Annotated in this window: 68 protein-coding genes, 3 tRNA genes and 1 riboswitch (1 of these 72 running past the window's edge); of the genes, 5 read left to right on the top strand and 66 right to left on the bottom strand. The window is 40.5% G+C overall.

Annotated features, from left to right (window positions below; all coding sequences use genetic code 11):
- Positions 1-144 precede the first annotated feature (144 nt).
- From ERX37_RS10295 to ERX37_RS10385, 19 genes are all read right to left on the bottom strand, one after another.
- Positions 145-218 (bottom strand) — tRNA-Gly (locus ERX37_RS10295).
- A gap of 23 nt (positions 219-241) precedes the next feature.
- A tRNA-Leu gene (locus tag ERX37_RS10300) sits at positions 242-325 on the bottom strand.
- A 107-nt stretch (positions 326-432) separates the two neighbouring features.
- Positions 433-504: transfer RNA gene (locus ERX37_RS10305), tRNA-Glu, on the bottom strand.
- 80 nt (positions 505-584) lie between these two features.
- The gene (locus tag ERX37_RS10310; protein WP_133430597.1) at positions 585-1,025 is read right to left on the bottom strand and encodes a SprT family protein; all 441 of its coding nucleotides are present in this window, start codon (positions 1,023-1,025) and stop codon (positions 585-587) included.
- Positions 1,022-3,166, bottom strand: coding sequence for a Tex family protein (locus ERX37_RS10315; RefSeq protein WP_133430598.1), 2,145 nt, complete (start codon positions 3,164-3,166; stop codon positions 1,022-1,024). Before ERX37_RS10315 ends, ERX37_RS10310 begins: the two co-directional genes overlap by 4 nt.
- 61 nt (positions 3,167-3,227) lie before the next feature.
- Positions 3,228-4,004, bottom strand: coding sequence for an RNA polymerase sigma factor SigB (gene sigB, locus ERX37_RS10320; protein ID WP_133430599.1), 777 nt, complete (start codon positions 4,002-4,004; stop codon positions 3,228-3,230).
- Entirely contained in the window at positions 3,979-4,452 is a 474-nt protein-coding gene (gene rsbW / locus ERX37_RS10325) for an anti-sigma B factor RsbW (protein ID WP_133430600.1), read from the bottom strand. The genes sigB and rsbW overlap by 26 nt, the downstream gene beginning before the upstream one ends.
- A gap of 1 nt (position 4,453) precedes the next feature.
- Complete coding sequence (locus ERX37_RS10330; protein WP_133430601.1) at positions 4,454-4,777, bottom strand: anti-sigma factor antagonist; 324 nt, start codon at positions 4,775-4,777, stop codon at positions 4,454-4,456.
- Between the two features lie 77 nt (positions 4,778-4,854).
- A complete protein-coding gene (locus ERX37_RS10335) occupies positions 4,855-5,853 on the bottom strand; it encodes a SpoIIE family protein phosphatase (protein ID WP_229713254.1) in 999 nt (332 codons plus the stop codon).
- Positions 5,854-5,932: 79 nt separating this feature from the next.
- On the bottom strand, positions 5,933-6,274 hold the full coding sequence (locus ERX37_RS10340; RefSeq protein WP_133430603.1) for a type II toxin-antitoxin system PemK/MazF family toxin: 342 nt from the start codon (positions 6,272-6,274) through the stop codon (positions 5,933-5,935).
- Positions 6,275-6,418: an antitoxin MazE gene (locus tag ERX37_RS10345; protein WP_133430604.1), complete on the bottom strand. Its 144-nt coding sequence runs from the start codon at positions 6,416-6,418 to the stop codon at positions 6,275-6,277.
- Between the two features lie 59 nt (positions 6,419-6,477).
- Positions 6,478-7,611: an alanine racemase gene (gene alr / locus ERX37_RS10350; RefSeq protein WP_133430605.1), complete on the bottom strand. Its 1,134-nt coding sequence runs from the start codon at positions 7,609-7,611 to the stop codon at positions 6,478-6,480.
- The gene (gene acpS, locus ERX37_RS10355; RefSeq protein ID WP_133430606.1) at positions 7,608-7,967 is read right to left on the bottom strand and encodes a holo-ACP synthase; all 360 of its coding nucleotides are present in this window, start codon (positions 7,965-7,967) and stop codon (positions 7,608-7,610) included. The genes alr and acpS overlap by 4 nt, the downstream gene beginning before the upstream one ends.
- Entirely contained in the window at positions 7,964-8,437 is a 474-nt protein-coding gene (locus ERX37_RS10360; RefSeq protein ID WP_133430607.1) for a PH domain-containing protein, read from the bottom strand. Before ERX37_RS10360 ends, acpS begins: the two co-directional genes overlap by 4 nt.
- Positions 8,424-9,911, bottom strand: coding sequence for a PH domain-containing protein (locus ERX37_RS10365; RefSeq protein ID WP_133430608.1), 1,488 nt, complete (start codon positions 9,909-9,911; stop codon positions 8,424-8,426). The genes ERX37_RS10360 and ERX37_RS10365 overlap by 14 nt, the downstream gene beginning before the upstream one ends.
- A complete protein-coding gene (locus tag ERX37_RS10370; RefSeq protein WP_133430609.1) occupies positions 9,904-10,380 on the bottom strand; it encodes a PH domain-containing protein in 477 nt (158 codons plus the stop codon). Before ERX37_RS10370 ends, ERX37_RS10365 begins: the two co-directional genes overlap by 8 nt.
- 95 nt (positions 10,381-10,475) lie before the next feature.
- Positions 10,476-11,957 (bottom strand): degradosome RNA helicase CshA, encoded by a 1,482-nt coding sequence (gene cshA / locus ERX37_RS10375; protein WP_133430610.1) that lies wholly within the window; start codon positions 11,955-11,957, stop codon positions 10,476-10,478.
- 166 nt (positions 11,958-12,123) lie between these two features.
- Positions 12,124-13,461, bottom strand: coding sequence for a UDP-N-acetylmuramoyl-tripeptide--D-alanyl-D-alanine ligase (locus ERX37_RS10380; protein WP_133430611.1), 1,338 nt, complete (start codon positions 13,459-13,461; stop codon positions 12,124-12,126).
- A gap of 6 nt (positions 13,462-13,467) precedes the next feature.
- A complete protein-coding gene (locus tag ERX37_RS10385) occupies positions 13,468-14,538 on the bottom strand; it encodes a D-alanine--D-alanine ligase (protein ID WP_133430612.1) in 1,071 nt (356 codons plus the stop codon).
- 143 nt (positions 14,539-14,681) lie between these two features.
- Between ERX37_RS10385 and rodA the strand changes: the two genes are divergently transcribed.
- Positions 14,682-15,830, top strand: a complete 1,149-nt coding sequence (rodA, locus tag ERX37_RS10390; protein ID WP_133430613.1) for a rod shape-determining protein RodA — start codon at positions 14,682-14,684, stop codon at positions 15,828-15,830.
- Between the two features lie 20 nt (positions 15,831-15,850).
- Here rodA and ERX37_RS11645 read toward each other — a convergent pair whose 3' ends face one another.
- Positions 15,851-15,985 carry an Lmo0850 family protein gene (locus tag ERX37_RS11645; protein ID WP_229713250.1) on the bottom strand — a complete coding sequence of 45 codons (135 nt, stop codon included), beginning with the start codon at positions 15,983-15,985 and terminating at the stop codon, positions 15,851-15,853.
- A gap of 158 nt (positions 15,986-16,143) precedes the next feature.
- On the opposite strand from ERX37_RS11645, the gene cls reads away from it, so the two are divergent.
- Complete coding sequence (gene cls / locus ERX37_RS10395; protein WP_133430614.1) at positions 16,144-17,625, top strand: cardiolipin synthase; 1,482 nt, start codon at positions 16,144-16,146, stop codon at positions 17,623-17,625.
- Between the two features lie 146 nt (positions 17,626-17,771).
- Positions 17,772-18,392: an HD domain-containing protein gene (locus ERX37_RS10400; protein WP_133430615.1), complete on the top strand. Its 621-nt coding sequence runs from the start codon at positions 17,772-17,774 to the stop codon at positions 18,390-18,392.
- A 42-nt stretch (positions 18,393-18,434) separates the two neighbouring features.
- Here ERX37_RS10400 and ERX37_RS10405 read toward each other — a convergent pair whose 3' ends face one another.
- The 14 genes from ERX37_RS10405 to ERX37_RS10470 form a co-directional block, all read right to left on the bottom strand.
- The gene (locus ERX37_RS10405) at positions 18,435-19,652 is read right to left on the bottom strand and encodes an NRAMP family divalent metal transporter (protein ID WP_133430616.1); all 1,218 of its coding nucleotides are present in this window, start codon (positions 19,650-19,652) and stop codon (positions 18,435-18,437) included.
- Positions 19,653-19,675: 23 nt separating this feature from the next.
- Positions 19,676-20,428, bottom strand: a complete 753-nt coding sequence (locus ERX37_RS10410; protein WP_133430617.1) for a LamB/YcsF family protein — start codon at positions 20,426-20,428, stop codon at positions 19,676-19,678.
- A gap of 3 nt (positions 20,429-20,431) precedes the next feature.
- Positions 20,432-21,781 (bottom strand): acetyl-CoA carboxylase biotin carboxylase subunit, encoded by a 1,350-nt coding sequence (accC, locus tag ERX37_RS10415; protein WP_133430618.1) that lies wholly within the window; start codon positions 21,779-21,781, stop codon positions 20,432-20,434.
- 10 nt (positions 21,782-21,791) lie between these two features.
- Complete coding sequence (locus ERX37_RS10420) at positions 21,792-22,205, bottom strand: acetyl-CoA carboxylase biotin carboxyl carrier protein (RefSeq protein ID WP_133430619.1); 414 nt, start codon at positions 22,203-22,205, stop codon at positions 21,792-21,794.
- Positions 22,206-23,159 (bottom strand): 5-oxoprolinase subunit C family protein, encoded by a 954-nt coding sequence (locus ERX37_RS10425; protein ID WP_133430620.1) that lies wholly within the window; start codon positions 23,157-23,159, stop codon positions 22,206-22,208.
- Positions 23,156-23,851, bottom strand: coding sequence for a 5-oxoprolinase subunit PxpB (pxpB, locus tag ERX37_RS10430; protein ID WP_133430621.1), 696 nt, complete (start codon positions 23,849-23,851; stop codon positions 23,156-23,158). Before pxpB ends, ERX37_RS10425 begins: the two co-directional genes overlap by 4 nt.
- Positions 23,852-23,975: 124 nt before the next feature.
- The gene (gene yidC, locus ERX37_RS10435; RefSeq protein ID WP_133430622.1) at positions 23,976-24,827 is read right to left on the bottom strand and encodes a membrane protein insertase YidC; all 852 of its coding nucleotides are present in this window, start codon (positions 24,825-24,827) and stop codon (positions 23,976-23,978) included.
- 85 nt (positions 24,828-24,912) lie between these two features.
- Entirely contained in the window at positions 24,913-25,551 is a 639-nt protein-coding gene (thiE, locus tag ERX37_RS10440; protein ID WP_373282951.1) for a thiamine phosphate synthase, read from the bottom strand.
- Position 25,552: 1 nt separating this feature from the next.
- Positions 25,553-26,338 carry a hydroxyethylthiazole kinase gene (gene thiM / locus ERX37_RS10445; RefSeq protein WP_229713247.1) on the bottom strand — a complete coding sequence of 262 codons (786 nt, stop codon included), beginning with the start codon at positions 26,336-26,338 and terminating at the stop codon, positions 25,553-25,555.
- Positions 26,328-27,128, bottom strand: coding sequence for a bifunctional hydroxymethylpyrimidine kinase/phosphomethylpyrimidine kinase (thiD, locus tag ERX37_RS10450; RefSeq protein WP_133430624.1), 801 nt, complete (start codon positions 27,126-27,128; stop codon positions 26,328-26,330). Before thiD ends, thiM begins: the two co-directional genes overlap by 11 nt.
- Complete coding sequence (tenA, locus tag ERX37_RS10455) at positions 27,121-27,792, bottom strand: thiaminase II (protein ID WP_133430625.1); 672 nt, start codon at positions 27,790-27,792, stop codon at positions 27,121-27,123. Before tenA ends, thiD begins: the two co-directional genes overlap by 8 nt.
- 47 nt (positions 27,793-27,839) lie before the next feature.
- Positions 27,840-27,935: riboswitch (TPP riboswitch) on the bottom strand.
- Positions 27,936-28,215: 280 nt separating this feature from the next.
- A complete protein-coding gene (locus ERX37_RS11735; protein ID WP_133430626.1) occupies positions 28,216-29,160 on the bottom strand; it encodes a transglycosylase family protein in 945 nt (314 codons plus the stop codon).
- Positions 29,161-29,409: 249 nt separating this feature from the next.
- Entirely contained in the window at positions 29,410-29,772 is a 363-nt protein-coding gene (locus ERX37_RS10465; protein WP_133430627.1) for a LysM peptidoglycan-binding domain-containing protein, read from the bottom strand.
- 190 nt (positions 29,773-29,962) lie between these two features.
- The gene (locus ERX37_RS10470; protein ID WP_133430628.1) at positions 29,963-30,553 is read right to left on the bottom strand and encodes a single-stranded DNA-binding protein; all 591 of its coding nucleotides are present in this window, start codon (positions 30,551-30,553) and stop codon (positions 29,963-29,965) included.
- Positions 30,554-30,767: 214 nt separating this feature from the next.
- On the opposite strand from ERX37_RS10470, the gene ERX37_RS10475 reads away from it, so the two are divergent.
- Positions 30,768-31,196, top strand: a complete 429-nt coding sequence (locus ERX37_RS10475) for a YwpF-like family protein (RefSeq protein ID WP_133430629.1) — start codon at positions 30,768-30,770, stop codon at positions 31,194-31,196.
- A 94-nt stretch (positions 31,197-31,290) separates the two neighbouring features.
- Here the strand turns inward: ERX37_RS10475 and fabZ are convergent, their stop codons facing one another.
- The 30 genes from fabZ to ERX37_RS10625 form a co-directional block, all read right to left on the bottom strand.
- Positions 31,291-31,737 (bottom strand): 3-hydroxyacyl-ACP dehydratase FabZ, encoded by a 447-nt coding sequence (fabZ, locus tag ERX37_RS10480; RefSeq protein ID WP_133430630.1) that lies wholly within the window; start codon positions 31,735-31,737, stop codon positions 31,291-31,293.
- Positions 31,738-31,935 carry a DNA-directed RNA polymerase subunit beta gene (locus ERX37_RS10485; RefSeq protein ID WP_133430631.1) on the bottom strand — a complete coding sequence of 66 codons (198 nt, stop codon included), beginning with the start codon at positions 31,933-31,935 and terminating at the stop codon, positions 31,738-31,740.
- Positions 31,936-31,938: 3 nt separating this feature from the next.
- Positions 31,939-33,219: a UDP-N-acetylglucosamine 1-carboxyvinyltransferase gene (gene murA / locus ERX37_RS10490; protein ID WP_133430632.1), complete on the bottom strand. Its 1,281-nt coding sequence runs from the start codon at positions 33,217-33,219 to the stop codon at positions 31,939-31,941.
- A gap of 88 nt (positions 33,220-33,307) precedes the next feature.
- Positions 33,308-33,532: a DUF1146 family protein gene (locus ERX37_RS10495; protein ID WP_133430633.1), complete on the bottom strand. Its 225-nt coding sequence runs from the start codon at positions 33,530-33,532 to the stop codon at positions 33,308-33,310.
- A 51-nt stretch (positions 33,533-33,583) separates the two neighbouring features.
- Positions 33,584-33,991: a F0F1 ATP synthase subunit epsilon gene (locus ERX37_RS10500; RefSeq protein ID WP_133430634.1), complete on the bottom strand. Its 408-nt coding sequence runs from the start codon at positions 33,989-33,991 to the stop codon at positions 33,584-33,586.
- Positions 33,992-34,008: 17 nt separating this feature from the next.
- The gene (gene atpD, locus ERX37_RS10505) at positions 34,009-35,421 is read right to left on the bottom strand and encodes a F0F1 ATP synthase subunit beta (RefSeq protein ID WP_133430635.1); all 1,413 of its coding nucleotides are present in this window, start codon (positions 35,419-35,421) and stop codon (positions 34,009-34,011) included.
- An 18-nt stretch (positions 35,422-35,439) separates the two neighbouring features.
- Positions 35,440-36,300, bottom strand: coding sequence for an ATP synthase F1 subunit gamma (gene atpG / locus ERX37_RS10510; protein ID WP_133430636.1), 861 nt, complete (start codon positions 36,298-36,300; stop codon positions 35,440-35,442).
- 37 nt (positions 36,301-36,337) lie between these two features.
- Positions 36,338-37,846, bottom strand: coding sequence for a F0F1 ATP synthase subunit alpha (gene atpA, locus ERX37_RS10515; RefSeq protein WP_133430637.1), 1,509 nt, complete (start codon positions 37,844-37,846; stop codon positions 36,338-36,340).
- 19 nt (positions 37,847-37,865) lie between these two features.
- Complete coding sequence (gene atpH / locus ERX37_RS10520) at positions 37,866-38,396, bottom strand: ATP synthase F1 subunit delta (RefSeq protein WP_133430638.1); 531 nt, start codon at positions 38,394-38,396, stop codon at positions 37,866-37,868.
- Positions 38,396-38,947, bottom strand: coding sequence for a F0F1 ATP synthase subunit B (locus tag ERX37_RS10525; protein ID WP_133430639.1), 552 nt, complete (start codon positions 38,945-38,947; stop codon positions 38,396-38,398). Before ERX37_RS10525 ends, atpH begins: the two co-directional genes overlap by 1 nt.
- Positions 38,948-38,999: 52 nt before the next feature.
- Complete coding sequence (gene atpE / locus ERX37_RS10530; protein WP_041636195.1) at positions 39,000-39,212, bottom strand: F0F1 ATP synthase subunit C; 213 nt, start codon at positions 39,210-39,212, stop codon at positions 39,000-39,002.
- A gap of 45 nt (positions 39,213-39,257) precedes the next feature.
- Positions 39,258-39,980, bottom strand: a complete 723-nt coding sequence (atpB, locus tag ERX37_RS10535) for a F0F1 ATP synthase subunit A (protein ID WP_133430640.1) — start codon at positions 39,978-39,980, stop codon at positions 39,258-39,260.
- Between the two features lie 24 nt (positions 39,981-40,004).
- A complete protein-coding gene (locus tag ERX37_RS10540) occupies positions 40,005-40,358 on the bottom strand; it encodes an ATP synthase subunit I (protein ID WP_133430641.1) in 354 nt (117 codons plus the stop codon).
- Between the two features lie 175 nt (positions 40,359-40,533).
- Complete coding sequence (wecB, locus tag ERX37_RS10545; RefSeq protein ID WP_133430642.1) at positions 40,534-41,676, bottom strand: non-hydrolyzing UDP-N-acetylglucosamine 2-epimerase; 1,143 nt, start codon at positions 41,674-41,676, stop codon at positions 40,534-40,536.
- Between the two features lie 15 nt (positions 41,677-41,691).
- Complete coding sequence (gene upp / locus ERX37_RS10550; protein ID WP_133430643.1) at positions 41,692-42,321, bottom strand: uracil phosphoribosyltransferase; 630 nt, start codon at positions 42,319-42,321, stop codon at positions 41,692-41,694.
- 16 nt (positions 42,322-42,337) lie between these two features.
- A complete protein-coding gene (locus tag ERX37_RS10555) occupies positions 42,338-43,573 on the bottom strand; it encodes a serine hydroxymethyltransferase (protein ID WP_133430644.1) in 1,236 nt (411 codons plus the stop codon).
- A 19-nt stretch (positions 43,574-43,592) separates the two neighbouring features.
- Positions 43,593-44,117 carry a TIGR01440 family protein gene (locus ERX37_RS10560; RefSeq protein ID WP_133430645.1) on the bottom strand — a complete coding sequence of 175 codons (525 nt, stop codon included), beginning with the start codon at positions 44,115-44,117 and terminating at the stop codon, positions 43,593-43,595.
- Entirely contained in the window at positions 44,104-44,556 is a 453-nt protein-coding gene (gene rpiB, locus ERX37_RS10565; protein WP_133430646.1) for a ribose 5-phosphate isomerase B, read from the bottom strand. The genes ERX37_RS10560 and rpiB overlap by 14 nt, the downstream gene beginning before the upstream one ends.
- 66 nt (positions 44,557-44,622) lie before the next feature.
- Positions 44,623-45,048, bottom strand: coding sequence for a low molecular weight protein arginine phosphatase (locus ERX37_RS10570; RefSeq protein WP_133430647.1), 426 nt, complete (start codon positions 45,046-45,048; stop codon positions 44,623-44,625).
- A 7-nt stretch (positions 45,049-45,055) separates the two neighbouring features.
- Entirely contained in the window at positions 45,056-46,066 is a 1,011-nt protein-coding gene (locus tag ERX37_RS10575) for an L-threonylcarbamoyladenylate synthase (protein ID WP_133430648.1), read from the bottom strand.
- Between the two features lie 87 nt (positions 46,067-46,153).
- Entirely contained in the window at positions 46,154-46,987 is an 834-nt protein-coding gene (gene prmC / locus ERX37_RS10580) for a peptide chain release factor N(5)-glutamine methyltransferase (RefSeq protein ID WP_165982041.1), read from the bottom strand.
- The gene (gene prfA / locus ERX37_RS10585) at positions 46,977-48,053 is read right to left on the bottom strand and encodes a peptide chain release factor 1 (protein WP_133430650.1); all 1,077 of its coding nucleotides are present in this window, start codon (positions 48,051-48,053) and stop codon (positions 46,977-46,979) included. Before prfA ends, prmC begins: the two co-directional genes overlap by 11 nt.
- A 1-nt stretch (position 48,054) precedes the next feature.
- Positions 48,055-48,642, bottom strand: coding sequence for a thymidine kinase (locus ERX37_RS10590; protein ID WP_133430683.1), 588 nt, complete (start codon positions 48,640-48,642; stop codon positions 48,055-48,057).
- 153 nt (positions 48,643-48,795) lie between these two features.
- Complete coding sequence (locus ERX37_RS10595) at positions 48,796-49,053, bottom strand: type B 50S ribosomal protein L31 (RefSeq protein ID WP_133418455.1); 258 nt, start codon at positions 49,051-49,053, stop codon at positions 48,796-48,798.
- Between the two features lie 104 nt (positions 49,054-49,157).
- Complete coding sequence (gene rho, locus ERX37_RS10600; RefSeq protein ID WP_133430651.1) at positions 49,158-50,474, bottom strand: transcription termination factor Rho; 1,317 nt, start codon at positions 50,472-50,474, stop codon at positions 49,158-49,160.
- 146 nt (positions 50,475-50,620) lie between these two features.
- A complete protein-coding gene (gene glpX / locus ERX37_RS10605; protein WP_133430652.1) occupies positions 50,621-51,598 on the bottom strand; it encodes a class II fructose-bisphosphatase in 978 nt (325 codons plus the stop codon).
- A gap of 132 nt (positions 51,599-51,730) precedes the next feature.
- Positions 51,731-52,051: a winged helix-turn-helix transcriptional regulator gene (locus ERX37_RS10610; protein WP_133430653.1), complete on the bottom strand. Its 321-nt coding sequence runs from the start codon at positions 52,049-52,051 to the stop codon at positions 51,731-51,733.
- Positions 52,052-52,145: 94 nt separating this feature from the next.
- Positions 52,146-53,402: a UDP-N-acetylglucosamine 1-carboxyvinyltransferase gene (locus ERX37_RS10615; RefSeq protein WP_133430654.1), complete on the bottom strand. Its 1,257-nt coding sequence runs from the start codon at positions 53,400-53,402 to the stop codon at positions 52,146-52,148.
- Between the two features lie 179 nt (positions 53,403-53,581).
- Positions 53,582-54,439, bottom strand: coding sequence for a class IIb fructose-bisphosphate aldolase FdaB (gene fdaB / locus ERX37_RS10620; protein ID WP_133430655.1), 858 nt, complete (start codon positions 54,437-54,439; stop codon positions 53,582-53,584).
- A gap of 86 nt (positions 54,440-54,525) precedes the next feature.
- Positions 54,526-54,876: a response regulator gene (locus ERX37_RS10625; protein WP_229713245.1), complete on the bottom strand. Its 351-nt coding sequence runs from the start codon at positions 54,874-54,876 to the stop codon at positions 54,526-54,528.
- 74 nt (positions 54,877-54,950) lie between these two features.
- Here ERX37_RS10625 and ERX37_RS10630 point away from each other — a divergent pair, with 74 nt between their 5' ends.
- Complete coding sequence (locus tag ERX37_RS10630) at positions 54,951-55,448, top strand: DUF2529 family protein (RefSeq protein ID WP_133430656.1); 498 nt, start codon at positions 54,951-54,953, stop codon at positions 55,446-55,448.
- A 50-nt stretch (positions 55,449-55,498) separates the two neighbouring features.
- Here the strand turns inward: ERX37_RS10630 and ERX37_RS10635 are convergent, their stop codons facing one another.
- Together ERX37_RS10635 and rpoE are read right to left on the bottom strand one after the other, a co-directional pair.
- The gene (locus ERX37_RS10635; protein WP_133430657.1) at positions 55,499-57,094 is read right to left on the bottom strand and encodes a CTP synthase; all 1,596 of its coding nucleotides are present in this window, start codon (positions 57,092-57,094) and stop codon (positions 55,499-55,501) included.
- A 144-nt stretch (positions 57,095-57,238) separates the two neighbouring features.
- Positions 57,239-57,671 carry the 3' portion of a DNA-directed RNA polymerase subunit delta gene (rpoE, locus tag ERX37_RS10640; RefSeq protein ID WP_133430658.1) on the bottom strand. Its footprint extends 98 nt past the window's final position, so only the last 433 of its 531 coding nucleotides appear in the window; its start codon lies beyond the right edge, outside the window; its stop codon occupies positions 57,239-57,241.

The following is a 57,671-nucleotide window of genomic DNA, read 5'->3' on the forward strand; positions in this document are numbered from 1 at the left end:
CTCCATAATAGATTGCTTGATAAAGCTCTTTGACTGCTTGAGCCAGTCACTCTTGGGAATAGCATAAATGCTACTCAAATTATTGGAATTAACGTTGACATATTGTCATTCAGTTTTCAATGTTCATTTGATTAAAAGTATAAATGGAGCGGGTGATCGGAATCGAACCGACAACATCAGCTTGGAAGGCTGAGGTTTTACCACTAAACTACACCCGCATATATAATTGTTTTAAAAGTAGTGCGGTCGAGAGGAGTCGAACCTCCACGGGTATTACACCCACCAGATCCTTAGTCTGACGCGTCTGCCATTCCGCCACGACCGCTCGTTAGCAGATAACTTATGATGTCGTCTGTTTTAGCGACAAGATTTATTATATAACCTTTAATTAATAAAGTCAACACTTTATTTAAATCTTTTTTAAAAAGTTAATGACCCCTACGGGATTCGAACCCGTGTTACCGCCGTGAAAGGGCGGTGTCTTAACCGCTTGACCAAGGGGCCTATTGTTTTGGCAACGAATACTATAATAAAACGAATCCAGAATAATGTCAACACATAAAAAGAAATAATCAGTAATTTTTTTAACTACTGATTATTTCAAGCTTCCCCTGGCATTTGCCACATCTATATTTTGCAATATCTATACGCCTTTTTCGATGATAGATTTGTGCACACACCTTACACTTATAACGAATCCTTTTCGGATCAGGTAGGGGATGACAGTACCTTGGGGCCCCTACACTCTCACTCAAATGCTTAAAATCTAAATGCTGATGTTTATAGCCTTTACCCTCTAGATGTAAATGATAGTGACATAGCTCATGTTTGATGATATTAATGATAGCTTGCTGGCCGTATGCTTCAAATTGTTTAGGATTGATTTCGATATTGTGAGTAGAGAGGATGTAACGTCCGCCGGTTGATCTGAGTCTATTATTAAAAATCGCATGATGCTCAAATTGTCTGGAAAAGAACTCTTCAGATATTTCTTCAGTTAAGTTCTGTAGTTCTTTGTTATTCATTTAGGCTCTTTCATCGTAAGACCGACTTTCCCTTTATCAACATCTACTGTTTCCACCCATACATCAACAATATCACCGACACTCACAATATCCATAGGATGTTTAACAAATTTATCTGACAGTTTTGAAATATGGACTAATCCGTCTTGTTTGACACCGATATCAACGAATGCTCCAAAATCCACTACATTTCTGACCGTGCCTGATAACTTCATTCCTTTTTTTAAGTCTTCCAGTGTCAGGACATCCGACTTAAGAAGTGGAACCGCAAAATCATCACGCGGATCACGTCCTGGTGCATTGAGAGCGCCTATAATATCTTTTAATGTCAATTCACCGATGCCAATCGATTCAGCCATTTCTTCTATATTGATGTTTTCTAATTTGGCTTTTAATGACTCAGTGCCCAGTTCTTCGATTTTACTGTCCACCTTCTCCAGCAATGAATAAGTAGCTTCATAGCTCTCGGGATGAATAGAGGTCTGATCGAGCGGTTCCGCACCGTCTATAATACGCAGGAAACCGATACTTTGTTCAAATGTCTTCGCCCCTAGACGCGGTATTTTAGCGATTTCCTTATGATGCTGTATCGGTCCATTATCCTCACGATATTTAATGATATTGTGAGCCACACTTGCTGAGAGTCCGGATACACGTTGTAAAAGAGGCAGTGAGGCCGTATTCACATTGACACCCACCTGATTAACAGCTGTTTCAACGATAAATGTCAGCGCTTCGGTTAATGACTTCTGGTTAACATCATGTTGATATTGGCCAACGCCTATAGACTTCGGATCAATTTTAACGAGTTCGCTTAGTGGATCCTGTACTCTTCGTCCTATAGAAACAGCACTTCGTTCTTCTACTTTGAAATCAGGAAACTCCTGCCGGGCAATCTCGCTCGCAGAATAAACTGAGGCCCCTGCTTCATTAATGATAATAAAAGCGGCCTTCAGATGATGCTTCTTAATCATTTCAGCTACGAACTGCTCTGTTTCTCTACTCGCTGTCCCATTACCAATTGCAATAAGTTCAACTTGATGACGATTCACCATATCAACGAGTATCTTTTCCGCCGCTTCTTTCTTATTCACTGGCGGATGCGGATGCATAACTGATTTCGCCACGAATGTGCCATAAGCATTGATAACTGCAAGTTTACAGCCTGTACGATAAGCGGGATCCACACCTAAAATGACCTTACCTTTTAACGGAGGCTGAAGCAATAAATTTTTCAGGTTCACTGCAAATATCTCAATAGCTTGCGCCTCTGCCTTAGTTGTTAGTTCATTCCGTACTTCACGTTCTATTGAAGGTAGAATTAGACGCTTCAGACTGTCTGCAATTGCATCATCAAACAAATGATCATATGCTGTTACCCGTTTAACAAATTGCTTTTTAATATATCGATGCAGTTTGTCAAAATCTGCTTCAACTGTTACTTTGAGTACACCTAATTCTTCCCCGCGATTCAAGGCAAGCGTTCGATGGGGCACAATTTTATTAATGCGCTCACTGTATTCGTAATACATTTCAAAGGTCCCTTTTTCATCTTCTGCTTTTTTCTTTTTTGAAGATGCGATGGAACCTGTCTGATTGACGGTCTGTAAAATCGATGTTCGATACGCCGGCTGATCCGCTATTACCTCCGCTATAATATCAAGCGCGCCACTTACTGCCGCTTCAGTCGATAGGACTTCCTCATTCAAATAATGTGTTGCTTCCGCTTCAACATCAAAACGTTCAAACTTCATCATTTTATCAGCAAGCGGTCCGAGATTCTTTCTCTTCGCTTCAATTGCACGAGTTTTTTTCTTCTGCTTAAACGGCCGGTATAAATCTTCAACCCGTTGAAGTTTAGTCTGCTGCTGAATATCGTTTTTCAGTGATTCTGTCAATAAGCCTTGAGCGTCAATCGCCTTAATCACATCTTCTTTCCGTTTCTGCAAGGATGCCATATAGCTGTATTCTGTCTCAATCTCTTTGATTTCCACTTCATCCAGGCCACCAGTCACCTCTTTACGATAACGTGCAATGAACGGCACTGTATTCTTTCCTTCAAGCAATTCGAGCACTGATTGAATTTGCTGTTTTTTATACGGCAACTTTTCAATGATTAAATCCATGATGACTTGTTCCATAACGTCCCCTCCAGTCCATATATTTTAACATAAAAAAGACATATGCCTAAATGACATATGTCTATTTGTCTTCTTGTACGGCATCGCGTAACTTCTTGATAGCTGTTCGCTGCAGCCTGGAAACGTGCATCTGACTGAGGCCCACTTTTTCACCCGTTTCTTTCTGACTGAGACCTTCAATGAATGTACACTGAATGATTTCCCGTTCGCGATCAGAAAGAATAGGAAGTATTTTAGTTAAAATCATTCTTTTCTCTGTCAGATCATAGCCTTCTTCCTGTTGTCCCATCACATCAAGAAGAGTCACAGTTGAGCCATCCTTATCTGCTTCAATAGAATGGTCTACGCTAAGTGCATTATAGCTCTGACCCATCTCCATCGCTTCCAGTACTTCCTCATCTGATACTTCCAGATAGGCAGCAATTTCCTTGATCTGCGGAGAACGTCCTAATTGATTCGTCAGCTCATCAGTCGCTTTCTTAATCTTCGGACCGATTTCCTTAATACGTCTTGGTACATGGACGCTCCATGTTTTATCCCGCAGATATCTTTTGATTTCACCGATAACGGTAGGCACTAAAAAAGCTTCAAACTTACGTTCAAATGAAACATCAAAACGATTAATCGCACCCAACAGCCCGACCATACCCACCTGCACCAGATCTTCATGGTGACTTTGGCCTTTAGAATAACGATAAGCTAATGATTCCACTAATTTCTTATAATGTTCGACGAGTGTTGTCTGCGCCATTTCATCTTTTGTTTCCTGATAAAGCTTAATCCAGGCATTGATCTGCTCTGGGGAAATGTCATTAAATGATGTTGACTCTTTCGCCATCAGGTTGCACCTGCTCTCCTGCTATATACTTCGTCATGCTGATTGTAACACCTGCATCTTTTTTTACATTCACTTCATCCATCAGCGATTCTATCAGGAACAAACCAAGGCCTCCTTGTCGGATAAAGTCAATATTCTCATCTTCATTATAAGGTCCAAGCTCTGATTTCGCTTTTTCATAGTCAAAGCTTTGTCCTGAATCTGAGACAATCACTTCCACTTTTTCATCAAAAATAACATATCCGACGAGTACGTCACCTTTAACATCGCCTTTATAGGCATGCTTAATAGCATTCGTCACTGCTTCAGATACTGCAATTTTAGAATCTTCAATATCATCGTATGATGCGCCCGCTCTATTCAGAATTCCTGAGAGTGTCAATCTGACAAGACCCACATATTCTGCCGAAGCAGGAAAACGCATTTCTACATAATCATAGTTCGTCATATTAACCCTCCATTTCTGCGTTAACGTGCATAAGTTCTTTTAAACCAGTAATATCAAATAATCGTTCGATACGGCTGTTTGCGCCGATAACATATAATTCACGATTATGTTTGTTCAGTTCTTTTAATGTCCCTACAAAAAGACCAAGTCCTGTTGAATCCATATAACTGACATCTGAAATATTCAGATAGATATCATGTGTTCCTTTTTGATGTAAAGGCTGTAAGACTGCAAGCAGTTCCGGTGCAGTGTAAACGTCCAGCTCACCGGCCACTTTTATTTCATAATAAGTTTCATGCTCAGTCGTTTCAATGTTCAAGTTCATCCGATACACTCCTAATTACGCTTTATTTATTATGTCCAAATTCAATAGATAATACCCTTATTTTATTGAATTAAACATCATTTTACTTTTTTAATGAGAAGAATCGTTAAATCATCTCTCTTTTTAGGATCCTGGATTTTAATGAGTTCTTCGTAGACTACCTGCACAATATCTTGAGGATGGAGATGTTTATAAGTTCTGACCAGCTCCAGCAGTTCCTCAGTGCGGACGAATTCTCCAGAGAGTCGTCTTATTTCTGATAATCCATCTGTGAAGACGAGAATCATGTCCCCCACCTGAATATCATGTTCTTCCTGATCATATCGTGTCGTAGGATTGACACCCAGCACAATACCTCGTGCGCCCATCTCTTCAAACGTATCAGTAGACTCACGGTAAATATATCCTGGTTCATGACCTGCTGAACTATAATAGAACTTACTGCTGATTTCTTCATACAGTCCGTAGAACATCGTCACAAACATATTTTGGTTGACGTTCTTCTCTACTACACGGTTCAGGCGCTTAAGTCCGTCACTCGGTAACTGGGAATGACCGTAGGAGTCCATACCGAACTTAATCATACTCATTGCCAAGGCGGCAGGAATCCCTTTACCTATAACATCCGCTACCGCAAAACTCATCGTACCATCATGATGGTCAATCAAGTTAAAATAATCTCCATTGACCCGTTGTGCCGGCACACTGATAGCACCGATTTCGATACTGTTCAGTTTAGGAATCTTAGTTTTCAGCATCATAGACTGCAGACTGGCAGCAATATCCATCTCTTTATCATGGGCTTCCATTTTTTTGACAAGCGCCTTGTAATCTCTATAAGAGAAACCGAAACCAATAATCATCTCCAGCAGTACATCCATTGATAATTTTAATTCTTCAGCTGTCAAATCTTTATCGAGCGTCAGATCTTTATGTAAAGATACGATTTCTTCAGGTGAAATGTCATTTTCAATCGCTGTAAAGCTTAGATTCTGCAGACCATCTAAATCTTCTTCATTTTCAGAAGCAATATAACGATCGAGAATATCCTCGTAATTCACCACGAGTTCATCAATATGATTCATTCCATTTGCCTCCTCTCCAACTAAAAAGACTTTAGTGTACCTAAAGTCTTAGACAGTTTTCGTCTTTAATTCAATGCGTCAGTCCAAGACTGATTTCCAGTGCACGATTCACTTCTCTCATCTTTTCATCAGATAGGACAGTCAACTTTTCAATCAGACGATTTTTATCAATCGTACGAATCTGTTCAAGTAATATAACGGAGTCTTTATCAAGATGATGATAAGCTTTACCTATTTCAACATGAGTCGGGATACGCGCCTTGTTGATTTTTGCGGTGATTGCTGCAATAATCACGGTCGGACTATGTTTATTACCTACATCATTCTGAATGATGACGACAGGTCTTTTACCGCCCTGTTCAGATCCTTTGACGGGTGATAAATCAGCTAGGAAGACTTCACCGCGCTTCATTTATTCACCATCTTCAGAGAGAAAATACGTTTCGCACTTTTCACATACTTCGCTTTCAAGATCGAATTGTTCATAAGAAATAATTAAATTAAGTTCCGCCATTGATTCATAACCTTCAGCCAGCACTTGGTCAAATTTCTTCATGACAAACCTCCTAAGTAAATCATCATAATCATATCAAATGCATATAAAAAAAACTACTTTTATTTTAACAGCGTGTTAACAACCATTGTCTCCTGTTCACTATGATAAATGCGTGGCAGACGCTGCCCTAGGTTACAAAGCACTTCATAACTTATCGTCTGCTGCTGTTTTTCAGCTACTTCCATCGACTGATTTGTATTCGGCTGATTATCAATAATGATCACCTGGGTACCCACATTGATCTCTTTGTTCACTTTCAACATCGTCTGGTCCATGCAGACGCGTCCAACAATTTCAGCATCCTGTTGCTGCACCCGCACTTTATAACCTGACATGGATCTCAGTAAACCATCCGCATAACCCATTGGAATCGTTGCGATTCGTTCGTTGTCAGTCGCTTTATAATGAGCACCGTAACCTATTTCTGTCCCTCTCTCGACATCTTTCACAAAATTGATTTCACTCACCAGCTGCATGACAGGTTTGAGCTTAATATCCGTTTCTTTCTTGATAAATGCTGAAGGATAGTAGCCGTATAGACCAATGCCCAGTCTGACTGCATTACATCCCGGCATGTCATATCGAAGGGCTGCTGCTGTATTCTGACTATGTATATATGTAGGTTTATCGTGTTGGTCCACAATGTTAATAAAGTCCTCATAAGCATGTAACGCTGACTCACCCGGCATATCAGCACAGGCAAAATGAGTATAGACTCCTTCAAACAGCAGTCCATCATGCTGTTTCAATATATCTAACACACGACTATATTCATCTGCATTCCGAATACCTATACGATTCATACCTGTGTCAATCTTGACATGAACTCTAACAATCCCATCTTTAAAATGAGAAAGTGCTTCCTGCAGCCATAACTCACCAGGTACAGTAATAGAAAGACTATACTGCGCCGCTATATTGATATCTTCCGGATGAATGATGCCTAGAATCAGGATATCCGTTTGAATGCCTGAGCCGCGTAGTTCAAGCGCTTCATCCATCGTCGCCACAGCAAAGAAGTCAACACCTTTTGAAGCAAGATGATGTGCCACCTTCACAGCTCCCATACCATATGCATCTGCTTTTATAACTGCAATTGTTTTTTTATTTTGATGACGTTCAGCGACTACTTGATAATTATAAAATAAGTGGTCCAAATCAATGTTGAGCACACTTGGACGATAATGATTCATTCGTTTTCCCTCCGGTTTTCTAATACCACAAATGCTGTTGCTACTGTATGAGAATGGGCAATAGAAACATGAACATGATATATCTGATCTTCAATGTAAGGTTTTCCTTTTTCATCGTTCAGACAGCAGATATCTTTAAAATTGAATTGTTTTCCTATGCCCGTACCGTAAGCTTTAGCAAAAGCTTCCTTAACTGCAAAACGTCCGGCAAGAAAAGTCACCCGACGTTCCTCATGGCTAAATGATTCATAAATTTCGATTTCATCAGGATGCAAAATGCGCGCAACAAATTTCTCGGAGAGAAGCCGTCTGATTCTCCCAATTTCAATCACATCCGTCCCTATTCCAGCAATCATAAATACCTGCCCTCTAAACGATTAACTGCCTCATCAATCATTTTTTTGATAGATTCAGCTTCTTCAGCACTTATCAGTTCAATCACTGTACCTCCGCCTGCTGTTGTCACTTCTACACTTTTTAAGTGATAACGCTTCATAATCGGACCCACCTGTGTTTCTACATTCTGAATACGCACAAAAGGAATAATCGTTTCTTTTTTAATAAAGATACCTGAACGTGTCACGAGTTCGCTAGCTTTAAGTTCATATTTATGCGTCCGGTAGGCGATAAGCGGTTCGATACCGATAAACCAGATCGCTTGTAGCATAATCAATCCACCCATCATATAAATCAAATAATCAGGCAGCCAGTTAAAAAATATAAACTTAATCAAAACCAGTCCCACTAACAGAGCCAGTAAAATGAAGGTCCAGATTGCATTTGCCAGCCGCCATACTTTAACAGCTGAAGCATCAACTTTCTTCATATTCAGCAACCTCCTTCTCCATAAACCAGTTATATATTTTCTCAGCGTCCTTTTGCTCTATTAGTTTAAGGGTCGCTGTCGTAAAAATAGAACCCGCTGAAACTCGCAACTCTATTGAAGCAAGGTAAGCCCTTTCCAGAAAGTAGTGGTCCTTCATATGGACACTGATCAATTTATCTTCCTGCAACTGATAAATTGTACTTGATACCAATCCTGATTCTCTGACCGTTATTTGATTATCATCAATACGGTAACCGGAATACTTATAACGCATCCAAGCAGAAATAAAAGTAATCACAAGAAAAACAATACCAATCAGCCACGCTTTATCAAACAAGTAATACTGCACAATACCTGTCACTAAGATGATAATCAGCCACGGAACTTGAAAGTAGCGTCGTAACGCCCGTTTTGGAATAATAGCCTCTACATCACGGTAGTAATAGTCAGGGATAAGCTGAGCCATGGCTTTCAGTCCTTCGTTCCTTTTAACAAACGGCAGGATATCAATTCGACCGAAAATATCATCCTCTCCTTCTTCCAGGGATGAATCACTGGTAATTACTGCGCTGAAACTCGTATAGTTCAGCCACTGTCTTAAAAATGACTTCTTTTCTTCGATGGCCTGAATCTGATTGACGACGATAATACGTTCCTTTACTTCAAATAAACCATGCCTAATCTTCAGGCGTTCCCCGTCATAAGTCAGTTCATAGTTAAAGTATTTAACAGCGGTCACAAAGATACCGATAATATAGCTGATGATCAGGGAGACCAGCACAGTCAGTACTATCGACAGCCAGCCCGAAGCTATCTGCTTCTGCAGAGGTTCAAGCCGGGCACTGATGTCCAGAATATCATCGAGCTGAGAATAAAGACCAAATACAACTGCCAGCACCGTACCCATCGCACCACTTGTCATACTCATCAGCATAATATCTTTCAATTTCAACTGATAAAATGAGTCAAATCCTTTACGCGGCTCTTGAATACTATCTTCTTCATCAGCTTGAACAGATGTCATACTTTCTTTTCTCGTTTCGATAAAATGAGTCAGTTCATCAGCCTCATACTGAGATATTGTATCCAGTTTAACACCATCGCCTGGTGTCTTGATGTCGAGAATAACACCGCCAAATATTTGATTGACAATATTACGCGTCGCCTCCACAGACTGAATTCTTGCAATATAGATCTCCTTAGTAGTTGTAGAGAGTAAACCACTTTTTACAACCAACTTATCCTCATCAACCCAGTAAGTGGTTGTAAACGCCTCAATCAATGCAAATATAATACCCACTACTGCACTTAAAAGTAGGATAACCGGCAAAATCAAATCGCCAAATCCTTCGAAATTAAATCCATTTTTGGCAATCAGAAAAAAGGCAAAAAACAGAGTGAGTAAATTATCTTTACCGACTTTAAATATTTTCGATAAATAAGTAATAGGATGCAGTTTTTTAGGTTCAGACATATGCTGTAACCTCCTTGATGCGTTCTGTAATCAACAATGCTATATTTTCAGCTTCTGCCATATCTATATATGGCAGTGCAATTGATTCGCCACTCGTATAGACAGTAATCTTGGCCAGATTAAGTTTTTGGGTCAGCGGACCTGTGCTGATGGTGACATGTTGAATACGGTCTATCGGGATAGCACTGCGATGATGCCAGAATAAACCTTTTGTCGTCTCGATTGAAAATTTGTTCAGTCGATAGCCCGTACGCTGATAGATGACTGCAGGTGCTATTAACGAGAAAATAAATAGCATAAAAGGCGCTATATAAATATAGATGATATATTCCACAGAAAACCAGTAATCTATACTTAAGTGAACAGCTATTGTACAAATAAGAGCAAATAACGTCATCATCAAGTAATGATACAGCTTCAGCCGCTTTACTTGAGCCGGTTGCCTTAACATATCTGATGTAGGGTGCATTTTAAACCTCCTTATTATATATGATTATAACAAATACTGGATAAGAAAAGGAAAATCAAAAAAGAGTCGCACTGAACAGTACGACTCTTAAAAAATTATTTTTTGTGATCTGCAAATGTACGTCCTTTAAAGTTCTTAGACTTACCTGCTGCCGGTTTACGACGACGGTTGTCTTTAGAATCACGTGACTTGAAGTTACGGTTGCCACCGCCACCATTTCCGCCACGACGGCCGTATGATGATTTTCCACCTTTACGGCCAAGTGGTTTTTCAAATGTTAACTGAACATCTACATCATTATTAGATTGAATCAGTTCCTGAAGTAATGATGTCACTAGTTTCACATCACCATATTCTTCAATTAAACCTTTTGCAATCGTTTCAATGCGTTCTTCAGAAGGTTTTGATACCCATTCTTCTACTTTTTTCTTTACTTCGCCTTCACGAGATTTCATAACTTCACCTGGTGTTGGTGGACGCAAAGCTTTCATTGTACGGTTTTTCTCTTTTTCAATCTGACGGATATAATCCATTTCGACTGGATTAACGAATGAAATCGCCATACCGTGTTTACCAGCACGACCCGTACGGCCGATACGGTGTGTATAACTTTCAACATCCTGAGGGATATCAAAGTTGTAAACATGAGATACACCTGAAATATCAAGTCCACGTGCCGCTACATCTGTTGCTACAAGGATATCGATAGAATCATTCTTGAACTTTTTCAGAACTTCAAGACGTTTCGCCTGTGTGATATCACCATGTAGTCCTTCAGCGCGGTAACCTTTAGAAATAAGGGCGCTAGTTAATTCATCAACACGACGTTTCGTCCGACCGAAGACAATCGCAAGATCCGGGCTATGCACATCAAGGAAGTTAGTGAATGTATCGAATTTTTCAAGTTCTTTGACAATCGTATAGAACTCGTCGATATCAGGGTTTGAGTCCACATTCGTCATCGTTTTAACAACAATAGGGTCCTTCATGAACTTCTGAACAAGTTCCTGAATGGCTCTAGGCATTGTTGCTGAGAAGAGTAATGTCTGACGATTTTCTTTAGGCAGTTTATCCATGATAAAACGCATATCATCGATAAAGCCCATGTTCATCATCTCATCTGCTTCATCCAGAATAAGTGTCGTCATCTGATCCGTTTTCAGAGTGCGACGGTTTAAGTGATCGATAACACGACCGGGTGTACCGACAACAATCTGAGGTTTTCTTTTAAGTTCACGAATTTGACGATCAATCGGCATACCACCGAAAACCGTTGTGACTTGAACACCTTGTCCACGTCCAAATTCTTTTAATTGGTCAGCTACCTGAACAGCTAACTCACGTGTTGGTGCAAGGATTAAACTTTGGATTCCTTCACCCTTTTTTACTTTTTCAATCAAGGGGATACCGAACGCACCCGTTTTACCGGTACCTGTCTGTGCTTGGCCTAATACGTCTCTACCAGCCATAGTATGAGGAATACTTTCAGTCTGAATCGCTGTAGGTTCTGTAAAACCTAACTTCTCTAGCGATTGGATGGTAGGTTCGCTAATACCTAAGTCTCTAAATTTTTGCAATATTATTTCTCCTTTTTCTGTTCGCTTGCTCTATGTGTGAATTTTCACTATGCTCACGCGTTAACTTCTCTATACTAACACCTTAATGCCTTAATAGCAAACGAATTTGCCTATTTGTGAAAGTAAAATAAAGGGAACAGCCTACTTCATGGCTATTCCCTTCATATTATATCAACGCTTCGATAATCGTCTCAAGCTTCATACCTCTGCTCGCCTTAAACAATATTTTTGTCTTGTCTGATAGTTTAGGACGTAGATAGTCAGCAATCTCGTCCTTTGTGGCAAAATAGTGTGCCGGAATGAACTGAGCGGCTTCTTCATAGATGAATCGTCCGGCCTGCCCTGTAGCAAGTAGCGTCATTTTCTTCCCTTCAAAATAACGGCCTACTTGACGGTGATACATCTCTTCATCCGGTCCAAGTTCCAGCACATCACTCAGTACGATGTAGCAGTCACCTGCCATCATATCAATTGTATCTATTGCAGCTTTCATACTAGTCGGGCTGGCATTATAAGCATCATTGATTAAAAGTGCACCGTTCGGACCTTGAATTTTCTCCATGCGCATCCCTGTCATTTCAAGATGAGATAGCGCTTGATTAATCTCTGCTTCAGAGAGTCCCATATATCGACCGATTGTCACTGCAATGCCTGCATTTCTGACATTATGGAGACCGAGCATCGGCAGTTTAAAATCGGTCTCTCCGTTTCCTACTTTAAAGCGAATAGCAGTTTCAGACTGTTCAATATCTCGCAGTATCTGCTGATTACCAGCATCGAAACCGATTGACTGTTTCTCACCTTTGTATGAACCAGCAAGCGGCTTCAGCAAGTCTTCATCACCATCGTAAATAAACAAGCCTTCCAGACCTTCTGTAATCTCAAATTTAGCTTTTGCTATACCTTCACGAGATCCCAGATCGCGCATATGACTTTCGCCAATATTGGTGATTACAGCAATATCTGGTGTCGCAAGCTTTGACAGAAAGGCAATTTCTCCAAAGCCAGACATCCCCATTTCCAGTATAGATACTTCAGTAACTTCCTCCAGCTGACAGATTGTCAGCGGCAGGCCGATTTCATTATTGTAGTTCCCTATTGTTTTTTTCACTCTGAATTTTGATGAAAGAACGCTTGCAACCATATCTTTTGTTGTCGTCTTACCATTAGATCCTGTAATACCGATAACAGTTGGGTTAACTTGCGTCAAATAGGTTTTGCTTAACTGCTGCAGAGCTGTCAGACAGTCATCTACTTTAATAAGTGGGACATCTGGTGCATCAGGAACATCATTTTGCCAGAAACTAATCGCTGCGCCGTCATGAAGTGCCTGTTCCACGAAACGATGACCATCAGTCTGTTCCCCTTTAAAAGGAACAAAAAGGACCGGACCTTCTATGTGCCGCGAATCAATTGCAACACCTTCCACTTCAATCTCAGCGTAGCGTTCATCAACAGTCCCGCCACTCATTTCTGCCAGTTGTTTAGCTGTTCTTTTTATCATTTATCATCAGTCCATTTTGTATTTAATTTTCTTTTTCTCTGTATAACGTTCTTTAGCCAGTTCAATCAGACGTGTAATCAATTCACTGTATGAAACGCCCATATTTTCCCATAGTAATGGATACATACTGAACTTAGTAAAACCAGGCATCGCATTCGTTTCATTAATATATATAGATTCATCTGCAGTTACAAAGAAATCTGCGCGCACAAGACCAGAGCAATCTGTCGCCTTGAATGCTTCTACAGCCATATTGCGTAATGTTTCAGCTGTTTCTTCAGATATATCAGCCGGAATAGCCAGTTGAACTTTACCATCTTTATATTTCGCTTTATAGTCATAAAATGCAACATCTTTTACCACTTCACCAGGTAAAGTCGTTTCAGGGCGGTCATTGCCGAGAACTGCTACTTCAATCTCTCTTGCAACGACACCTTGTTCAACAACCAGTTTACGGTCGAATTGTAATGCTTCCTCAATACCTTTCACCAGTTCTTCACGATTACTACATTTTGAAATGCCGACTGAAGAGCCAAGATTGGCAGGTTTAACGAATACAGGATATTCAAGTTTATTATCAACAAGTTCCAGAATATTGGTACGGTATTTCTCGAATTCACTTCTCAGAAAACTGACATAAGGAAGCTGAGGTAAACCTCTGTTTGCAAACAGCTGTTTCATCACCAGCTTATCCATTGAACTCGATGCTGCAAGAACACCGTTTCCGACGTATGGTAAGTCAAGCACCTCAAATAAACCTTGAATCGTTCCATCTTCACCGTTCGGCCCGTGAAGAAGTGGGAACAGCGCCGTATATTTAGCACCGTCAGTAGATTGTCCTAACATATCTGTAAATGATGTCTGTCCTGATGGAGAGAGACGTAGCACTTCAGCATCCTCAATTTTTTCAGTAATAGCAGGGCCTTTGACCCATTCACCTTCATTTGTGATATAGATAGTATCCACGGCATATTTGTTTTTATCCATTGCATTGATGACGGATTGTGCAGTTAAAATCGAAATGTCGTGCTCAGCACTCTTGCCGCCATAAATAATACATATATTTTCTTTACCCATAGTAAGCCTCCATAGCATTGATAATGCTATCTTATCATGAGATTAAAGGTTAGAACAATTTACTAATCAATATTTCATTCTTTTTACAAGTTAAGTTATAATGAATATTATTAATTGTCAGTAAGGAGAAGTGCTTATACCCTATGAAACATTGGCTTGAAAAAATTGACTGGTGGCTCCTCGTGCTACTTATTGCTTTCGCGACTGTCAGCATTACCGTTATTACTTCCGCTATGGCCGGACAGCAATACGAAACTAATTTCGCTGAGCGACAGATTATGTATTATATTCTTGGTTTTATTATTGCACTTTCCTTAATGTTTGTTTCGCCTAGGCGTTTACGCCAGTTCTCATGGCCGGTATATTTAATCGGCAACCTTGCACTGATCGGCCTTTTTATACTTCCTGAATCTTCTTTTACACCTATTATCAATGGGGCGAAAAGCTGGTATAGAATCGGTCCTATCAGTCTGCAGCCTTCAGAATTTATGAAGATTATCCTCATGTTGATACTGGCAAACATTACCTATCGTCATAACCGGTTTACATTCAACAAAACCATACAGACTGATTTTAACCTCATTCTTAAAATAGCTGGGGCTGCTCTGCCACCGATGTTATTAATTCTTCTGCAGAATGATTTAGGGACAACTCTTGTGCTTATCGCAATCATTCTCGGGATGGTTGTTGTTTCGGGTATCAGCTGGAAGATTCTTATCCCTTTCCTGGGCACAGTTGCAGCGATCGGCAGCGCCTTAATTCTCGGTATCATCTTCAAACCGCTGTGGATTGAAAAGTTATTCGGCATTCAGACTTATCAGTTAGGTCGTATCAATTCCTGGCTGAATCCCGAAGCCTATAGCGAAGGCGATGGTTTCCATCTGATTGAATCGATGAAAGCCATTGGTTCAGGCGGTCTGTTAGGAAAAGGGTTTAAAAATGGTGAAGTCTATATACCTGAGAATCATACCGATTTCATTTATTCCGTTATCGGCGAAGAGTTTGGATTTATCGGTTCAGTTCTCGTCCTGATTCTCTTTCTCGCTCTATTTCTCCACCTGATCCGTCTCGCTCAGTATGCAGATAACCCTTTTAGCTCACTTTTCCTGAGTGGACTCATCAGCATGCTGATGTTCCATGTCTTCCAGAATGTCGGCATGACGATACAGCTTGTACCTATTACGGGTATTCCGCTGCCACTGATCAGTTACGGAGGAAGTGCACTCTGGTCAACCATGTGCGGAATTGGCATCGCGCTCAGTATTTTTTATCACAAAACAAAAACCCTCTGATTCGCAAGAATCAGAGGGTTTTATTTTAATTTAACTGGTGCAACGTGCGGTAATGTGCGTATAACATCCAGTCTTGATTTAGTTCGTGTAATGTTGACGCCGAGAGTCGATAAAAGCGTTACTACATTCTTCATTTTATCCTGCTTATTCGTCATATAGTTCTCTCCTGTCAATTGATTACCTTCATTCTAACTGAAACATCCCCTTTTGACCATAGGACTAAAGCCTTATTTGTGTTAATTTTTTGAAAATATTATGAAGCGTGACTTTTATAACTTGTAGTATAATAGAGATATTTAAAGCCAAAAGGAGGATGCTTTTGAGCGATTTACTTACTCAGGAACTTTCAGACATTTATGCACTTGCTATTTTTATCGGTTTTATCGTCAATATCTTTCTGGCCTTTATCATCATCTTTTTAGAACGTCGAGCAGCAAGCTCTACGTGGGCCTGGCTTTTTGTTCTTTTCTTTCTTCCATTACTCGGCTTTTTTCTCTATCTGCTTTTTGGTAAGCAGATTAACAGAGAAAATCTTTTCCGTTTTAATGAAGAGGATAAACATGAACTTGAAGTGGTCATCAATGAACAGATTGAGGCTCTTGATAACAATCTATTGATCTCTCCTTCTAAGGAAGTGACCCAACATAAAGACTTGATTCGTATGTTATTAATCAATCAGCCTGCGTTTCTCACGACTGATAATCATGTTGATGTGCTGACAGACGGACAAGATAAATTTACAAGACTCATCGATGATATTCTTGCAGCAAAAGAACATATTCATATTCAGTACTATATTTTTAAACGCGATGGTATTGGCCAGCGGATCATTGATGCACTGGAAGTGAAACTAAAAGAAGGCGTCGAAGTTCGGATGCTTTACGATGATATGGGCTCCAGAACGCTTACTTTGTCAAAGTTTAAAGCATTTAAAGCTATGGGTGGGCAAGTCGAAGCATTTTTCCCTTCATTTTTTCCACTTATCAATTTCCGGCTGAACAATCGTAATCACCGTAAGATTGTCGTAATCGACGGTATCATTGGCTATATCGGAGGATTTAATGTCGGCGACGAATATTTAGGACTGGATGATAAATTTGGTTACTGGCGTGATACTCATCTGAGAATAGAGGGGGATGCTGTCAATGCCCTGCAGTTACGCTTTATTCTGGACTGGAATTCCCAGGCAACAAGAAACTATTTACGATATGAGCCTAAATACTTTCCTGACGTCAAAAGTGGCGGCAATATTGGAATCCAGATCGCTTCCAGTGGTCCGGACGAAGAATTACATCAAATTAAATATGGTTATATTAAAATGATCTCAAGCGCTAAAAAAAGTATCTATATACAAAGTCCTTACTTCATCCCTGATGCGGCCTTTCTGGATGCGCTGAAAATCGCAGTTTTATCCGGCGTAAAAGTCTATCTCATGATTCCGAACAAACCGGATCATCCATTTGTCTACTGGGGTACGACTACATTTGCCAGTGAACTTCTAAAAGTAGGCGCTAAAGTATTCTTATATGAAGAAGGTTTCATCCATACGAAAATGATGATGATTGATGATGAAGTAGCCAGTGTCGGTACAGCGAATATGGACGTCCGCAGTTTTGAACTGAATTTTGAGGTTAATGCGTTCATCTATGATCAGTCGATTGCCGTCAAACTCAGACAGGCCTTTGAGGACGATGTCAGTTTATCCAGTGAACTGACGCTCGAGCTATATGAACAGCGGGCGCTCTGGATTAAAGTTAAAGAGGCTTTCGCGCGCTTAATTTCTCCGATTCTTTAATAAAGGCAGCAGAACAATATTCAGCAGGAATAATGTGTGGGTAGCTAATGCACCGAATCCTAATACTTTTTCTTTTTTTGTTAGCTTAGTCATTATATTCACCTCTCTTAGTTGTACCCATTATGGATTAAAAAGGAGCATGACAGATGATAAAAGAGACTGAACAATATGTAAAAGACTTTCATCAGGGGGATACGTCAGGGCATGACTATTCTCATATTGAACGTGTCAGAAAAATGGCATTACTGTTAGGAGAACAAGAAGGCGCTGACCTGTTTATCGTTGAAATGGCAGCACTTCTGCACGATACTGTCGATGATAAACTGACAGACGAAGTGACGGCATGGTCAAAACTTGAAAATTTCTTTGAGAAAATCGAACTGAACGTGGAACAGCGAGAGGCCATCAAGCATATCCTTAAATATATGAGTTTCAAAGGCGGCAAAAATATCAGTAAATTAGAATCCATTGAAGGCAAGGTCGTACAGGATGCCGATCGTCTTGATGCAATCGGTGCAATCGGTATTGCAAGAACCTTCATGTTCGCCGGGCGTTTTGGCGATATGATGTATAATCCTGCAATTCCCCCACGCGATCTGGAAACTGCTGATTATCGTGAGAAAACGCATGCTATCAATCATTTCTATGAAAAGCTCTTTAAACTGAAAGATCTCATGAACACTGAGAGCGGTAAAAAAATTGCTGCTGACAGACATCGATTTATGGAGCAATTTATCGATCAATTTAAAACTGAATGGCATTCATAAAAAAATCTTTCTCTCAAAAATTTGAGAGAAAGATTTTTATTTTTATTGATTCCACAGTTCAAATAAACTTTGAATAGAGAAGATACCTGCACCAATTGTAACTAAAACTGCCAGGATTCCAAACATCAGCATCCATGTCGGATGCTGATAGTCACCTACAATCGATTTCTTACGCGATGCAATCAGGATAGCCGTTAATGTCACGGGTAAGATAAGACCGTTAAATGCACCTGCTAAAATCAGCAACTTCACTGGTTTACCAATCATGACAAATACAATTGTTGAGAAAACGATAAAGCAAATAATCACAATATTATTATATTTTGAGAAAACAGAATGGAACCCCTTCAAGAATGAAGCACTTGTAAAAGCCGCGCCAATAACTGATGTCAATGCTGCTGCCAGAAGTACAAGTCCAAATATTTTAGGTCCGATATCGCCTAATGCATACTGGAATGCTGATGCCGGTGGATTTGCAGGGTCTAATTTAACACCTGTCACTACCACACCGAGTACAGCGAGAAATAAGAAAAGACGCATAAATCCAGTCGTTAAGATGCCGAGATTAGCTGCACGTGTAACAAATGGTAAGTTCTTTTTACCGACCATACCATCTTCAATTAGACGGTGCGCACCCGCGAATGTGATATAACCACCGACTGTTCCACCGACAATTGTAATAATCGGCATTACAAGAGCTGCTGGATTTTCCGGCAGAACCATATGATAGGCTGCTTCTGCATACGGTGGATTAACTTTAATCATGACAAAACCTACTACTACAAGCATCAGTGCACCTAGGATCTGCGTAATGACATCCATCACTTTAGCGCCGCTCTTAGAACTAAATATCAAAATAGCAAGTATACCTGTAATAATCGCACCTATTTTTATATCGAGACCAAATAGTGCATTAAAACCAAGACCGGCACCCGCTACATTCCCAATGTTAAAAGCAAGCCCACCAAGTACGATTAGCACTGAAATAAACGTACCTAATCCTTTTACGACCTCATTGGCAACATCCTGCCCTCTTTTTCCTGTGACGGTCAATATGCGCCATATATTCAGTTGTGCACCAATATCGATGATAATACTGACGAGAATTGCAAAAGCAAAACTAGATAAAAACTTCTCAGTGAATACAGTTGTCTGCGTTAAGAATGCTGGTCCAATCGCTGACGTAGCCATCAGGAAGATGGCACCAAAAAGCAGTCGCTTCTGGCTCGCCGTTAACTTTGTTTTTGTATTATTTTCCATTCATTTATCCCCTTTAGTGTCGTTTAAATTGTAGTCAGTTCGATATGCTGCGCCTGCAAAGCCTTTCTGATTGACTCGACAAATTGAAGCGCTTCTGGTCCATCCCCATGCACGCAAATAGAGTCTGCTTTAATAGGTACAAGTGTACCATCTTTAGCTTTAACTACTCCATCATTAATCATACGCAGAATATGAGCGGTCGCTTCATCAGCATCATGAATCAATGCGTCACTTTCACTTCGACTGACAAGCGTACCATCCGCTTCGTAATTACGGTCTGCAAATACTTCATGAATAGCTGTCATGCCTTTCGCTTCCGCAGCGTGTACAAGATGTCCGCCTGCTATCCCCATTACTTTCAATTCAGGATCTAGTTTATACAGAGCACTTACAATACATTCAGCCAGCTGTTCATCCTGAAACGTTGCGTTATAAAGTGCACCGTGAGGTTTGACATGGTTCAGCTTTACATCATGTCTTTTACAGAATGCCTGTATTGCTCCAACCTGATAAGTAATAAGTGCCTCCACTTCGTCGTATGGCATATCAACCTTTCGCCGCCCAAAGCCCATCAAATCATTGTAGCCAGGGTGCGCGCCGATACCAATATTTTGTGTTTTACACAGTTTAATTGTCTCTTCCATAACATTAAAGTCGCCTGCGTGCATGCCACAAGCGATATTAGCAGATGTTATCAGGGGAATAATGGCTGCATCATTGCCAATGGTATAATTTCCGAAGCTCTCGCCTAAGTCTGCATTTAAATCAATCTTCATCATCTATCCCTCCAGAAAATGATTTTTTTCAAGAAATTTGATATCCAGCGTATTGGCAACATAGTTAGGATGCTGAATAATTCTATACTGGAAGTCCAGATTAGTAGCAAAACCATCAATAACTGTTTCATCTAAAATAGTCTGCATTTTCTGAATAGTACGTTCTCGTGTTAAGTCAAATGTAATAATTTTTGCAATCATAGAGTCATAGTACGGTGAAACCGTGCAGTTCTCATATAAAAACGTATCAATTCTGACACCTGGACCACCGGGTAGATGTAAACCTTGGACTTTACCCGGTGATGGCCGGAAATGGTGTGATGGATCTTCAGCGTTGATACGACACTCAAGCGCAAAGCCATGAATTTTAATATCTTCCTGCTTGAACGGGAAATGATCATCAAGTGCAATATCAAGCTGTGCTTCTATAATATCGACACCGGTCACTCGTTCAGTCACCGTATGTTCCACCTGTACACGTGTATTCATCTCAAGGAAGTAATACTCCTGTGTTTCTTCCACATATAGAAACTCCAGTGTACCTGCGCCACGATACTTAATATTTTTAGCGGCGTTCACTGCATCTTCTGTCATTCTTTCCCGTATTGCTGGTGGTACGATTACAGCTGGTGCTTCTTCTATCAGCTTCTGATTATTACGCTGAACAGAACAGTCACGGTCATACAGATGAATCGCGTCACCATGGCCGTCACCTATAATCTGAACTTCGATATGACGGGCTGTTTTAATGAATTTCTCGATATAAACACGATCATCACCAAAGGCTTTCAGTGCCTCATTTTTAGCGGAATGATAAAGTTTTTCGACGTCAGCTAAATCGTTGACAATTCTCATCCCTTTACCACCTCCACCTGATACTGCTTTAATGACAAGCGGCGCACCTATAGATGCTGCCATTTCTATGGCTTCCTCAACGGTCGGAATCACATCTTTAGAGCCTGGGATAACAGGTACTTCTGCAGCAATCATAGTCTTACGTGCTTCTGCTTTATCCCCCATTTTATCAATGGTCTCCGGCGTCGGACCAATAAAGATAATGTCATGTTCCTCACATAGTCTTGCGAAGGCCGAATTTTCAGCGAGGAAACCATAACCTGGATGAATTGCATCAGCTCCAGAGACAATAGCCGCCGAAATAATCTGATTCATGTTCAGGTAACTTTTTTGTGCCTGTGCCGGTCCTATACAATAAGACTCATCAGCCAGTGCGACATGCAACGAATCTTTATCAGAAGAAGAATAGACTGCCACAGTATGGATGCCTAACTTTTTACATGTTCTGATGATACGAATCGCAATTTCTCCCCTATTAGCAATCAATACCTTTTTCATTGTGACACCCCTATGCTTCTTTAATTTTAATCAGCGGTTCATCGTAGCTGACTGCTGTACCACTTTCTACATAAATTTCTTCAACCACACCGCTCACTTCGGCCTGTATATCATTCATGACTTTCATTGCTTCAATGATACCGATACGGTCTCCTTTTTCCACTTTCTGTCCGACTTCAACAAGCGGTTTTGTACTCTCTTCATTCTCTGTATTATAAAATGTACCGACAAGCAGAGATTTCTGTACATGTCCGCTGTCATCAGCAGGCGGTGCTTGCGGGTTCTGCGCTGCAACTGGTAGTGCACTAGTCTCCGCTACTGCCTTTTCGATATGGTATTCTGTGTCTTTATCTTTATAAGAAATAAATTTTAGCTGATTATCATTCATCAACTGAATTAATGTATTTAAATTTTCTGTATTCATCTATTTCACCCTTTTAATTAATTGTTTGATTTTATTACCAGATGTGCGACCTTTATAGGCAAGGATATTGATATCTTCAATATACTTCATCATTTTTCTTTTTTCTTCTACTGCTTCTTCAAACGTTCCCGGCACTAATTCAATGATTTCACCTGGTTTTTTTTGAACCAACTTAGGTAAATCATTGAAATAGACTGTACCGATTTTTGCATAGCCACCTACTGTCTGGCGGTCATTCAGCAGCACAATAGGCTGACCGGATGCTGATACTTGAATAGATCCTAATTGAACGGGTTCAGATAAAATATCATAATCATCTGCTTTAAGAGCATCCCCTTCAAGGCGTATGCCCATACGATCAGATACATTAGATATCTCATACGTTTTCACTTTAAATCTTTCGAAACGTTCAAATTGCTGTCCAGGTATGAATCTAATTTTCTTATCATCAAATGGAGGCGTATAGATTGTTTTCTCCAGTACTTTTTCAGGGTCCTTAAATGGTAATTCATCTCCTGCCTGAAGTGCTCTACCATCCTTACCACCTAACTTGATTTTAGTATGTGTTGAATAGCTGTCAAAGACACTTTCCACATGAAAACCGTTGCGAACTGTGAGATACGTTCTCATCCCATCTACTGCTGCACTGAATTTCAACTGATCATTCATCTTCGCATGATAAATGGTATTCACATTAACCGGTTTATCATTTAAAGTTGCCTGCATATCAGCGCCTGTAATGATAAATGAGTTACCACGCCCAAATTCAAACGTGCCCCCTTGCATCGTCATTTCGAGGCTGACAAATTCATTATTTTCTAATAGCTGATTCCCTACCATAAAACTAAAATAATCCATTGCACCACTCGGGCTAAGTCCCATATGCTGAACTCCAGAGCGACCCGTATCCTGAATCGTTGTCAGCAGACCCGGCTGTAAGACTTTAAGACTCATTGCGTAACCTCCTCTACTTCAACTTTATAATGACTATCCTGTTCAATCGCAGCATATTCTTCTTTGCTGATCGCCTTAAACTGAATATAGTTCCCTGCTTCATAATAGACAGAAGGTGTACGTTCAGCGTCAAACAGCTTCACAGGTGTACGCCCTATAATATTCCATCCTCCAGGGGAAGCGAACGGATACATACCTGTCTGTTCATTAGCAATACCAACCGAACCCGCAGGAATCTCTTTACGTGGTGTTTCTTTACGCGGCTTGGCAATCGACGGATCCAGTCCACCCAGAAAAGGAAAACCCGGCATAAAACCCAGCATATAAATTAAATATTGTTTTGCAGTATGTCGCTCAATCACTTCCTGTGCTGATAGCTGACAATGTGCTGCTAGTTCTTCTAAATCGAGTCCATAATCATAACAGACCGGGATATAGAAAACTTTCTTTCCCCCCTTGCTGCTCTTACTTATTTTCAGTTTCTTTATCTGTTCTGCAATCACATCATGATTAGCTGTTTCATCTAAATAGACGACTAACGTATGATAAGAAGTCACTAATTCTTCAATACCTTCAATATGTGCTTCTTCTATCGCTTTTTTCAATGCGAGGACCTGATGGTTAATCGTTTCGTCTATCACCGCTTCAAAAATGCAGATTAAAGCATTTTCGCTAATATATTTTATTTCCATCTATGAAGCTCCTTTCTCTGTCATATAAATTCTATCATATCTCTCAGTATATTCAGTAAATTTTTTTAACATCCTAAAATTGCCATAAAAAAAGCCGCTGTTATCTCACAGCGACTTCTATCAATTATCTTCTTTTCTTTTTAGGTTTTACTTGTGTATTGCGCACCACAGTTTCTCTATTCTGTTCATGTGCTTCAACAAGCGGCTTCATCTCTTCATGAACCTTCTGCTTGTAGAATTTATTACCTAACCATGTCTGAACAACAAGGAAAGCGCCACCTACTGCCCAGTACAATGCAAGTGCAGCTGGAGAAATGTATGACATCCAGATAATCATAATAGGTGAAATGAACATCATCATACGCATCTGTGCTTTCTGTTCATCAGGAATATTCTGCATCGATACAAATGCCTGAAGCGCATAAATAATCCCTGCGATGATGGTCATCATAATATCCGGACGTGTCAGATCAAACCAGAGGAAGTGAGGATATTGTGTAATACCGCCACCTGTCGGATATTTCAGCACGTAGAATAATCCTGTAACAATCGGAAGCTGGATAAGAAGAGGTAGACAACCCATATTCAGTGGATTGATTTCGTTCTCTTTATATAGTGCCATCATTTCCTGATTAGCAGCCATACGTTCTTCCTGTGTACGTGCATGCTTTGTTTTTTCCTGTATCGCTTTTAACTGCGGCTGAATCAGATTCATTTTTTCTTTCATGATGCTCTGATTTTTGTATGTTTTCATCATAAACGGGAACAGCGCAAGACGAACAATCAATGTGATCGCAATAATAGCCAGTCCGTAATTGTGACCCATATTTGCACCAAGCCAGTGTATCAGTAAATCTAAAGGATGGACAAATGTATCATAGAAGAAACCTGTACGATTAGTTTCCTTAGAATAATCACAACCTGCTAACAATATAATAATACCGAACAATAATGGCATTAAAGCCTTTTTCTTCATTTCTTCACCTCATAGTATTCTTCACATAGAGGTTATTTTAACACATTTTATTAACTGATTAAACATTTATCCTCATTTAAGACTTCTATTTGTAATAATCCAGATAACTTTTCACATCTTGTTCAATGTTTCCGCTCGCTGCAATCGAAGAAATAGTGGATATACCATCCGCTCCTGCTTTTAAAATCATTTCACAATTTCGGTTCGTAATACCTCCGATAGCAACAATCGGTACCTCTTTATCATATAGGCGCATCTTTCGGATAAGCTCTATGCCACCCGGCTTCTTAGCATCGCTTTTTGAACTTGTAGCATACACGGGTCCGACACCAATATAATCAACATGCTGAAGATCAGATTGATCATATTCCTCGAAATTGCTCACTGATAATCCGATAATCTTGTGTTCAAATTTTTCAATGATAGTTTCTATCTTTTCATCATCCTGGCCTAGATGAATACCATCAGCATCAATATCAAGCGCCAGTTGCCAGTCATCATTGACAATGAAAGGGACATTATACGCATGACATAGCTTCTTCAATCTTTGAGCCAGTTGTCTTTTTTCTTCTCCGTCTAAGGACCCTGGTCCTTTTTCTCTGAATTGAAAAAGAGTGATGCCTGCCTTGAGTGCCTGCTCCAGCACATCTTCAAATTGACGTCCTACTATATTGGATGAACCACAGATAAAGTAAAGTTTTAACATATCTTGTTCAAATTTCAAACTAATCCACTTCTTTCACCCGCATATTCTCTGCGATGTCATTTTCTCCTATCACATTCAACATATCCAGCAGATGAATCTGAAAATGACCCGGCAAAGTTCCAGCCTTCTGTTCAGCAGCTCGCTCTGCTGCAATATTATAATAAGATACTGCTTCTACTAAAACAGATACTGTCGGTTTAACTTCATTATATATAAAAGCGCTAACAATTGCGCCTAATAAACATCCACCACCTGTTACCTTTGTCAGCATAGCACTGCCATTTGATAACTTTCTCGTCTGACCATCCACATAAATTGCATCTTCTTTGCCTGTTACAATAATAGCTGTCTCTAATTTTCTGCCTGCTTCTTGAGCTATTTTAACAGTATCCAGTGATAGATCACTGTCTGTCCCTTTCATCTCCGCTGCCTCTATTAGCCCTTTAACTTCAGATGCATTTCCTCTTACCACACTGATATCATAGTTCTGAATCAGTTTAAGACAGAATGCTTTTCTGAATGGAGTGGCACTGCATGCAACTGGATCAAGTACGATAGGGACACTATGCTTATTCGCTGCTTCAGCTGCTTTTTCCATGGAAGGCATACTTTCTTTAGTGAGCGAACCGATATTGATAAGCACGGCACCCGCATGCTTGATGAAGTCTTCCAGTTCTTCTACTTCGGTCGCCATTGCCGGACTAGCCCCTAAAGATAACAGTCCATTCGCCGTAAAGTTTTTCACTACATCATTAGTCAGACAGATAATGAGTGGATTATCTTCCCTTAATTGATTAATACGCAATTTCTTCCTCCTTGTAACCGAAATGACTGACTGGACCATTGCCGTGACCGAGCCCCGGATTATGTCTAATAGCATGTGTGATATACGCCTTCGCTGTACGCACACTGGTTGCTATTGAATGACCTTTGGCAAGTTCAGCTGTAATCACTGCGCTGAACGTACAGCCAGTTCCATGGGTATGATGAGTTGCTATTCTTTGAGCAGGGAGTTCTATACATCCTTCTTTTGTGAAGAGATAATCAATTGCATCACCCTCCAGATGACCTCCTTTAATGACAACAGATTGACTGCCGATTTCATTAAGGAAAATCTTGCCTGCACGTTCTATCTCACTTTTTGTCTGTACCGTCATATTGAGGATACGCTCAAGCTCAGGCAGGTTCGGCGTCGCAACAGTTGCAAGATCGAGCAACTTATAACGCACAGCTTCTTTTCCGTCATCATTCAATAAATCATCACCACTTTTTGCGACCATAACGGGATCAATAACATAAGGAATATGATGTTTCACTATAAATGGTCTGACGACATCCATCACTTCACTTGTGCCTAGCATCCCCGTCTTCACAGCGTCCGGTACAATATCGTTATATATACTGTCCAGCTGCGCTTCAATAATATGAACAGGTTGATCAAACACTTGCTGAACACCTGTTGTATTTTGAGCAACGATACTCGTAATCGCACTCATACCATATACATTTCTTGACTGAAAGACTTTGACATCTGCAATCGTGCCGGCTCCACCAGTTGGATCTGTACCCGCAATAGATAGCGCCGTCTTAAACATAAAACCACTCCTCCTGACGATAAGCCATATCGAAGAAACGTTTTTCGTGAATACAGCTCTCTAGAAAATTGCGTCTCAGAATATCGCGATTTTCTTCAGTCGTTGTCTCAGCAAAACGATTTACCCAGTTATTCAGACGATTCATCAGTTCACTCATATTGACAGCATAAAAATCCACCCATTCTTTTAAAGGATTATCTGTCAAATCATGATTTGCCTGTATTTTAAGCGCCAGTTGCTGATAAACATAAGGACAAGGTGCCATGGCACAAATCGTATAGCTTGCATCATCATATTTATATGCATTGTAATACATATGTTTGATGTAATGATCACTTGAAGGATACCATTCTCCTCCAGCGATAATAGCCTCATAATCTTCTCCAACATAATCAGCCATTGTATAATGAGCACTGACTTCACCGTTGATAACAAAGTCAATCTGATCAAGTAAAAAACGAATATCCTCTTTATTATTCAACTTAGCAATGAGTAAACTATAGATTTTTGCGAATTCATTCAAATAAAGATGATCCGCTTTCAAATAATGGCGAATCGCTTCTTTATCAATATTTCCTTTAATAATCCCCTGGATAAAATCATCTTCATATATCGCATCAATAATAGGTGCTGCTTCGCGTTGCAATTCATCAGTAAACATCATTATTCCTCCTTTAATATTAAAAAAAGACCTATTTCTGCAGAAAAGGTCCTAAAAGAAGACCGCTTTCCTACGCTAGCATTATCTAGATCAGGTAAAGGGTTTGACACTGTCATCTCAGCCATAAGGCACCCCTAGCAGTAATAGATATTTTATTAATTAAAGCATACAGAACTCTGCATTTGATTGCAAATAAAAAAAGAGTCTGGGACATAAGTAAATCTTCGATTTAAAATCCTGGCTCAAAATAAAAGCAGAAATGGGCTTAGCATTAATGGCCGTAAATATAAGGAAACTAGCTACCGCAAGTAGCAAAACCCTTATGAAAAATAAAGAAATAGCGATAAAATTTGATTCTCATCAAATTTTATCGCTATTTTTATTGTCCGTAGGAATTATGTCCCAGACTCTTGAATTGATATCAAATTACAGGTTAGCACCACATACTGGCCATTGTCCTGCGCCTGCACGATTGTAAAGAATTTCAGCACGTTTAGTTTGTTCAGCTGCTGACGCTTCCGATGGTAAACCTGTACCACCTACTGATTGCCATGTTGGTAAGCTAAATTGGTATAAACCATAGTAACCGTTACCTGTGTTAGTAGAAGGGTTTCCACCTGATTCACATGCGGCTACTGCTGCCCAATTTAAGCCACTGTTGCTAGATACAGCTGCTGTTTGAGTCGTAGCTGCTTTTGGAGCTTGTTGCTGTACTGGTGCTTGATAAGTTTGGTGTTGAGCTGGTGCTTGATAAGTTTGTTGCTGTTGAGCTGGCGCTTGGTATGTTGGTTTTTGTTGTACTGGTGCTTGGTATGTTGGTTTTTGTTGTACTGGTGCTTGGTATGTCGGTTTTTGTTGTACTGGTGCTTGATAAGTCTGTTGTTGTTGAGCTGGTGCTTGGTATGTCGGTTTTTGTTGTACTGGTGCTTGGTATGTTTGAACAGGAGCTGTTTGTTGTACTGGTGCCTGTTGAACAGGAGCTGCTTGTTGAGCTGGTACTGCTGCACCTGATACATATAAAGTTTTACCTGCAATAATAAGATCTGATGATAAGTTGTTCCATGCTTTAAGTTGAGCAACTGTTACATTAAATTTAGAAGCAATTTTACCTAAAGTATCACCTGCAACGATGTGATAAACATTTGAATTTGTTTTAGCTGCTGTTTCATTTACTTTTAAAACTTGAGTTGGGTAGATAAGGTCTGATGATAAACCATTCTCCGCTTTAACATTAGCTACTGAAGTTCCATATTGTTGTGAAATACCCCATAAAGTATCACCTGAATTAACTGTATATTCTGCTGCATTGGCTGTTGCTGCAAAAGATCCTGCTACTGCTACCGCTGTTGTAACCGCTAGTACTTTTTTCATTTATATTGTTCCTCCTAATTTATATGCACGCTTTTATTTAATGTCATAACTATAACAGATATAAATATTTCATAGGTTACAGCCAGATAAAAGATAAAGAGTAATATTACGACGAGATTACAATAAACATATTTTACCTTTTCCTCTTTAACTGGCTTTCCTATCCCCTTTTAACATCTTTTGGCCAATTATTCGTTGTTATATTTTTGTAATAAAAAAAGAAACCAACCATATTAATAGTCAATCCCTTTAATTTTTATAGGCGATTTGTAAAGTCTGTCCTTCAACCAACCTGTACTGCTTCGAAATATTGTTCAAGTGATGAATCTGCATAACAGATACATCACATTTTTCAGCAACTTCTGGCAGCGTGTCCCCTTTAACGACTTTATATTTACCATTGACCAGCACTTCCAGTCTAGAGTCTGGTGTAATCAGAGCTGTATTAGCAGCGCTCATTTTTTCTATATTTTCAATTGTTTTATCATATTTATCTGTAATTGACCAAACCGATTCATCCATCTGCAAATTTTGTGTCTTTGCTTCAGCATTTGTTGTTACCGCAATACCAGACAAAATGACAGCACTGATGATTGTTGCTACTCTTTTCATTTCTGTGTTGCCCCCGTCCTAATTTAATCTTGTTAATACTTTAGCATGATTTTAAATTTCTTAGGTTACAGCAACGTGTTAAGTGAAGTTATTAAATTACGCACATATTACAAAATGATATCAAATCAAAAACCCCTTCAGACAGCACGTTTGAAGAGGTCAGTGGGGTTTGTGAGTAATGAGGTATTTTTTATATGAGAACTGCAGCTTCTTCTTTTGACGGTTCTGTAGTCGTTATTTCCTCTAATGTCTTCATTAACTGGTGACTTTCGTCATCCGCAATCACTTTGACTGGCTCTGTTTCAAGTGGTGCAGTATTCTGTCCTGCAATTATTTGTTTAACCATCGTTTCTTTAGCTAACATAATAGTGTGTGTTTTTTCAGCATCTGATAATTCTCCCCATACTTCGTCCGGGGTCTGGGGAAGAATATCTCCTGTCTTAATCGCACCAAAGTTAGGTAAGAACTTAATGCTTTCAATAATAATTTCAGTGAAATACTGCGGCTTTTCTTCGCCAGGTTTTTGATAACGATTACTATGAATCTGTCCTGTTACACATACAGTTGAACCTTTACGGCAATACTGCATAATATTCGCAGCTGTTTTATTGAATGCTTTGCAGTGTAGATAATCTACGGTCTGTGCTTGTTCATCACGTGGTTTATAGCCTCTCTCAATTGCCAGAGGAAATGTAACACACTGAACATTATTTTTATTCGTTACATGATTGGTTTTAGGCACATTCGCAAGTCGACCTACAAGCACTACTTTATTGATCATATGTCACCTCCTTTCTATATTCACTATAGCGTGATTATTTCCAGATGAAAAATTACTGTTTTTTAATTATTGCTGGCGTTAGCACGTAGTTTCTAATGATTTTTCGGCTTTTCATTAAAAATAGTGCTAAATAGATGACTTTTTATCAAAATAAGCTACTTTTTGAATTATTAAGTTGATAATATATAATAGAAAGAAAGGAGGCGTTGTGCTGATGAAAACTTTTAAGGCACTCAGATTCCAGATTGTTGAAAATGAGACCACTAAGGAATTTACGTTATATGATGGCGTCATCATCAATAAAGAGAATAGCGGTACTGGATGGCTTCTGGAAATTCTTATTGATCGCATTCACAAAGAGACAATGGAAGGCTATATGGAAGCTCATACCGTTTTAGATACACGGGTTGTCATCACACGCGCTTCCAATGATCCAGCCCTATTTGAAGCAACTATTACCAGCATCAAGGAGTTAGAAGAGAAAATCTCTGTCATTTTCGAATGTCATATTTATACACCGAGACAAGCTTATGCAGAGCAGTTACTTGAACAACTTGTAGAAGACGAACTGTCAGGCTCTGAATTAATCAGTACATTTAACCGTATGATGGTCAGTAAGCCCATACTCCGTGACAAAGATTAGCTATTTCCCTCTGAGTTTAACTACAAAAAAGACAATCTCAATGATGATATCGAGATTGTCTTTTTATAGTATAAGAGATTTTATCTGAAATAAATCAGTTTTTATCTGCATCCGTTAAAGCAAATGTAATTTCACAGCTACAAGCAATCGCACCATCAACTGTTGCAGTTGCAGTTCCTTTACCTATAGGTCCTTTTATTTTTGAGATTTCCACTTCTAACCGGAGTGAATCTCCAGGTGTCACCTGCTTTTTGAATCGGCATTTATCAATACCTGCAAATAAAGCTATCTTTCCTTTATTGTCTTCCATGTTGAGCATAGCTACTGCACCTACTTGTGCAAGTGCTTCTACAATCAGCACGCCTGGCATCACAGCATAATCAGGAAAGTGTCCCTGGAAAAATGGTTCATTGCCACTTACTTGTTTGAGTCCCACACAACGCTTGCCTTCTTCCAATTCAATTACACGATCAATCAATAAGAAAGGATAACGATGAGGAATAATTTTCTTGATTTCATCAAATGTCAAAATAGTTTCCATTTATTTGTTGCCTCCAGTCAATTCAAAAATATGACTCCAAGTACTCGGCTTAAATACATCGAGTGGAGAATGCAGCACGCCATACCCAATCATCATCCCTATCATAAATAATATGAATGAGAGTACGAGCACTATAATGATTGTTAACAGAATAGGTATTTTTCGATGAACTACTTCTGTTCCTAAATAATTAGCCATATCTTACCTCACTTTTACTGCTTCTTTATCTTGCGTACGTTCAATATCAGCACCTAGTGCTTTTAATTTACCGTGAAAGTTAACGTATCCTCTATCCAAATGTTTAAGCTCTGATACACGTGTGTAACCATCCGCCACAAGACCTGCCAGTATAAGGGCCGCCGCCGCGCGCAAATCAGTTGATTTGACTGAAGCTCCGTGCAGCTGGCTTTTTTTAATATAGGCTGTCCGACCTTTCACTTGAAGGTTACCATTCATTTTTATAAATTCATCGATATGCATAAACCGATTTTCAAAGACCGTTTCAGTCATACGACTTTCTGTCTCCCCAGTCATCATCAAAGCAGTCATCTGAGCCTGCATATCCGTCGGGAATCCTGGATGCGGCATTGTCTGCACTTCTACTCCTTTAAGCGCGCCTACTGCTGAAACTCTCAGCCCGTCAGATTGTTCAGAGATGCTGACGCCCATTTCTGTCAGCTTGGAAATCAATGATGACATATGATCTTTACGTGCACCTTGAACAAGAACATCTCCTCTTGTTATTGCTGCAGCAATCATAAAGGTGCCAGCTTCAATACGATCAGCAATAATGGTATGATCCGTTCCTTTCAGATGCTCCACACCTTCAATGACTAATGTATCACTGCCAGCTCCTTTAATGCGGGCACCCATACCGTTCAGAAAATCTGCTAAATCGACAATCTCAGGTTCTCTTGCCACATTCTCCATAATAGTCGTACCCTCGGCAAGAGTCGCAGCCATCAGAATATTTTGTGTTGCACCTACACTTGGAAAGTCAAGATAGATACGTGCACCTTTCAGGCGGCCATTCGCTGTACCAACCAAATAGCCATTTTCCTGCTGAATCACAGCACCTAGTGCAGTCAAGCCTTTAAGATGCTGTTCAATAGGTCTTGAACCTATCGCACAGCCCCCCGGTAAAGCGACTCTCGCATGGCCTAACCTAGCAAGAAGAGGTCCCATTACCAGTATGCTGGCTCTCATTTTACTGACGTATTCATAACTGGCTGTAGAATCCAGTTTGCCTGTTGCATCAATTTCATATGTATTTTCATCAATTGCCTGAACGTTAACATTCAAGCCTTTAAGTACATGGCTAATTGTATCTACATCAGATAAGGCGGGTACATTATGAAAGGTATTAATACCTTCTGAAGCCAGAATAGAAGCGGTAAGTATCGGTAATACAGCATTTTTCGCGCCTTCTACCTTCACAGCACCTTCTAATCGTTTTCCACCTTTAACTAAAATCATATCCATATTATTTCCTCCAGCACTCTACTTCGTTATATCTTATACTATAACAAATTTTAGGATGAAACAGTAAATTTATATTGATTTAAGTCCTTTATAACCATGCAGCTTGTTGTGAGAAATATATAATATCCATGATAAAATCACTTATCAGTTTTCCAAGAGCGAAACTCATGATAACAATCAATACTTGTACTTGCTGGGTATGATTGGCTTTAAACCAATGTTCAGTTCTTAACGATTTGAGCGCCCAGAAACTCATACATGTACAGATAACATGTAAGGCAATGTGAACAAGTGCATATATTCCAATATCCATCTTTTCCTCCTCAATTAAAAAAAGACTTAGTGATCACTAAGTCTTTTTATTTTAACGATATTTGGCTACATCCAGACGGTTGATCGCGCGATGTAGTGCACGTTCAGCGCGATGATAATCAACGCCTTCTCTTTTATCATCCTCGAGACGTTCCTGAGCACGGCGCAATGATTTCTGAGCGCGGTCAATGTTGATGGCATCAGATACTTCAGCAGTCTGAACGAGTACTGTCACGCCAGTAGAACGAATTTCAGCAAAACCTTCTGTCACAGCAATATAGTTAACTTTATTATTAACTGTTGCGCGTACAGCACCGATTTTGAGCGGGGCTACAGTCGGTATATGGCCTGCCATAATCCCCATTTCGCCGCCTTCAGTCTGGAGGACAATCAGTTCAGCCTGATCAGTAGAATAAACTGAACCATTAGGAGTAACAATATTTAACGCTAACGTGTTCATATTTCATTCCTCCTAAATTAGACTTGTACACCCATGCCTTTAGCTTGCTCAAGAACCGCTTCAATGCCGCCGACTAAACGGAATGCATCTTCAGGAATATGGTCGTACTTACCTTCAAGAATCGCTTTGAAGTCTTGTACAGTCTGAGTAACTGGTACGTACGAACCTTTTTGTCCTGTAAACTGTTCTGCTACGTGGAAGTTCTGTGATAAGAAAAACTGAATACGACGTGCACGGTTTACAGTCTTTTTATCTTCATCAGATAATTCATCCATACCTAAGATAGCGATGATATCCTGTAATTCACGATATTTCTGTAATGTCTGCTGTACTTGACGTGCTACGTTATAGTGCTCTTCCCCTACAACAGCTGGTGTCAATGCACGAGATGTAGATGCAAGCGGGTCAACGGCTGGGTAAATACCCATCTCAGTTAACTTACGCTCTAAGTTTGTTGTGGCATCTAAGTGAGCGAATGCAGTTGCAGGCGCCGGGTCAGTATAGTCATCGGCTGGTACGAATACCGCTTGAATCGATGTAACTGACCCTACGTTAGTAGATGTGATACGTTCCTGCAGCTGTCCCATCTCTGTAGCAAGCGTTGGCTGGTAACCAACGGCAGATGGCATACGACCCAGAAGGGCAGATACTTCTGAACCCGCTTGTGTAAAACGGAAGATATTGTCGATGAATAACAGAACGTCCTGTCCTTGCTCATCACGGAAATATTCCGCCATTGTCAGACCTGATAATGCAACACGCATACGCGCACCAGGTGGCTCATTCATCTGACCGAATACCATCGCTGTTTTCTTGATAACGCCTGAATCTTTCATTTCGTAGTACAGGTCATTACCTTCACGTGTACGTTCACCTACACCAGCGAATACTGAGATACCGCCGTGTTCTTGTGCGATGTTATTGATTAATTCCTGGATTAATACGGTTTTACCTACACCGGCACCACCGAAGAGACCGATTTTACCACCTTTGATATAAGGTGCAAGTAAGTCTACAACTTTGATTCCTGTTTCGAGAATTTCAACTTTAGTTGATAATTCTTCAAATTTAGGTGCAAGTCGATGAATTGGATCACGACGGATACCCGCAGGTAACTCCTCATCTAAATCAATTTTTTCTCCAAGAACGTTGAATACACGTCCTAATGTCATATCTCCTACTGGTACAGAAATAGGGGACCCTGTATCTGTTACTTCAGCACCACGCTGAACACCATCAGTCGAGCTCATCGCGATAGTACGAACTGCATCATCGCCTAAGTGTAGTGCGACTTCAAGCGTCAATTGAGTTATACCGTTTTCACGCTGGATGTCTAAAGTTAAGGCATTGTTAAGTTCTGGTAACTGACCATGAGGAAACTTAACATCGATAACTGGACCCATAACTTGAATTACGTGACCTACTGCCATTATTATTCCTCCTTATCGTTATTCGAGTGCCGCTGCACCGCCAACAATCTCAGTGATCTGCTGAGTAATTGCTGCTTGACGAGCACGGTTATATTGTAATGATAAATCATCAATTAATTCTTTAGCATTATCTGTTGCGTTCTTCATCGCTGTCATACGTGCTGCATGCTCACTCGCTTTTGCATCGAGCAATGCACCGTATATCAGACTTTCTGCGTACTGAGGAAGAATAACTTCCAGAATGGTCTCTTTATCCGGTTCAAACTCATAAGTTGCCGTCGCACCTTTACTTTGAATGTCAGACTGGCTGACTGGTAAGATTCGGCGTTCTTGCACTTCCTGCTCAAGAACACTGATAAAGTGACTGAAATGAATATAAAGTTCATCGAATTCACCTTTTTCAAAGCGTTCAACTGCACTTTTAGTTAAAGCATTGATTGCTTTAAAAGAAGGTTGTTCAGGCAATCCTACCATTTCATCGACCAGATTGTAGCCGCGTGACTTAAGGAAATCACGGCCTACACGTCCGATGACAAGAATACCGTACTGACTCGCATCATTGTTATGACGTTCCTTTATCTCATTCGTTACACTTTTCAGTACATTAGCATTATATGGACCTGCTAAGCCTTTATCACTTGTTACTACTAAGTAAGCCGTCTTCTTAACTGGACGCTTAACCAGCATTGGATGAGAACTGTCATTCCCCCCGATTGCTGAGATTGTTTCCTGCATTTTATCCATGTAGGGATAGAAGTTTTTCGCATTCTCTTCAGCACGTCTCAGTTTTGAATTTGATACCATGTGCATGGCTTTCGTAATCTGACTTGTTTTCTTAGTTGAAGTGATACGTGTCTTTATCTCTCTAAGAGAACTCATTTTGTCACCACCTTATTTACTGAATATCATTTCACGTTTAGACTGAGCGATTGAAAACTTTTTTGAAAGCAGTGATTGCATCAACCAATTTTTCATCTGCTGGTAAGCCTTTTGTTTCACGAATTTCCTGATATAAATGAGGTGCATTATTGCCAACCCATCCGAGTAACTCGTCTTCAAAACGTGTGATATCCTGAACTGGAATATCATCAAGGTGACCTTTTGTTAACGCATAAAGAATAACGACCTGTTTTTCAACCGTTAATGGTTTATTCTGATCCTGTTTCAGTACTTCTACTGTACGTTTACCCCGTTCGAGTTTTGCTTTCGTAGCTGGATCTAAGTCAGAACCGAACTGTGCAAATGATTCAAGCTCACGGTAAGAAGCTAAGTCAAGACGTAATGTACCTGCAACTTTCTTCATCGCTTTAATCTGTGCAGAACCCCCTACACGTGATACTGATAAACCTGCGTTGATCGCTGGACGTACACCTGAGAAGAATAAGTCAGATTGTAAGAAAATCTGTCCATCTGTGATTGAGATTACGTTTGTCGGTACGTAAGCTGAGATATCCCCTGCCTGAGTTTCAACGAACGGAAGTGCAGTGATTGAACCGCCACCTAAATCATCATTTAACTTAGCTGCACGCTCAAGTAAACGACTATGTAAGTAGAAGACATCCCCCGGGTAAGCTTCACGACCTGGCGGACGACGTAATAACAGAGATAATTCACGGTAAGCAGCTGCCTGCTTCGTTAAATCATCATATACGATTAATACGTGTTTACCATTGAACATGAATTCTTCGGCCATTGCTACACCTGAATATGGTGCAAGGTAAAGAAGTGGTGCGGGTTGAGATGCAGACGCTGATACTACGATTGTGTAGTCTAACGCACCGTGCTGACGTAAAGTTTCAACTGCTGTACGAACTGTTGATTCCTTCTGACCGATTGCCACGTAAACACAGATCATGTCTTCGTTCTTCTGGTTGAGGATTGTATCGATAGCAACTGTTGTTTTACCTGTCTGACGGTCACCGATGATTAACTCACGCTGACCACGACCGATTGGCACAAGTGCATCAATCGCTTTAATACCTGTCTGTAATGGCTCGTCTACTGATTTACGGTCCATAACACCTGTAGCTGGAGATTCGATAGGACGTGTTTTAGTCGTATTCAGCGGGCCTTTACCGTCGATAGGTTGACCAAGTGGATCCACAACACGACCGATAAGTTCTTCGCCTACTGGTACTGACATGATACGACCTGTACGCTTCACTTCGTCTCCTTCTTTAATATCTGAGTAAGGTCCTAAAATAACGATACCTACATTGTTTTCTTCTAAGTTCTGTGCAAGACCTAACACGCCGTTATGGAATTCAACAAGTTCCCCTGCCATGACGTTGTTAAGACCGTGAACTAATGCGATACCGTCACCGACCTGAATTACTGTACCGACATCTGTTACTGTCATACCAGATTCGTAGTTTGCGATCTGTGACTTTAACAGTGCACTGATTTCTTCAGCTTTGATGGCCATCTATGTCACTCCTTAATGATTAATGTTGTTGAACTGCTTTTGCTATTTCTTTTAGATTATTCTGAACTGAACCATCATAAACCGTTGTACCGATTGTTGTTCTGATGCCACCAATCAATTCTTTGTTAATGATATTTTCAATCAATAATCGTTTATAACCTGTACGTTTAATGAAAGCCTTGCCTATACTATCAATCTCTTCGTCTGAGAGTGCATAAACAGATTCCACTTTCATATATTGCTGTTCATTTGCTTCATTATAAACCTGCTCATATTCAGCCGCGATAGCTGGAATAAGCTCTAAGTGTTGTCGCTCTGCAAGGATTTTAAGTAAGTTTATCAGTGGTGGGTCAACACCTTTGAATGTCTCATCAACGAACTGAATGCGCGCATCTTTTGACACTTGAGGATCCTCAGCAAAACGTTTGAATGCGTCGTCTGATGCGACAACTGCTTTCAATGTATCAAGATCCTTTTTCACACTCTGTTCTACACCTTGATCATGACTTACTTCAAATAAACTCTCAGCATACTTCTGTGCGATAACCATTATTTATCGCCTGCCTCTTGAATATATTGACTTACAAGCTGCTTTTGATCTTGCTCATTAATTTCTTTGTTAATCACTTTAGATGCAATAAGCACTGAAAGTTCAGCTACGCGGTCATTGATATCTGCAATGGCACGTTTCTTTTCATTTTCAATTTCAACTTGTGCATCTTCTACTAATTTGTTAGCACGTGTATTCGCTGCATGAAGAATTTCTTCATGTTCACGCTTCGCTTGTACTTTCGCATTTTCAAGGATTGATTGTACTTCTCCTTGAGTACGTGTCAGCAAAGCTCTGTTTTCTTCTGCATATCGCTTCGCTTCTGCATTTTGCGCAGCTGCATTATCAATATCAGAGTTAATCCCCTGTTGACGCTCATCCATAATATTTTTAAGGGGTCCCCACGCAAATTTACGGAGTAAAGCCAGTAAAATAATGAATGTCAGAAGGGTCGCAAGAACGGTTCCCCATTGAACACCGTCAACATGTTCAGTTGCTCCTAAAATATAGAAATTCAATATTAACGCTCCTTTCACCACAGTTAAAGTCATAAATGAATGGCGAAATCATATAGACTTCGCCTTAACGAGTTATTAGTTATAATTAACGGTTCATTACCATGAATGCTACTACTACTGCGATGATAGGAAGGGCCTCAACTAAACCTACACCGATGAACATGATTGTCATTAATGGACCACGTGCTTCAGGTTGACGAGCAACCCCTTCAACTGTACGAGAAACAATAAGACCGTTACCGATACCTGCGCCAAGTGCTGCTAAACCAATTGCGATTGCTGCTGCTAATAAATTCATTAATAATTTCCTCCTAAAGAAATATAATTGTTTTTTTATTTTATATTAATGGTCTTCAGACACTTTATGTGACATGTAAACCATTGATAACATAACGAAGATGTAAGCCTGAATTGAACCTACGAAAATAGAGAAACCTTGCCAGATGATAAGTGGTATTGCTGCACCGAACCAGCCGAGCATTCCAGCACCGCCGATACCTGCAAGTAGACCAAGTAATACTTCCCCTGCGAAAATGTTACCGTACAGACGAAGACCGAGCGTCAGTGTTGATGAAAACTCTTCGATAATTTTGAACGGCACCATAAACCATACAGGCTGAGCAAAACTCTTGAAGTAGTTACCTGCACCCCGCATTTTAATACCATAATAATGTGTTAATAATACCATCAGTGTCGAAAGCGTCAGTGTTACCGTTGCATCCGCAGTTGGTGATTTCCACCATAAAGTATGTCCGGATACAATTGAAAACGGAAGACCGAGCATATTTGCAACAAAAATGAAAAGTAATAAAGTGACTGCTAAAAAGTGAAAGCGAGCGCCTCTACCCCAGTCCATGTTGCTGTTGATAATACCGCGGGTAAAATCAAAAATCCATTCGATAAAGTTCTGGGCACCCGATGGTCTATGACTTAAATTGCGAGTACAAAGAATCGCAATCAGAAGCACGATAGCCGCAGTAATAACCAGCATCATGATAGAACTGATATTAAAGATGATATCATGCCCCATAAAGTTCCAGACATAGAGTGGTGATCCGTGTTCCATTTCTTCACCTCTTCCTATTAGTTATTATTTTTTCAAGCTGTTGAATGTATGTATGACAATCATGACATACGATAAAGTGAGGCCGAGCGCAATGCCATAGATGTTAATCATCTCTGGAAATCTCACCCAGAACAGACACGCCATCGCTGCAACTAAGAAGCGAATGCCCATACCTGTAGAAATGTACAGCGCATCACTGTTGATTGCTCGATCAAGATAATGATGCCATACAAATGTGTTGACTGCTGAGGCAATTGTACCGATGATCAGCCCTAATGCAAAGCTACTTCCTGTAAAGAGATAAATCACAAGAAGTATGAGGATTAAATAAAGAAAATACTGTAGATAGTGCTTAAAAAAGGCTTTGAAACTTGACATAAAATATGTCTCCTTCTAACGCAATGAAAACCGTTTCATTCCAAGGTTTATGATAATATAGCCCTAATTTTGTGTCAATGACCTGTCAAAAAGTCCAAAAATAAAACTTAACAATTTGGACACATTTTAGACACATTTAATCATATTCTAGCAGTATTTCTTTTTACCTCATATTTTATTTATCTGTAACCTCAAACGCCGCCGGTTTTTCTTCTGTCAAGCCGAAATAATATTTAATATGCGCACAAATACGTGCAGAAGTCTGACCATCACCATAAGGGTTGCTCGCCTGTGACATTGAATTATAGATTGTCTCATCTGTCAGCAGTTCTTTAGTCAGTTGATAAATATCTTCTTCTTCAGTACCTGCGAGTTTTAATGTCCCAGCTTTCACACCTTCCGGACGCTCTGTCGTATCTCTTAAGACGATAACAGGCTTACCAAGTGAAGGTGCTTCTTCCTGGACTCCGCCCGAATCTGTCAGAATAAAATGACTTCTCGCCGCAAAGTTATGGAAATCAATCACATCAAGTGGTTCAATGAGTTTAATGCGATCATGATCCGCTAAATACAGACCAGCAATTTCACGTACTTTAGGATTCTTATGCATCGGATAAACAACTGTTACATCCTCATGCTCATCGATGATTCGACGTACTGCTTTGAAGATATGATGCATCGGCTCACCAATATTTTCGCGTCGGTGCGCTGTCAGCAGAATAATCTTTTTATCTGCATACTCATCAATGATGTCACTATGATAATCATCCTGGACAGTAGTTGAAAGGGCATCAATTGCTGTATTACCTGTGACAACAATTCTATCTTCAGGCTTGTTTTCACGTCTTAAATTTTCGGCCGCTTCATCTGTTGGCGCAAAATGTAAATCAGCTAATACACCTGTCATCTGCCTGTTCATTTCTTCTGGGAATGGTGAATATTTATTAAAGGTACGAAGTCCTGCTTCGACATGACCAATTGCAACTTCATTATAAAAAGCAGCGAGTCCTCCGGCGAAAGTTGTCGTCGTATCACCATGAACAAGGATCATATCAGGTTCGGCTTCCTTGATGACATCTTCTAAACCAACGAGCACACGCCCTGTCACTTCAGTTAATGTCTGGCCTGCTTTCATAATATTTAAATCATAGTCAGGCGTGATACCGAATATCTCAAGCACTTGATCAAGCATTTCTCTATGTTGTGCCGTCACAACGACGATTGGCTCCAGTCCTTCTTCTTTTTTCAGTTGCAGGACAAGAGGTGCCATCTTAATCGCTTCAGGCCTCGTGCCAAATACAGTCATAATTTTCTTCATTTTAATATCCTCTCCCTATTTTGTACCGAATAAACGGTCTCCAGCATCGCCTAGACCTGGCACAATATAACCATGGTCATTCAGCTTTTCATCTAATGCAGCGATATAGATATCTACATCAGGATGTGCTTCTTTCAGAAGTTCAACGCCTTCCGGTGCTGCAATCAGACACATAAATCGAATTTTTGTAGCACCACGTTTTTTAAGTGAGTTAATCGCTTCAATTGCTGAACCACCTGTAGCAAGCATAGGATCAACGACGATAAAATCACGTTCTTCAATATCCTGCGGCAATTTAGCAAAATATTCAACAGGCTGCAATGTTTCTGGATCACGGTAAAGACCGATGTGACCTACACGTGCTGCTGGAATCAATTTAAGTACACCATCTGTCATACCTAAGCCTGCACGTAAAATCGGCACTACTGCCATCTTTTTACCTGCTAGACGTTTAGCTGTCATTTTTGTAACCGGTGTATCAATTTCGACATCCTGTAATTCAAGATCCCGCGTGACTTCATAGGCCATCAACATACCTACTTCATCCACTAACTCTCGAAATTCCTTTGTGCCTGTTTTTTCTTCACGGATATAACTTAATTTATGCTGGATTAATGGGTGATCGAATACATGTACTTTGCCCATTAGTGCACCTCATTTCTTATTGATATAAAGGAAATTTTGCGACCAGTTTCTGTACGCGTTCTTTCGCTTGTTTCAGGACAGCTTCATCTTCATGCTGATGCAGGACGTCTGCGATAATAGCAGCTATCTCTTTCATTTCTTCTTCTTTAAATCCTCGAGTCGTAACAGCTGGTGTACCGATTCGGATACCACTGGTTACAAAAGGACTGTTTTCATCAAATGGAATCGTATTTTTATTAGTGGTGATGCCAACCGCATCCAGAGCATGTTCTGCCACTTTACCGGTGAGTCCAAATGTCGTCACATCCACTGCAAATACATGGTTATCTGTCCCATCTGATACGATACGCAGACCTTTTTCTTTTAAAGCTTCACTTAAAGCCACAGCATTTTTCAGAACTTGCTCCTGATATTGCCTGAATTCAGGCTTGAGAGCTTCGCCGAATGCAGCTGCTTTAGCTGCGATAACATGCATTAAAGGACCGCCCTGAATACCTGGGAAGATAGCTTTATCGATTGCTTTGGCATATTCCTCTTTACATAGAATCATACCGCCACGTGGTCCACGCAATGTTTTGTGCGTTGTTGTTGTCACAAAATCTGCATAAGGCACAGGATTAGGATGCAGACCGACAGCGACTAAGCCTGCAATATGCGCCATATCCACCATCAGTTTCGCACCGATTTCATCAGCGATTGTCTTAAACTGAGAAAAGTCAATCTGACGAGAATAAGAAGATGCACCTGCTACAATTAATTTCGGTTTGTGTTCGTGTGCCAGGCGACGAACCTCATCATAATCAATCCGCTCCGTCTCTTTATCCACTTCATAAGCGACAAAGTGATAATCAATACCGCTGAAGTTAACCTTTGAACCATGTGTCAGATGACCTCCATGTGACAAGTCCATACCGAGCACTGTATCCCCTACTTCCAGTGCAACACGATAAACCGCCATATTGGCCTGTGAACCTGAGTGAGGTTGAACATTGGCATGTTCCGCTCCAAAGAGTTCCTTAGCACGATCTCTTGCTAAATTTTCAACAACATCCACATACTCACAGCCACCGTAATAACGCTTACCCGGATAACCTTCTGCATATTTATTAGTCAGCACTGAACCTTGCGCTTCCATTACTGCTTCTGAAACAAAATTCTCTGAAGCAATCAGTTCGATGTTATCATTCTGTCTTGCTCTTTCTTTTTCAATGGCCTCGAATAACATTGCGTCTTGCTGTTTAAGTATTGACATAATCCTTCCCCCTTAAAAATTATTCATATTGCGCACGCGGTCCTCCAATTAACTTCGGACGATGCGTCGCAATTGTCACAACTGCCTGTCCTACACGTTCTGTAGTGACACGTACCGGTATCTGTACATGTTTAATGTGCATACCTATTAATGTCTGACCAATATCGATACCACAATCAGCATGGATGTGTTCTACAACTACGGGTGCAGTCATATGCTGGTAGGCATAAGCGCTCATACTACCGCCTGCCTTTCTGACTGGTACTACTGACACTGCAGGTACCCTGAGTCGATCTGCAAGCGATTTTTCGAGCGTGATAGCCCGGTTAATATGTTCACAGCCCTGAAAGACGAAATGAACCCCTGTTGCATCGGAAATTTCTTTAAATGCCTGAAAAAACATCGCTGCAACTTCGTCGGAACTATTTGTCCCAATACGCTCACCAATGACTTCTGACGTTGAACATCCAATGATACAGACTTCATCTTTTTTAAAAAATTGAATGGCCATTAGTTCATCAAGTAGTTGTTTAATATCTGTCATTGACCGTCTCCAGTGCCGTAATTTTGTCAATGCGCTGCTGATGACGGCCCCCTTCATATTCGTTACTCAACCAGGTCTCAACAATCAGAAGAGCGAGCCCTTCACCAATGACGCGTTGTCCAAGCGCCAGTACATTAGAATCATTATGACGACGCGTCACCTGTGCAGTGAACACATCGTGGACAAGCGCACAACGTATCCCTTTTACTTTGTTCGCTGCAATCGACATACCAATGCCTGTTCCACAAACTAAAATCCCCTTATCAAATGCTCCTGAAGTAACCCCTTCACTTACAGGTCGGGCATAATCAGGGTAGTCAACCGAGTCGGATGAATGGGTGCCAAAGTCCTTGTATTCAATATCGAGTTCATCAAGTCGCTTTTTAATGGCTTCTTTATATTGATAGCCACCGTGATCGCTTGCAATAGCAATCTTCATTTCTCTGACCTCCCTTTCCCGAATAGGTTCATTATAGCTCATTTACATTTTTTCCTCGAGCATTTACTAGAAATCATTGAGCTTTTCAGCTAAATTGTCAATATGATTCCTTATTTCTGTAAAAGTCTGTTCATAATCAGCCAATGAGCCGCCATATGGATCAGCAATACTTCGCGCACTATGCGATGCATATTCAGCTAATGTATAAACGTTTGCTGCTTGGAAATGCCGTTGAATAAAATATTTATGACTCTCAGACATGGTTAAAATAAGATCTGCTTGCGCATCCTGTTCAGTAAATAGACGAGCATGACCCGCTGGTGGTAAATGATGCTGCTGAAGCAGCTGAGCAGAGTGCACCGAAATAGGTGCACCTTCAAATGCAGAGATACCTCTTGATTCAAATGAATGATTCTCAATTCGTGCTTTAGCCAGACTTTCCGCTAACGGACTACGGCAAGTGTTACCCGTACAGACAAAAATAATATTCATTCATTCCCTACTTTCCGGCAGATGCCTTGTCAATTCGGTTCATCAATGCGTCAGTTTGTTCCTGTCGTTTAAATCCGCTGATGACAATCTGAGAGATAGCGTCATTATGATCGATACTTCTCAAAACTTCATACAGATGTGCTGCCGCACCTTTAAAATCATGCTCATCTTCACAGAGCGGATAGAATGTCCCACCCATGATGAGAGATTCAATTGATTTCGGTCCAACTACTGCAATATTCTCTGCGACTTCATAAGGCTGTGTGATCCCACCTTCTATCAATTCGACTGGACTCTTAGGCGCATAATGACGATACTTCATACCGGGGGCAATAGGTGCCCCTTCATCAGTATAATCCGCGGCTGTCGTACAACCTGGAACAATATCGTTCAGCATGGTCTCAGTCACGGCACCCGGGCGGGCAATTTTAAATGGATACTGTGAGCAATCCAGAACTGTACTTTCAAGACCAATTTCACTGTCATCACCGCGTACAATGCCATAAATACGTCCTTCCAGATCTTCATAAACATGATGATAATTAGTCGGTGACGGGCGCCCACTTAAATTGGCACTAGGCGCTGCAAGTGGGAGCCCACATAGTTCAAGAAGCTGTCGTGCCACTTGATCATTCGGCATTCTAACCGCCACCGTTTCTTTCCCCGCAGTCACTTTAGGCGCCAGGCTGTCCCTTTTCAATGGCAGAATAAATGATATAGGTCCCGGCCAGAAATAATCCATCAATTGCTGAGCTGAAGGATGAATATCCTGAACAAAATCCAGCTGCTGCTGATCATAAATATGAACGATAAGTGGATTGTCACTCGGTCTTCCCTTCGCCGTATAAATTTTAGACACTGCTGCTTCACTTTTGGCATTTGCAGCTAAGCCATAAACAGTTTCAGTTGGGATAGAAATTAATTCATCTTGTTTAAAACCTTGTATTATTTCAGTAATCTGTGGATATGTGGATAAGTCATTCACATAGTTACGCACATCCCAAACGTATGTTTTCATTCAATAATCCCCTCCATTACAAGCTATTTGTTATAAAATAAAAAGTTATACACAAATTGTGGATAACTTTTTTATTTTGTGCATAACTTATTGACACCAGTTGAACCAGATAATGCGGTCAAACTGATTTATATCTTTTTCTATTTTTACATCGATTTGAGGATACAGCGCAGTAATATATTTTTCGAGCGCTTTACCTTGAGCATGTCCGATTTCAAAAAGGACGATGCTATTGTCTTTCATGACAAGTGGTAAATCATCAATCATTCGTTTATAGAGCGCTAGTCCGTTATCGTCAGCGAAAAGGGCAAGATGGGGGTCATAGTTCAGCACACTGTCAGACATTATTGTCTTCTCGTGTTCTGCTATATAAGGTGGGTTAGAGATCAGCATATCAAGTTTGATATGACATTCAATAATAGGCTCCAGTAAATCTCCCTGTAGAAACTTCACTTCAGCTCCTAATTTTTCAGCATTGTGCGCTGCGACAGTAAGTGCCTGTTCACTGATATCAACGGCCAGCACATCTGCATTCGCTTCAAGTGCCAATGTGATAGCAATACAACCGCTTCCTGTTCCGATATCTGCCACCGTACCGCCCAGATGAGCCAGTGCTCTTTCCACTAGTTCTTCCGTCTCTGGTCTCGGCACAAGCACATCATCTGTCACTTGAAATGGACGACCATAAAAAAGCTGAAATCCTGTAATATGAGCAAGAGGAACACCTGCTGCCAGCTGTTCCACTCCCGCTTCATATAAGCCACGCATTTCCTGCGTGATTTCAGAGCGATCCATTACAATATCAAGCTTAGACAGATTGAATAAATCCATCAGCAGCCACTCCGCACCATTTATAGGTACACTATGATCACGCAGCTTCTGACGTGCCGGACGAAGAAGTTCACTCGGCTTATAATACACCTTCATTCAACTCTTCAAGTTTAGAAGTCTGCTCCGCTACTGTCAGCGCTTCGATGATTTCTAACACTTTACCTTCGACAATCTGATCCAGTTTCTGAATGGTCAGGCCGATACGATGATCGGTCACACGATTCTGTGGATAGTTGTAAGTACGGATTCGTTCAGAACGGTCACCTGATCCTACTGCTGATTTACGCTGTTCTGCATATTTAGCCTGCTCTTCCTGCAATGTCATATCATAGACACGTGTTTTCAGCAGTTTAAGTGCTTTTTCTCTGTTTTGAATCTGTGATTTTTCTGAAGAAGTGGCTACAATCCCTGTCGGAATGTGGGTGATACGCACAGCAGAATCTGTTGTATTAACGTGCTGTCCGCCTGAACCACTTGAACGATATGTCTCAATTCTTAAATCTTCCTGTTTAATATCAATCTCTACATCTTCTACTTCAGGTAATACCGCTACTGTCGCAGTAGATGTGTGAATACGGCCGCCACTTTCTGTTGATGGAATACGTTGAACGCGGTGAGCACCATTCTCAAACTTCAGCTTACTGAATGCACCGTTACCGTTGATCATAAAGATAATCTCCTTGTAACCCCCATGATCTGCTTCACTCGCTTCCATAATATCGATTTTCCATCCTTGTTCTTCTGCAAACTTAGAATACATACGGAATAAGTCACCTGCAAAAATTGCAGCTTCATCTCCTCCCGCAGCTCCTCGAATCTCCATGACAACGTTTTTATCATCATTAGGATCCTTTGGAATCAGAAGGAACTTCAGTTCTTCTTCAAGTGCCGGTACTTGTGGCTTTAATTCTGCAATTTCCTCTTTGATCATCGCTTCTTCTTCAGCATCCTCAGCTTCGCCTATCATTTCAAGCGCTTCTTCCAGCTGCTGTTTCACTATCTTATAATTTCTGAATACCTCTACTGTTTTTGCTAAGTCAGACTGCTCTTTCGAGTACTGACGTAATTTATTCGGATCCGACACGACATCCGGATCACTTAACAGCTCGTTTAACTGTTCATAACGATCTTCTACTATTTCTAATTGATCAAACATATTATTCCTCCTCATTCTTTCTGACGATATGGTGTTCACGACATCTGGGTTCATAACTTTCATTGGCTCCGATTAATATGAGCGGATCATCTATGCGTGCAGGTTGTCCGTCGATCAGTCGCTGTGTTCGAGACGACGGTGCACCGCATACTGCACAGACAGCCTGTAATTTTGTGACATGCTCACTGATTGCCATCAGTTCAGGCACAGGATCGAATGGGACACCTTTGAAATCCATATCGAGCCCTGCGACTATCACCCGGTAACCACGGTTAGCAAGTTCTGTTGCGACTTGAACCACTCCTCTATCGAAGAATTGCACTTCATCAATCGCTACAATATTTACGTCATCATCTACATGTTCCATAATTTCCGATGAATCCTTGACATTAAACGCTTCTACTTTAGAGCCGGTATGAGAGACTACCTCATTATTGCTGTATCGATTATCAATCTGCGGCTTGAACACAACCACTTTCTGCTTTGCATATAATCCTCTTCTGATTCTTCTGATGAGTTCTTCACTTTTACCGCTGAACATACTACCTGCAATACACTCTATCCAGCCGGCATGATAACTTTCGTACATATAACCTGCCACCTTTTTAACACATAATCGCTTCATTATATCATAAAAATATAAAGTGAAGAATGCCCGAACAGCTCACTGACAAGTCCGTATTAAGAACATACAAAAAAAGTCCCAGCATTCATCAGATGAATGTGGAACTTCTTACTGCCATTATTCGTTGCTTGATTTAAAACCGAATTTTTTGTTGAAACGCTCAACACGCCCATCCGCAGATGCGAATTTTTGACGGCCTGTGTAGAATGGGTGAGAATCAGAAGAGATATCTAAACGGATAACTGGATATTCGTTACCGTCTTCCCATGTCATTGTTTCATTTGAAGAACGAGTAGAACCGCTTAAGAATTTGAAGTCAGTAGTTGAGTCCAAGAAAATCACTTTGCGGTACTCTGGATGAATGCCTTGTTTCATTATATTTTCAGCTCCTTTGCCCTGAACCATCTGGCACAGAGTTATTCGTGTTTTACACGTCAATACTTACATATTATAAAGGGATTTAACTGATAATGCAACCCTTAAATAATCGGCTTACCACTCTTAGCACTATCGGCTATTCGTGCACCGAGTTGTTCGAAGAAATCTTCATTGCTGTCACTCTGTTTAAGTCGTCTCAAGAAACGCTCTGTGAAGTCAGGGGACTCAGTGAAAAGATTGCGTAGCTGCCAGACCATATCCAGTTCTTTTTTGTCGAGCAGCAGCTCTTCTTTACGTGTAGAACTACGTCTAATATCAATAGCGGGATAGACCCGCTTCTCAGCAAGTTTCCGGTCTAATGTCAGCTCCATATTACCGGTTCCTTTGAATTCTTCATATATCATATCGTCCATGCGGGAACCTGTCTCAACAAGCGCAGTCGATAGAATAGTCAGACTGCCACCCGCCTCTATATTACGCGCTGCTCCGAAGAACGCTTTCGGTTTATGCAGACTGGCAGGATCAAGTCCCCCTGATAATGTACGGCCACTTGGTGGAATAACAAGGTTATACGCACGTGCTAAACGCGTGATGGAATCCATCAGAATGATGACATCTTCCCCCAGTTCAACGAGACGTTTTGCACGTTCGAGTAATAACTCTGCTACCTTGACATGATGCTCAGGTGGTTCATCAAATGTAGAGTGAACTACCTCCGCCTGCTCAACTGATCGTTCAAGATCTGTTACTTCTTCAGGCCGTTCACCGACCAGTAGAATGAAAAGTTTAGCTTCAGGATGATTGGTGCAGATTGCATTGGCGATTTCTTTCAGCAGTGAGGTCTTACCTGCTTTCGGTGGCGCTACAATCATGCCTCGCTGACCGAAGCCAATTGGTGTGACAAGATCCATAATCCTAGTTGAATACGCTGTTTTAGTCGTCTCAAGCTTGATGCGTCGGTCCGGGTAAAGCGGTGTGAGCGCCTGGAAGTGAGGACGCTTTTTCACTTCTTCCGCGTTTTGATCGTTAACGAAATCGACTTGAAGCAATCCATAATACTTCTCATTTTCTTTCGGGCGGCGGACTTTGCCTGTCACTTTATCGCCTCTTTTGATTTCAAAGCGACGAATCTGGCTGGCAGAAATATAAATGTCCTTCTCACCTTTAGAGTAATTGACTGTTCTTAAAAATCCATAGCCATCTGCCTGGATATCATCCAGTACACCCTCCATATAGTAGTTGCCATCCTGCTCCATCTGTTTTTCCATAATAGCGAGGACGAGCTCTTTTTTATTTAACTTACTGTAATTAACAAGACCTAGTTCTTTTGCGCGTGTCGTCAGCTCTTTAGTCGTGCTGTTTTTGTATAGCGCATCAAAAGACTCATACTGCGGACTTGTTCGCTGTTTTTCAGTCATAGTACACCTTCTATAAAATTATTATTGATTTCAATGATGATAAGAAAAAGGAAAAAGAGGAAGTGTTGCGATGAACTTACATAGTCTATCATACTTCATATATTGTCAAAAGAAAAATCAGCATGCATCAGCATGCTGACTCATTATTAAATTGTATCTGACCCGTCAATCGTAAATCCAGGTTTCTTCTCAAGACTATGACGTCCTTGTACAAAACGGACTGTTCCTGTTTTAGCTCTCATAACCAGTGAATGCGTCGTTGCAAATCCACCTTTGAACTGAACACCTTTCATCAGTTCACCATCAGTTACAGCACTCGCAGCAAAGATTGCATCGTCACCTTTAACCATATCATCCAGCTGCAGGACTGTGTTCGGTTCAATTCCCATTTTGCGACAGCGTTCTTCCTGTTCAGCATCTTCAGGTAAAAGAATACCTTGGAAATCGCCGCCGAGCGCTTTAATACCTACGGCTGCGATTACACCCTCAGGGGCCCCGCCAGAACCGAAAAGAATGTCAACACCAGTGAAATCAAATGCTGTATTGATAGCACCTGCTACATCACCATGCTCTATCAACTTGATGCGAGCACCTGTTTCACGAATTTCCTTGATAATTTTCTGATGACGTTCACGATTGAGTAATGTAGCAGTCACTTCAGTGATGTCCTTCTTTTTAGCTTTAGCTACAGCATGAAGATTCTCACTAACACTCTTAGTGATATCAACAACGCCTTTACATTCAGGACCAACTGCAATTTTTTCCATGTACATATCAGGTGCATGCAGTAACGTACCACGATCTCCAACTGCAAGAACAGTCATCGCGTTCCAGCTACCCTCAGCGACAAGAGTCGTACCTTCCAGTGGGTCGACTGCGATATCGATAGCCGGACCTTCTTTAGTACCAAGCTCTTCTCCGATATAAAGCATAGGTGCCTCGTCCATCTCACCTTCACCAATCACTACTACACCATCCATCGGAATAGTATCAAAAACCGCACGCATTGCAGTAGTTGCTGCATCATCAGCCTCATTCTTCAGACCCTTACCTACCCAGCGCGCACTCTGAAGAGCTGCCGCTTCTGTTACACGAACTAATTCCATCGATAAACTACGTTCCATTATCCATTCTCCTTTATCCATCAGGTTAATATTCGTAAATAGTATAACACATTTAACTTAGCGTTATACCGTATCATTCTAAAAATATGGAGAACAACGTTAAAAAACACCGATATTCTGCTAAACAGAATATCAGCGTTTTAACTCAAGATTTTCCTGCGCCCACTTCTCTATCGGACTCATTGCCTGACTTAAGGCATAGCCTTTAGGTGTCAGCACATATTCAATCGATAGCGGCGTTGTCGCAGTCACCTTTTTCTCAATCAGACCCCAGTCAGCAAGTTCGCTGAGCTTTAAGCTTAACGCACGTGGTGTTATAGATTTCAAATCTTTTTTTATATCAGAAAAATGTGCACTGTGATTGTCACATCTTGAGAGATAATTAATCAATAACCCATTCCAGCTTCTACCGAGGATTTTAAATGTCTCTTCTAAATAAGGACAGATTTCCATATTCCTCACCTCTTTATTTCATTATACATTAGTATAAAAAATATATCAAATATATAAAATATATAAAGACACCCCGTCATGAGGTGCCTTTATCTTATATTTGCTCTCGCCAGATATCTGCACCGAGCGCTTTTAATTTCTCTACAATCCCGCTGTAACCACGGTCGATATGACGAACATTATAAACTGTTGTTACGCCTTCAGCTACCAGCCCTGCAATCACAAGACATGCACCTGCACGTAAATCACTTGCTGCTACTTCTGCTCCCATTAATTTTGAAGGCTTGATATAAGCCGTTCCCGACTCTTCACCAATATCTGCAGACATGCGTTTCAGCTCCGCTACGTGATTAAAGCGTGCCGGGTAAATGGTATCGGTCACCGTACTAGCGCCATCCGCCATAAAAAGTAAAGGCGTAAAAGGCTGCTGTAAGTCAGTCGCAAAACCAGGGTAGACATTAGTCGTGATATTAAGTGGTTTTAAAGGACCTGATTTTCTAATAACCGCCTTATCTTCACCTACTTCAATATCGACACCCATCTCTTTCAGTTTAGCAGTCAATGGCTCCATATGAAGAGGAATGATATTTTCAATCACTACTTCTTCACCCATAGTAGCTGCAGCACACATGTAAGTACCTGCTTCAATACGGTCAGGTATAATTGTGTGCGTCGTACCGTGCAGTTTCTCTACGCCTTCAATTTTAAGCGTATCTGTCCCTGCACCTCTGATCTTGGCACCCATATTATTAAGAAGTGTCGCCACATCTACAATCTCCGGCTCTTTAGCAGCATTTTCAATGACTGTTTTACCTTCAGCCATTGAAGCGGCAAGCATGATATTAATTGTCGCGCCTACTGATACAACATCCATAAAGATTTTAGCACCACGAAGATGTCCGGCATGAAGATGCATACCGCCTTCATCACTCGTTACTGTTGCGCCTAATGCCTCGAATCCTTTGATATGCTGATCGATAGGGCGTGGTCCGAGCGGGCAGCCCCCCGGCAAGCCGATTGTACATTTTTTAAATCGGGCAAGCATAGCGCCCATCATATAATAAGATGCTCTGAGAGATTGTACTTTGTGGTTTGGTAGCGGCAGATTGACTGCCTGAGAAGAATCTACAGTCAGTGTATCTCCTGCAAGTTCTGTTGTAATATTTAAGTCTCCGAGCAGACTCATTAATGTAACGACGTCAGAAATATCCGGAAGTCCATCCAGTTTCACAACATCATTTGCCATTAACGTAGCTGGAATAAGTGCAACCGCACTATTTTTCGCGCCACTGATCTGGACTTTACCATTTAACAGCTTGCCACCTCTTATCTTGATCACTTCTTCTGACATATTAGTACTCCTTTTCGCGTATTCAACATTTCTATATTTTCATATCAATTTCCCGAGAAATTTTAAGTTATTATTGATTAATTTATAGGAATTGCGATTTTAAATATAATCTAAAATCACTTGTAAAGTCAAGAAAAGCACACCTCAGAAATGAAGTGTGCTCAAGTATTCATGAAAAATTAAGCTTTATTTGATGTACCGAATTCACGGATTTTACCTTGTACAGTCGTTTTAATTGCTTCACGAGCTGGTCCAAGATATTTTCGTGGGTCGTAAACATCTGCATCATTATTTAAAGTTTCACGTACTGCTTTCGCAGATGCAATCTGATTCTCAGTGTTTACATTGATTTTAGCTGTACCTAATGACACAGCACGTTTAATATCATCAGTAGGAATACCTGTACCACCGTGAAGAACTAATGGTACACCAGTCGCTTGACCGATTTCTTCCATCTCTTTGAAGCCTAAGTTCGGCAGACCTTTGTAAGGACCATGAACTGAACCTAAAGCTGGAGCCAGGCAATCGATTCCTGTTTTTTCAACAAGTTCCTGACATTCTTTTGCATCAGCATAAACGACACCGTCAGAAACGACATCATCTTCCTGTCCACCGACAAGGCCAAGTTCAGCTTCAACTGAAACACCTTTAGCATGTGCATACTCTACTACTTTTTTAGTTGTTTCGATATTTTCTTCGAAAGGATGGTGTGATGCATCAATCATAACAGAAGTAAAGCCTGCATCAATTGCTTCTTTACATTTTTCGAAGCTTGAACCATGGTCTAAATGAATCGCAACAGGAACCGTGATGTTCATGTCTTTCATTAAACCTTCAACCATTTTCACGACTGTATAGAAACCACCCATATATTTAGCTGCACCTTCAGATACACCTAAAATAACCGGGGCATTCTCTTCTTGAGATGCACCTAAAATTGCTTGAGTGAACTCAAGATTGTTTAAGTTATACTGACCAACAGCATAACCACCTTCTTTAGCCTGAATCAACATTTCTTTCATAGAAACTAATGGCATAGAAAAATCCTCCTTATGTGCTTAGCACAATGATTATGGCTTTAGTATAACAAAGTCTAAAACCTTTTGCATAATATTACGCCGCCTTATTGATATCTTTCAGCAATAGCAAGAACCTCTTTCATCGTGAAGGGTTTAGTGAGAACGCCTGAAGCACCCAGGCTATATAATCTTTCCACTTCTTCAGCTGATTGAAAGGCGGAAATAACGTAGATAGGTGTATCCGTGTATTTCCTTATCTCAATAAGTGTCTCTTCACCATTCATAACGGGCATTCGCTTATCCATCATAATCAGGTCATATGCTGTATCTCTCACCATCTTCAGCGCGATAAGCCCATTTTCTGCTTCTTCAACCTGATAACCATTTAATGAAAATATTTCTGCCAGCAGCAGTCTGATATTTGTCTCATCGTCAATTACAAGAATTCGCATCATTGTCATCGACCTCCCTTTTATAATAAGATTGTACTATATGTATCTATCATACATCAGAAAAAGGAAGGATTATTATGATTAAGATTTTTAATACTCAGCTGAATGGAATCTTCCAGAAAATCGATGCTCAGGAAAGTGAAATCGATATTGCTGCTCGTCTCCTTGCTCAAGCCATTATCGGGCAAGGTAAAGTGTATATCAAGGGCTTCGGAGATCTAAGGTATCTTGAAGAGTTTTTGACTTCCGGGGATGAAAAACTTCCTGATACAGAACGACTGATCACTGAAACAGTGATTGATCAAACAGACCGCGTAATCCTTATGGCACCTTATTACGATGAGTCTGTTATCGAATATATTGCCGATCTTGAGAAAAATAATATTGACTATGTGCTTGTGTGCAACAAAGATCCACGTATCGACTGCATGAATTTCATTGACCTTTCCACACCGCGTGCATTGGTACCCACTGAAGATTTCAGTCGTATTATTACACCCCATGTGATGGCGATGAACTATATCTATTACATCCTCTATGCACTGATTAAAGAAATGCTGGATGAAGAACTTTAAGTTGATATTAAAAAACGTCTTGTCAAAATTTAATGACAAGACGTTTTTGATTATTTAATCGTCGCTTCAATGAAGTCTCTGAATAACGGCTGCGGACGTGTCGGACGTGACAGGAACTCAGGATGGAACTGACATGCAACAAACCATTTATGCTCAGGAATCTCTATGATTTCTACTAAACGGCCATCCGGTGATGTACCTGAGAAGACAAGCCCTTTTTCTTCCAGACGTTCACGAAACTCATTATTGAATTCATAGCGGTGACGATGACGTTCTTCCACCAATGCTTCACCATAAGCAGCGTGTGCCTTAGTCCCATCAGTCAATTGACAAGGATAGAGGCCAAGACGTAATGTGCCACCTAAATCCACGACATCTTTCTGATCAGGTAACAATGAGATAACAGGATAAGGTGTATTAGCATCAAGCTCTGATGAGTGAGCATCTTTTAAGCCCACCACATTACGCGCAAATTCTACTGTCGCAAGCTGCATACCTAAACAAATACCGAAGAACGGAATATTGTTCTCACGGGCATATTGTGTCGCTAAGATTTTACCTTCAATCCCGCGCTCCCCAAAACCACCCGGTACAAGAATGCCGTCTACATCTTTCAGTTCTTCTTTGAAGTTTGAAACATTCAGCTGCTCTGAATTAAGCCATTTCACTTCAACATCTTTACCGAACTGAAAGCCTGCATGCTTAAGTGCTTCAACTACTGACAGATAAGCATCTGGAAGGGCAACGTATTTACCGACTAAGGCTATCTTCGTTTTACCATCCAGGTTGCGAACTGTTTCAAGAAGCTGTGTCCATTCTGTCAGCTCTGCTTCTTCTTCCGCCTCTAATCCAAGACGTTTCACTACGATATCATCCATCTTCTGATCTTTCAGTGCAAGCGGAATCTGGTACAATGTGTCTGCATCCCGGCATTCAATAACAGAATTCTTGTCAATATCACAGAATAATGCAATTTTATCGCGTAAGTCCTGAGTCATTTCATATTCTGTTCGCACAACGATCATATCAGGCTGGATACCTAATCCACGAAGTTCTTTCACGCTATGTTGAGTAGGCTTCGTCTTCATCTCTCCAGCTGCTTTGATGTAAGGTAATAGTGTACAGTGAATATACATGACATTTTCACGGCCGAGGTCGCTCTTAATCTGGCGGATGGATTCGAGGAATGGAAGAGACTCGATATCGCCTGTTGTACCACCAATTTCAGTGATGACAACATCTGCATGCGTACTTTCGCCTGCTTTTAAGAGGCGTGATTTAATTTCATTCGTAATATGCGGAATGACCTGTACAGTTCCTCCTAAATAATCACCACGACGTTCTTTCTTAAGTACGTGCGAATAAACTTTACCTGCTGTGACGTTTGAGTATTGATTCAAGTTGATATCAATAAAACGTTCATAATGCCCTAAGTCAAGATCGGTCTCTGCACCATCATCAGTTACGAACACTTCACCATGCTGATAAGGACTCATCGTACCTGGATCCACATTTAAATAAGGATCAAATTTCTGAATCGTCACATTTAATCCACGGTTTTTAAGCAATCGACCTAAACTTGCTGCTGTAATCCCTTTACCAAGTGATGATACAACCCCACCTGTAACAAATATAAATTTAGTCATATTGACCTCCTGAAATTTAAAAATAAAAAACGCTCCTTTTGCAAGCGCAAAGGGAGCGTATTGTTTATACGTTGTCCTAGTTAAAGGAGCCCAAGTAAAATAATAATCATTTTTACTGAAGAAGTCAATCACCTAATCAAGAAATTATAACGTCTCTTCTTCGTCCTCTTCGTCAAATTCATCTTCGTCTTCTTCGTCAAATTCATCCTCTTCGACTACAAGACCCGCCTGATCAAGTTCATCTTCAACATCTTCATCTTCTGGATCTTCAAGATTTTCTTCATCAGATCCTGCTTCTACAACAAGATCAAGTTCATCTTCGACTTCCACTTCACCGAGAAGTGTGATGTTTGCATCATCTTCATCTTCATCAAGTACTTCAAATTTCTGAACAGTTGGTGCAATCTTCTCTTCGATATCATCTACTGAATACCAGTCACGAAGACCCCATACATTTTCTCCTGTAGAGAGGAAACGACCATCTGTGTTTAAATCTGTATAGAACTGAACGACACGTGTTTCAATCTCGTCATCATTGTAATCACCGATTTTTTTAAACTCATCGATGATATCGTAT

The sequence above is a fragment of the Macrococcus hajekii genome, from assembly GCF_004359505.1.
GTDB classification, from domain to species: domain Bacteria; phylum Bacillota; class Bacilli; order Staphylococcales; family Staphylococcaceae; genus Macrococcus; species Macrococcus hajekii.

Coding starts and splice junctions, on each gene's coding strand:
- ERX37_RS10310 (WP_133430597.1), bottom strand. CDS start 1,025: ATGAATAACAAAGAACTACAGAACTTAACTGAAGAAATATCTGAAGAG.
- ERX37_RS10315 (WP_133430598.1), bottom strand. CDS start 3,166: ATGGAACAAGTCATCATGGATTTAATCATTGAAAAGTTGCCGTATAAA.
- sigB (WP_133430599.1), bottom strand. CDS start 4,004: ATGGCGAAAGAGTCAACATCATTTAATGACATTTCCCCAGAGCAGATC.
- rsbW (WP_133430600.1), bottom strand. CDS start 4,452: ATGACGAACTATGATTATGTAGAAATGCGTTTTCCTGCTTCGGCAGAA.
- ERX37_RS10330 (WP_133430601.1), bottom strand. CDS start 4,777: ATGAACTTGAACATTGAAACGACTGAGCATGAAACTTATTATGAAATA.
- ERX37_RS10340 (WP_133430603.1), bottom strand. CDS start 6,274: ATGAAGCGCGGTGAAGTCTTCCTAGCTGATTTATCACCCGTCAAAGGA.
- ERX37_RS10345 (WP_133430604.1), bottom strand. CDS start 6,418: ATGAAGAAATTTGACCAAGTGCTGGCTGAAGGTTATGAATCAATGGCG.
- alr (WP_133430605.1), bottom strand. CDS start 7,611: ATGAATCATTATCGTCCAAGTGTGCTCAACATTGATTTGGACCACTTA.
- acpS (WP_133430606.1), bottom strand. CDS start 7,967: ATGATTGCTGGAATAGGGACGGATGTGATTGAAATTGGGAGAATCAGA.
- ERX37_RS10360 (WP_133430607.1), bottom strand. CDS start 8,437: ATGAAGAAAGTTGATGCTTCAGCTGTTAAAGTATGGCGGCTGGCAAAT.
- ERX37_RS10365 (WP_133430608.1), bottom strand. CDS start 9,911: ATGTCTGAACCTAAAAAACTGCATCCTATTACTTATTTATCGAAAATA.
- ERX37_RS10370 (WP_133430609.1), bottom strand. CDS start 10,380: ATGCACCCTACATCAGATATGTTAAGGCAACCGGCTCAAGTAAAGCGG.
- ERX37_RS10380 (WP_133430611.1), bottom strand. CDS start 13,461: ATGATAAAAAGAACAGCTAAACAACTGGCAGAAATGAGTGGCGGGACT.
- ERX37_RS10385 (WP_133430612.1), bottom strand. CDS start 14,538: ATGGGTAAAGAAAATATATGTATTATTTATGGCGGCAAGAGTGCTGAG.
- rodA (WP_133430613.1), top strand. CDS start 14,682: ATGAAACATTGGCTTGAAAAAATTGACTGGTGGCTCCTCGTGCTACTT.
- ERX37_RS11645 (WP_229713250.1), bottom strand. CDS start 15,985: ATGACGAATAAGCAGGATAAAATGAAGAATGTAGTAACGCTTTTATCG.
- cls (WP_133430614.1), top strand. CDS start 16,144: ATGCTTTTGAGCGATTTACTTACTCAGGAACTTTCAGACATTTATGCA.
- ERX37_RS10400 (WP_133430615.1), top strand. CDS start 17,772: ATGATAAAAGAGACTGAACAATATGTAAAAGACTTTCATCAGGGGGAT.
- ERX37_RS10405 (WP_133430616.1), bottom strand. CDS start 19,652: ATGGAAAATAATACAAAAACAAAGTTAACGGCGAGCCAGAAGCGACTG.
- ERX37_RS10410 (WP_133430617.1), bottom strand. CDS start 20,428: ATGAAGATTGATTTAAATGCAGACTTAGGCGAGAGCTTCGGAAATTAT.
- accC (WP_133430618.1), bottom strand. CDS start 21,781: ATGAAAAAGGTATTGATTGCTAATAGGGGAGAAATTGCGATTCGTATC.
- ERX37_RS10420 (WP_133430619.1), bottom strand. CDS start 22,205: ATGAATACAGAAAATTTAAATACATTAATTCAGTTGATGAATGATAAT.
- ERX37_RS10425 (WP_133430620.1), bottom strand. CDS start 23,159: ATGAGTCTTAAAGTCTTACAGCCGGGTCTGCTGACAACGATTCAGGAT.
- pxpB (WP_133430621.1), bottom strand. CDS start 23,851: ATGGAAATAAAATATATTAGCGAAAATGCTTTAATCTGCATTTTTGAA.
- yidC (WP_133430622.1), bottom strand. CDS start 24,827: ATGAAGAAAAAGGCTTTAATGCCATTATTGTTCGGTATTATTATATTG.
- thiD (WP_133430624.1), bottom strand. CDS start 27,128: ATGTTTAAGACGGCGCTATCTATTGCGGGTACAGATCCAACTGGTGGA.
- tenA (WP_133430625.1), bottom strand. CDS start 27,792: ATGATGTTTACTGATGAATTGCAACGCGAAGCAGCACCTATTATTGAT.
- ERX37_RS11735 (WP_133430626.1), bottom strand. CDS start 29,160: ATGAAAAAAGTACTAGCGGTTACAACAGCGGTAGCAGTAGCAGGATCT.
- ERX37_RS10465 (WP_133430627.1), bottom strand. CDS start 29,772: ATGAAAAGAGTAGCAACAATCATCAGTGCTGTCATTTTGTCTGGTATT.
- ERX37_RS10470 (WP_133430628.1), bottom strand. CDS start 30,553: ATGATCAATAAAGTAGTGCTTGTAGGTCGACTTGCGAATGTGCCTAAA.
- ERX37_RS10475 (WP_133430629.1), top strand. CDS start 30,768: ATGAAAACTTTTAAGGCACTCAGATTCCAGATTGTTGAAAATGAGACC.
- fabZ (WP_133430630.1), bottom strand. CDS start 31,737: ATGGAAACTATTTTGACATTTGATGAAATCAAGAAAATTATTCCTCAT.
- ERX37_RS10485 (WP_133430631.1), bottom strand. CDS start 31,935: ATGGCTAATTATTTAGGAACAGAAGTAGTTCATCGAAAAATACCTATT.
- murA (WP_133430632.1), bottom strand. CDS start 33,219: ATGGATATGATTTTAGTTAAAGGTGGAAAACGATTAGAAGGTGCTGTG.
- ERX37_RS10495 (WP_133430633.1), bottom strand. CDS start 33,532: ATGGATATTGGAATATATGCACTTGTTCACATTGCCTTACATGTTATC.
- ERX37_RS10500 (WP_133430634.1), bottom strand. CDS start 33,991: ATGAACACGTTAGCGTTAAATATTGTTACTCCTAATGGTTCAGTTTAT.
- atpD (WP_133430635.1), bottom strand. CDS start 35,421: ATGGCAGTAGGTCACGTAATTCAAGTTATGGGTCCAGTTATCGATGTT.
- atpG (WP_133430636.1), bottom strand. CDS start 36,300: ATGAGTTCTCTTAGAGAGATAAAGACACGTATCACTTCAACTAAGAAA.
- atpA (WP_133430637.1), bottom strand. CDS start 37,846: ATGGCCATCAAAGCTGAAGAAATCAGTGCACTGTTAAAGTCACAGATC.
- atpH (WP_133430638.1), bottom strand. CDS start 38,396: ATGGTTATCGCACAGAAGTATGCTGAGAGTTTATTTGAAGTAAGTCAT.
- ERX37_RS10525 (WP_133430639.1), bottom strand. CDS start 38,947: ATGACTTTAACTGTGGTGAAAGGAGCGTTAATATTGAATTTCTATATT.
- atpE (WP_041636195.1), bottom strand. CDS start 39,212: ATGAATTTATTAGCAGCAGCAATCGCAATTGGTTTAGCAGCACTTGGC.
- atpB (WP_133430640.1), bottom strand. CDS start 39,980: ATGGAACACGGATCACCACTCTATGTCTGGAACTTTATGGGGCATGAT.
- ERX37_RS10540 (WP_133430641.1), bottom strand. CDS start 40,358: ATGTCAAGTTTCAAAGCCTTTTTTAAGCACTATCTACAGTATTTTCTT.
- wecB (WP_133430642.1), bottom strand. CDS start 41,676: ATGAAGAAAATTATGACTGTATTTGGCACGAGGCCTGAAGCGATTAAG.
- upp (WP_133430643.1), bottom strand. CDS start 42,321: ATGGGCAAAGTACATGTATTCGATCACCCATTAATCCAGCATAAATTA.
- ERX37_RS10555 (WP_133430644.1), bottom strand. CDS start 43,573: ATGTCAATACTTAAACAGCAAGACGCAATGTTATTCGAGGCCATTGAA.
- ERX37_RS10560 (WP_133430645.1), bottom strand. CDS start 44,117: ATGACAGATATTAAACAACTACTTGATGAACTAATGGCCATTCAATTT.
- rpiB (WP_133430646.1), bottom strand. CDS start 44,556: ATGAAGATTGCTATTGCAAGCGATCACGGTGGCTATCAATATAAAGAA.
- ERX37_RS10570 (WP_133430647.1), bottom strand. CDS start 45,048: ATGAATATTATTTTTGTCTGTACGGGTAACACTTGCCGTAGTCCGTTA.
- ERX37_RS10575 (WP_133430648.1), bottom strand. CDS start 46,066: ATGAAAACATACGTTTGGGATGTGCGTAACTATGTGAATGACTTATCC.
- prfA (WP_133430650.1), bottom strand. CDS start 48,053: ATGTTTGATCAATTAGAAATAGTAGAAGATCGTTATGAACAGTTAAAC.
- ERX37_RS10590 (WP_133430683.1), bottom strand. CDS start 48,642: ATGTACGAAAGTTATCATGCCGGCTGGATAGAGTGTATTGCAGGTAGT.
- ERX37_RS10595 (WP_133418455.1), bottom strand. CDS start 49,053: ATGAAACAAGGCATTCATCCAGAGTACCGCAAAGTGATTTTCTTGGAC.
- rho (WP_133430651.1), bottom strand. CDS start 50,474: ATGACTGAAAAACAGCGAACAAGTCCGCAGTATGAGTCTTTTGATGCG.
- glpX (WP_133430652.1), bottom strand. CDS start 51,598: ATGGAACGTAGTTTATCGATGGAATTAGTTCGTGTAACAGAAGCGGCA.
- ERX37_RS10610 (WP_133430653.1), bottom strand. CDS start 52,051: ATGGAAATCTGTCCTTATTTAGAAGAGACATTTAAAATCCTCGGTAGA.
- ERX37_RS10615 (WP_133430654.1), bottom strand. CDS start 53,402: ATGTCAGAAGAAGTGATCAAGATAAGAGGTGGCAAGCTGTTAAATGGT.
- fdaB (WP_133430655.1), bottom strand. CDS start 54,439: ATGCCATTAGTTTCTATGAAAGAAATGTTGATTCAGGCTAAAGAAGGT.
- ERX37_RS10625 (WP_229713245.1), bottom strand. CDS start 54,876: ATGATGCGAATTCTTGTAATTGACGATGAGACAAATATCAGACTGCTG.
- ERX37_RS10630 (WP_133430656.1), top strand. CDS start 54,951: ATGATTAAGATTTTTAATACTCAGCTGAATGGAATCTTCCAGAAAATC.
- ERX37_RS10635 (WP_133430657.1), bottom strand. CDS start 57,094: ATGACTAAATTTATATTTGTTACAGGTGGGGTTGTATCATCACTTGGT.